At 66.6% G+C, this 48,578-nt stretch carries 48 protein-coding genes and 1 tRNA gene; 11 read left to right on the forward strand and 38 right to left on the reverse strand.

Features of this window, described 5'->3' with window-relative positions:
- Positions 1-144: 144 nt before the first annotated feature.
- Together JF542_RS22350 and JF542_RS22355 are read left to right on the forward strand one after the other, a co-directional pair.
- A complete protein-coding gene (locus JF542_RS22350) occupies positions 145-525 on the forward strand; it encodes a hypothetical protein (RefSeq protein ID WP_207077506.1) in 381 nt (126 codons plus the stop codon).
- Positions 518-1,423 (forward strand): tyrosine-type recombinase/integrase, encoded by a 906-nt coding sequence (locus JF542_RS22355; protein ID WP_207077507.1) that lies wholly within the window; start codon positions 518-520, stop codon positions 1,421-1,423. The genes JF542_RS22350 and JF542_RS22355 overlap by 8 nt, the downstream gene beginning before the upstream one ends.
- Here JF542_RS22355 and JF542_RS22360 read toward each other — a convergent pair.
- Positions 1,421-1,520: transfer RNA gene (locus JF542_RS22360), tRNA-Ser, on the reverse strand. The two genes, JF542_RS22355 and JF542_RS22360, sit on opposite strands and share 3 nt — an antisense overlap.
- 309 nt (positions 1,521-1,829) lie before the next feature.
- On the opposite strand from JF542_RS22360, the gene JF542_RS22365 reads away from it, so the two are divergent.
- Entirely contained in the window at positions 1,830-2,582 is a 753-nt protein-coding gene (locus JF542_RS22365; RefSeq protein ID WP_207077508.1) for an aspartate/glutamate racemase family protein, read from the forward strand.
- Between the two features lie 23 nt (positions 2,583-2,605).
- Here JF542_RS22365 and JF542_RS22370 read toward each other — a convergent pair whose 3' ends face one another.
- Together JF542_RS22370 and JF542_RS22375 are read right to left on the reverse strand one after the other, a co-directional pair.
- The gene (locus JF542_RS22370; RefSeq protein ID WP_207077509.1) at positions 2,606-4,297 is read right to left on the reverse strand and encodes a thiamine pyrophosphate-binding protein; all 1,692 of its coding nucleotides are present in this window, start codon (positions 4,295-4,297) and stop codon (positions 2,606-2,608) included.
- A 92-nt stretch (positions 4,298-4,389) separates the two neighbouring features.
- Positions 4,390-5,067, reverse strand: coding sequence for a GntR family transcriptional regulator (locus JF542_RS22375; RefSeq protein ID WP_207077510.1), 678 nt, complete (start codon positions 5,065-5,067; stop codon positions 4,390-4,392).
- Between the two features lie 167 nt (positions 5,068-5,234).
- Between JF542_RS22375 and JF542_RS22380 the strand changes: the two genes are divergently transcribed.
- Positions 5,235-6,911, forward strand: coding sequence for a BCCT family transporter (locus tag JF542_RS22380; RefSeq protein WP_207077511.1), 1,677 nt, complete (start codon positions 5,235-5,237; stop codon positions 6,909-6,911).
- A 131-nt stretch (positions 6,912-7,042) separates the two neighbouring features.
- On the opposite strand, the gene JF542_RS22385 is transcribed toward JF542_RS22380, so the two are convergent.
- On the reverse strand, positions 7,043-7,975 hold the full coding sequence (locus tag JF542_RS22385; protein WP_007799856.1) for a 2-hydroxyacid dehydrogenase: 933 nt from the start codon (positions 7,973-7,975) through the stop codon (positions 7,043-7,045).
- A 38-nt stretch (positions 7,976-8,013) separates the two neighbouring features.
- Between JF542_RS22385 and JF542_RS22390 the strand changes: the two genes are divergently transcribed.
- A complete protein-coding gene (locus JF542_RS22390) occupies positions 8,014-8,925 on the forward strand; it encodes a LysR family transcriptional regulator (RefSeq protein ID WP_007799854.1) in 912 nt (303 codons plus the stop codon).
- 3 nt (positions 8,926-8,928) lie between these two features.
- Here the strand turns inward: JF542_RS22390 and JF542_RS22395 are convergent, their stop codons facing one another.
- The 13 genes from JF542_RS22395 to JF542_RS22455 all read right to left on the reverse strand — a co-directional run bounded on the left by JF542_RS22395 (position 8,929) and on the right by JF542_RS22455 (position 24,658).
- On the reverse strand, positions 8,929-9,606 hold the full coding sequence (locus tag JF542_RS22395) for an RraA family protein (RefSeq protein WP_007799853.1): 678 nt from the start codon (positions 9,604-9,606) through the stop codon (positions 8,929-8,931).
- A 34-nt stretch (positions 9,607-9,640) separates the two neighbouring features.
- Complete coding sequence (locus tag JF542_RS22400) at positions 9,641-10,927, reverse strand: TRAP transporter large permease (RefSeq protein ID WP_207077512.1); 1,287 nt, start codon at positions 10,925-10,927, stop codon at positions 9,641-9,643.
- A gap of 3 nt (positions 10,928-10,930) precedes the next feature.
- A complete protein-coding gene (locus JF542_RS22405) occupies positions 10,931-11,494 on the reverse strand; it encodes a TRAP transporter small permease (RefSeq protein WP_007799849.1) in 564 nt (187 codons plus the stop codon).
- Entirely contained in the window at positions 11,491-12,492 is a 1,002-nt protein-coding gene (locus JF542_RS22410; RefSeq protein WP_207077513.1) for a TRAP transporter substrate-binding protein, read from the reverse strand. Before JF542_RS22410 ends, JF542_RS22405 begins: the two co-directional genes overlap by 4 nt.
- Positions 12,493-12,554: 62 nt before the next feature.
- On the reverse strand, positions 12,555-13,364 hold the full coding sequence (locus tag JF542_RS22415; protein WP_007799845.1) for a creatininase family protein: 810 nt from the start codon (positions 13,362-13,364) through the stop codon (positions 12,555-12,557).
- Positions 13,365-13,478: 114 nt separating this feature from the next.
- A complete protein-coding gene (locus JF542_RS22420) occupies positions 13,479-14,813 on the reverse strand; it encodes an NAD(P)/FAD-dependent oxidoreductase (RefSeq protein ID WP_242533897.1) in 1,335 nt (444 codons plus the stop codon).
- Positions 14,813-15,529, reverse strand: coding sequence for an SDR family NAD(P)-dependent oxidoreductase (locus tag JF542_RS22425; protein ID WP_207077515.1), 717 nt, complete (start codon positions 15,527-15,529; stop codon positions 14,813-14,815). Before JF542_RS22425 ends, JF542_RS22420 begins: the two co-directional genes overlap by 1 nt.
- Positions 15,526-16,545, reverse strand: coding sequence for an ABC transporter ATP-binding protein (locus JF542_RS22430; RefSeq protein ID WP_207077516.1), 1,020 nt, complete (start codon positions 16,543-16,545; stop codon positions 15,526-15,528). The genes JF542_RS22425 and JF542_RS22430 overlap by 4 nt, the downstream gene beginning before the upstream one ends.
- Positions 16,542-18,398 (reverse strand): dipeptide/oligopeptide/nickel ABC transporter permease/ATP-binding protein, encoded by a 1,857-nt coding sequence (locus JF542_RS22435; RefSeq protein ID WP_207077517.1) that lies wholly within the window; start codon positions 18,396-18,398, stop codon positions 16,542-16,544. Before JF542_RS22435 ends, JF542_RS22430 begins: the two co-directional genes overlap by 4 nt.
- Positions 18,399-19,355, reverse strand: coding sequence for an ABC transporter permease (locus JF542_RS22440; protein ID WP_040544773.1), 957 nt, complete (start codon positions 19,353-19,355; stop codon positions 18,399-18,401).
- A gap of 10 nt (positions 19,356-19,365) precedes the next feature.
- The gene (locus JF542_RS22445; protein WP_242533898.1) at positions 19,366-20,898 is read right to left on the reverse strand and encodes an ABC transporter substrate-binding protein; all 1,533 of its coding nucleotides are present in this window, start codon (positions 20,896-20,898) and stop codon (positions 19,366-19,368) included.
- A 65-nt stretch (positions 20,899-20,963) separates the two neighbouring features.
- Complete coding sequence (locus JF542_RS22450) at positions 20,964-22,562, reverse strand: hydantoinase B/oxoprolinase family protein (RefSeq protein WP_207077518.1); 1,599 nt, start codon at positions 22,560-22,562, stop codon at positions 20,964-20,966.
- Positions 22,559-24,658, reverse strand: coding sequence for a hydantoinase/oxoprolinase family protein (locus tag JF542_RS22455; protein ID WP_242533899.1), 2,100 nt, complete (start codon positions 24,656-24,658; stop codon positions 22,559-22,561). Before JF542_RS22455 ends, JF542_RS22450 begins: the two co-directional genes overlap by 4 nt.
- A gap of 131 nt (positions 24,659-24,789) precedes the next feature.
- Here JF542_RS22455 and JF542_RS22460 point away from each other — a divergent pair, with 131 nt between their 5' ends.
- On the forward strand, positions 24,790-25,455 hold the full coding sequence (locus JF542_RS22460) for a GntR family transcriptional regulator (RefSeq protein WP_007799877.1): 666 nt from the start codon (positions 24,790-24,792) through the stop codon (positions 25,453-25,455).
- A 362-nt stretch (positions 25,456-25,817) separates the two neighbouring features.
- Here the strand turns inward: JF542_RS22460 and JF542_RS22465 are convergent, their stop codons facing one another.
- From JF542_RS22465 to JF542_RS22505, 9 genes are all read right to left on the reverse strand, one after another.
- The gene (locus JF542_RS22465; RefSeq protein ID WP_207077520.1) at positions 25,818-26,912 is read right to left on the reverse strand and encodes a c-type cytochrome; all 1,095 of its coding nucleotides are present in this window, start codon (positions 26,910-26,912) and stop codon (positions 25,818-25,820) included.
- Positions 26,909-27,487, reverse strand: coding sequence for a cytochrome c oxidase assembly protein (locus JF542_RS22470; protein ID WP_207077521.1), 579 nt, complete (start codon positions 27,485-27,487; stop codon positions 26,909-26,911). Before JF542_RS22470 ends, JF542_RS22465 begins: the two co-directional genes overlap by 4 nt.
- Positions 27,481-27,903 carry a hypothetical protein gene (locus JF542_RS22475; protein ID WP_207077522.1) on the reverse strand — a complete coding sequence of 141 codons (423 nt, stop codon included), beginning with the start codon at positions 27,901-27,903 and terminating at the stop codon, positions 27,481-27,483. Before JF542_RS22475 ends, JF542_RS22470 begins: the two co-directional genes overlap by 7 nt.
- A complete protein-coding gene (gene ctaD, locus JF542_RS22480; RefSeq protein WP_207077523.1) occupies positions 27,900-30,458 on the reverse strand; it encodes a cytochrome c oxidase subunit I in 2,559 nt (852 codons plus the stop codon). The genes JF542_RS22475 and ctaD overlap by 4 nt, the downstream gene beginning before the upstream one ends.
- Positions 30,459-30,465: 7 nt before the next feature.
- Complete coding sequence (gene coxB / locus JF542_RS22485) at positions 30,466-31,425, reverse strand: cytochrome c oxidase subunit II (protein WP_207077524.1); 960 nt, start codon at positions 31,423-31,425, stop codon at positions 30,466-30,468.
- A 114-nt stretch (positions 31,426-31,539) separates the two neighbouring features.
- Positions 31,540-32,586: an AI-2E family transporter gene (locus JF542_RS22490; RefSeq protein WP_007799888.1), complete on the reverse strand. Its 1,047-nt coding sequence runs from the start codon at positions 32,584-32,586 to the stop codon at positions 31,540-31,542.
- A 171-nt stretch (positions 32,587-32,757) separates the two neighbouring features.
- Positions 32,758-33,876, reverse strand: coding sequence for a carboxylate-amine ligase (locus JF542_RS22495; RefSeq protein ID WP_007799890.1), 1,119 nt, complete (start codon positions 33,874-33,876; stop codon positions 32,758-32,760).
- A 72-nt stretch (positions 33,877-33,948) separates the two neighbouring features.
- Positions 33,949-34,368: a hypothetical protein gene (locus JF542_RS22500; RefSeq protein WP_207077525.1), complete on the reverse strand. Its 420-nt coding sequence runs from the start codon at positions 34,366-34,368 to the stop codon at positions 33,949-33,951.
- Positions 34,369-34,616: 248 nt separating this feature from the next.
- Complete coding sequence (locus JF542_RS22505) at positions 34,617-36,116, reverse strand: CoA-acylating methylmalonate-semialdehyde dehydrogenase (RefSeq protein WP_007799893.1); 1,500 nt, start codon at positions 36,114-36,116, stop codon at positions 34,617-34,619.
- Positions 36,117-36,221: 105 nt separating this feature from the next.
- Between JF542_RS22505 and JF542_RS22510 the strand changes: the two genes are divergently transcribed.
- The 3 genes from JF542_RS22510 to coaD all read left to right on the forward strand — a co-directional run bounded on the left by JF542_RS22510 (position 36,222) and on the right by coaD (position 38,197).
- A complete protein-coding gene (locus JF542_RS22510; RefSeq protein ID WP_207077526.1) occupies positions 36,222-37,118 on the forward strand; it encodes a LysR family transcriptional regulator in 897 nt (298 codons plus the stop codon).
- 61 nt (positions 37,119-37,179) lie between these two features.
- Complete coding sequence (locus JF542_RS22515; RefSeq protein ID WP_040544780.1) at positions 37,180-37,614, forward strand: CBS domain-containing protein; 435 nt, start codon at positions 37,180-37,182, stop codon at positions 37,612-37,614.
- An 85-nt stretch (positions 37,615-37,699) separates the two neighbouring features.
- Positions 37,700-38,197, forward strand: a complete 498-nt coding sequence (coaD, locus tag JF542_RS22520) for a pantetheine-phosphate adenylyltransferase (RefSeq protein WP_007799898.1) — start codon at positions 37,700-37,702, stop codon at positions 38,195-38,197.
- On the opposite strand, the gene JF542_RS22525 is transcribed toward coaD, so the two are convergent.
- Positions 38,194-38,340 carry a hypothetical protein gene (locus tag JF542_RS22525; RefSeq protein WP_007799900.1) on the reverse strand — a complete coding sequence of 49 codons (147 nt, stop codon included), beginning with the start codon at positions 38,338-38,340 and terminating at the stop codon, positions 38,194-38,196. The genes coaD and JF542_RS22525 overlap by 4 nt on opposite strands.
- A 34-nt stretch (positions 38,341-38,374) precedes the next feature.
- Positions 38,375-38,548, reverse strand: a complete 174-nt coding sequence (locus tag JF542_RS22530) for a hypothetical protein (RefSeq protein ID WP_007799902.1) — start codon at positions 38,546-38,548, stop codon at positions 38,375-38,377.
- 213 nt (positions 38,549-38,761) lie between these two features.
- Here JF542_RS22530 and JF542_RS22535 point away from each other — a divergent pair, with 213 nt between their 5' ends.
- Positions 38,762-38,977, forward strand: a complete 216-nt coding sequence (locus JF542_RS22535) for a hypothetical protein (protein WP_207077527.1) — start codon at positions 38,762-38,764, stop codon at positions 38,975-38,977.
- Between the two features lie 212 nt (positions 38,978-39,189).
- Here JF542_RS22535 and gap read toward each other — a convergent pair whose 3' ends face one another.
- From gap to speB, 10 genes are all read right to left on the reverse strand, one after another.
- Positions 39,190-40,191: a type I glyceraldehyde-3-phosphate dehydrogenase gene (gene gap, locus JF542_RS22540; protein WP_207077528.1), complete on the reverse strand. Its 1,002-nt coding sequence runs from the start codon at positions 40,189-40,191 to the stop codon at positions 39,190-39,192.
- A gap of 93 nt (positions 40,192-40,284) precedes the next feature.
- Positions 40,285-40,428, reverse strand: a complete 144-nt coding sequence (locus JF542_RS22545; protein ID WP_040545421.1) for a hypothetical protein — start codon at positions 40,426-40,428, stop codon at positions 40,285-40,287.
- 32 nt (positions 40,429-40,460) lie between these two features.
- Positions 40,461-40,988: a helix-turn-helix transcriptional regulator gene (locus JF542_RS22550; RefSeq protein ID WP_207077529.1), complete on the reverse strand. Its 528-nt coding sequence runs from the start codon at positions 40,986-40,988 to the stop codon at positions 40,461-40,463.
- Positions 40,985-41,524, reverse strand: a complete 540-nt coding sequence (locus JF542_RS22555; RefSeq protein ID WP_207077530.1) for a cytochrome b/b6 domain-containing protein — start codon at positions 41,522-41,524, stop codon at positions 40,985-40,987. The genes JF542_RS22550 and JF542_RS22555 overlap by 4 nt, the downstream gene beginning before the upstream one ends.
- 77 nt (positions 41,525-41,601) lie before the next feature.
- On the reverse strand, positions 41,602-41,847 hold the full coding sequence (locus JF542_RS22560) for a PepSY domain-containing protein (protein ID WP_207077531.1): 246 nt from the start codon (positions 41,845-41,847) through the stop codon (positions 41,602-41,604).
- A 124-nt stretch (positions 41,848-41,971) separates the two neighbouring features.
- Entirely contained in the window at positions 41,972-42,445 is a 474-nt protein-coding gene (locus tag JF542_RS22565; protein ID WP_207077532.1) for a disulfide bond formation protein B, read from the reverse strand.
- Positions 42,442-43,020: a YqaA family protein gene (locus tag JF542_RS22570; RefSeq protein ID WP_007799918.1), complete on the reverse strand. Its 579-nt coding sequence runs from the start codon at positions 43,018-43,020 to the stop codon at positions 42,442-42,444. The genes JF542_RS22565 and JF542_RS22570 overlap by 4 nt, the downstream gene beginning before the upstream one ends.
- A 129-nt stretch (positions 43,021-43,149) precedes the next feature.
- Complete coding sequence (locus tag JF542_RS22575; RefSeq protein ID WP_207077533.1) at positions 43,150-45,186, reverse strand: ASKHA domain-containing protein; 2,037 nt, start codon at positions 45,184-45,186, stop codon at positions 43,150-43,152.
- Positions 45,187-45,273: 87 nt separating this feature from the next.
- Complete coding sequence (locus tag JF542_RS22580; protein ID WP_207077534.1) at positions 45,274-46,416, reverse strand: CaiB/BaiF CoA transferase family protein; 1,143 nt, start codon at positions 46,414-46,416, stop codon at positions 45,274-45,276.
- 171 nt (positions 46,417-46,587) lie between these two features.
- Positions 46,588-47,568, reverse strand: coding sequence for an agmatinase (speB, locus tag JF542_RS22585; protein ID WP_207077535.1), 981 nt, complete (start codon positions 47,566-47,568; stop codon positions 46,588-46,590).
- Between the two features lie 537 nt (positions 47,569-48,105).
- Here speB and JF542_RS24615 point away from each other — a divergent pair.
- Complete coding sequence (locus tag JF542_RS24615) at positions 48,106-48,429, forward strand: transposase family protein (RefSeq protein ID WP_423734658.1); 324 nt, start codon at positions 48,106-48,108, stop codon at positions 48,427-48,429.
- Positions 48,430-48,578: the final 149 nt, after the last annotated feature.

The raw sequence follows: 48,578 nt of genomic DNA on the forward strand, positions 1-48,578 counted from the left end.
CCAACATCCCACACTGTGCTCCCCGATGACCTCGGGGGCATCATCCACATCAGTGTAAGGGGGTCATTTTTGGACGCCGATCACCCCGCTACGGGGTCAATTTTGCATGCCGGTTCACACCAATCGCAACAAAGGAGCTTTGCCATGGTATACGACAACCTCGAACTCATCGCCGGGCCTTCGTCCGGCAACTCCTATCCATCTGGACAACGAAATGCTTCAACCCAAGAGCCACCCAAGTATCCGTTGACGACGGCAGGAGCCGCAGACGAGTTGGGTATCTCTCGCCGTGAACTTTTCAACACGCTTGCACGATACGCACACGTGAAGGGCGTCGTTGAGAAACATGGCCGGAAGAACCTGTTCTATCGCGAAAACATCGCGATGATCAGAGCTCTACGTCGCCATAGCGCGGCAGACAGTCTCCGTCAGCGGAAGAACTCGCCAAAAACCGCTACTACTGCGGAATACGAACGGATTGTGGCCGAGTTGCGAAAGAAGCGGAAGGGAGGTCGCCATGTTTGATTTCCCTCACGGCTTCTTCGACGAAGATCGGAGAGACGAGCTATTCTTTATCGTTGCAAGAGAATTCCAAGATGTCACCGAAGACCCGCGGCCATTCGACCGACTAATCGAATATGCTGGTCCTTCGATCACCTTTCGTCAGACGCTCGATCCCGCGTGGCGTGCCCAAGCAATTGCAGTGCTCCATCCTGGCTGCCAGAAGAACACGATCCAGCGCAATTTCCTCGGACCATTGCGGTCTCTTGACAAGTACCTGACGAAAACGAGGCGCGAGAAGGGTTGTGACACGCGTCGCATGTTCTGGCTTACCCCGGAGCAGGCAGAAGATCTCCTGCGTGTCGCCAGCACACCTGAACGATATGGTGTCGATGATCCACAAAGGCGGATACGCACTGCCATCGCGTTTCTGCTCGGGACTGGCTGCCGGACAGGCGAGAGCTTCGTTCTGGCTGCTGAAGACATCAACTGGAACACGCGTGAATGCTTGGTCCGTGGCGAACTGGAGGGGGCCGGAAAGACTGAGGCAAGCACGCGCCTCGTCTATCTTCCCTCGAAGGCAACCGACCACATGGAAGGGTTGCCGGATAAAGGGCCGATCATCCTCAATCGCAAGGGTCAACCCTTTAAGCTCCGCTACAAGGGCGGCGGTCAGATCCGACGCGAGTTCGAGAAACTGCGAGAGGCAGCGGACCTCCCGGAGGCATGTACGCCCCATTCATTGCGACATTCCTTCGCCACATGGACGTATGCCGCCACGAAAGACATGAAGCTTCTGATGAGCCGCGGAGGCTGGGCAAAGCATGACACGGCACTCCGCTACACCAAGCTGGCGCCTTCGGATCTACCGATGCGACTGAAATCCTACGGCTGGGACTTTGGGAATGATTTGGGCAACTGAAAGGCGGAAAGATTCTATGGCTCTGATTATAGAGCCTTTTCCCGAATGTGTCGCTCCCTTAGCAGGGGAGCGCCTTCGACCACTCGGCCACGTCTCCGTCGACGCGTATAGCCAAGCGAAAGCGGGGAGTACAAGGCGAAATGTTGGAGGATACGAAATCTTTTCCTGAAGGCGCGTCTGCCGGGGCGGAGTGGCCTCGGGGCAAGGAGCCGCGGCTGCCCGGAACTGGGCGAGAGGGCCTGCATGGTGTGGCGGTGCGGCGCTTGCGCAGCAGTCGGCGAGAAGCACGGGCTGCAGCAGACCGCACCGTTGTGTGAAGCCGCGCGCCGGGCCATATCCGGAGCACAGCCCGCCCGCGCCGGCCTCCTTCGGCCCGCAACGGTGCCCTTGCACGGAGACCCGCCCGATGTTCGATCCCGTCCGTCCCTTCGGAGCCCCCGGCAGCCAAGTCGCGCAAGGCGGCAAGGCGATCTACGGCGCGCCGCTCGGCATCCTGATGCTCGAGGCGCGTTTCCCTCGCGTGCATGGAGACATGGGCAACGCCACGACCTGGCCGTTCCCGGTGCTCTACCACGTGGTGCGCGGGGCCAGCCCGGTCAAGGTGGTCTGCGACCGGGCCGAGGGGCTGCTTGAGCCCTTCATCGCGGCCGCGCGGGATCTCGTCGATCTTGGCGCCGAGGGCATCACCACCAATTGCGGCTTCCTGTCGATCTACCAGCGCCAGCTCGCCGACGCCGTGCAGGTGCCGGTGGCGACCTCGTCGATGATGCAGGTGCCCTGGGTGCAGGCAACGCTGCCGCCGGGCCAGCAGGTGGGGATCGTCACGATCAACGCGGCCGGCATCACGCCGGCGCATCTCGAGGGCATCAATGTGCCGCTCGACACGCCGATTGCGGGCTGCGAGGGCGGCGACGAGCTGTTCCCGGTCATCATCAACGCCGCGCGGCCGCAGCTCGATCTCGCGAAGGCCTGTGCCGATGTGGTGGCGGCGGCGCAGGCCCTCGTCGCACGGCACCCGGAGCTTGGCGCGATCGTGCTGGAATGCACCAACATGGCGCCCTACAGTGCTGCGGTGCGCGCCGCCACCGGGTTGCCGGTCTACGACATCTACTCGATGACCACCTGGTTCCAGGCCGGGCTGCAGCCGCGCCGCTTCTGAGCCTGTGAGCCTGTGATCCGGGCTCAGCCCATCCAGCGGCGCACCGGCGCGTTGGCCTCCTCGAGCGGCTGCGTCACGACATCGACCAGCGTCGGGCCGTCATGCGCGACCGCCTCGGCCAGCACCCGGTCGAGCTCGGCCGGGTCCTCGACGCGCCAGGATTTCACCCCATAGGCCGAGGCCACGGCGGCCTGATCGACGCGGTTGAAGTCGACATTGTAGTAGCGGCTGCCCTTGTCGGCCATCTGGCTGGCCTTGATCCAGCCGAAATTCGCGTTCGAGAAAACCACGAGGGTGATCGGTGCACGGGCCCGGCAGACGGTCTCCAGTTCGCCCACGGTGAAGCCGAAGGAGCCGTCGCCCATCAATGCCACGGTTTTGCACTGGGGCCGCCCATACCACGCGCCCAGCGAGGCCGAGAGCGAATAGCCAAGCGCTCCGTGGGCGCGGTTGGTGATGAAATAGCGCCCCGCGAGCGCCTGCCGATAATAGGCCGAGGCGTAAGGGCAGGAGGTGCCGGGATCGGACACCACGGTGGCGTCGGGCGGCAGGACCTTCATCAGCGCGGCGATGACACGCTCGGGGCGGATCGGGTGATCGGTCTCGGCGGCGATGTGGTCGAAGATCTCGAACTTGCGGCGCTTGATGTCGGCCACCGCCGCGGCGCCCCCGAAGGTGGAGGCTCCGTGGTCGCGGCGGTCGAGCTCGGCATTGACCATCTCGAGCGCGAGCCGCAGGTCGCCCACCACGCCGACCTCGGTGGGCAGGTTGGCCCCGATCACCATCGGGTCGACGTCGAAATGCACGATGCGGGTGCCGGGGCTCGGGGCCTCCCAGCGCGAGGTCGTGGTGGAGCCGGCGCGGCAGCCCATGAACACCACCAGATCGGCGGCTTCCATCATCTCCCAGGTCTGGTCGGTGCCGCCGTTCGAGCCCACCACTCCAAGCGCGTTGGGGTGGCTGTCGGCGAGCGACCCTTGCCCCGAGATCGAGGTGGCGACGGCCACGTCGAGACGCGTGGCGAGGCGGTCGAGCGCGGCCATGGCGCCCGAAACCACGCCGCCGCCGCCGCAGACGATGAGCGGCGTCTTGGCCGAAAGGAGCGCGTCGACCGCCGCCTCGACCGCCGCCGGGTCGGGGCCGGTGCGGTAGGCGGGGTAGGTGGCGAGCGCGGGATCGGCCCAGATCTCGGCCGGGTCGACCTGATCGTACTGGATGTCATAGGGCAGGCCCAGATGGGCGGCACCCGAGCGCCCGGTGGTCATGGCGCGGAAGGCGGCGCGGACCATGCGCGGGATGTGATCGGCGCGCTTGATCACGGTGTTCCACTTGGTCAGCGGGCGCATCAGCGCCTCCTGGTCGACCTCGGTGAGCGGGTATTTCCCGTAGCTCGCCACCGAGATATCGGTGGTGATGCCGAGCACCGCGTAGGAGCTTTCCGAGGCCTCGATCAGGCCCGGCAGAATGTAGGTGGCGCCGCCGCCCGAGGGGCCTTCGCAGACACCGGGCCGACCGGTGACGCGGGAATAGCCGTCGGCCATGTAGGTGGCGCTGCGCTCGTCGCGGGTGAGCACGTGGTCGATCTTGTGATCGAGCAGATGCATGGCGTCATAGAAGGGCAGGGTGGTGTCGCCGCAAAGCCCGAAGATGTGCCGCACGCCCTGCGCCTCGAGCATCCGCACCATCGCCTCGGCTCCGTTCAGTCTGTTGTCCATGATCTGTCTCCTTGGTGGGCTGTGGCGCGGTTGCCGTTATGTATTCCGCTCTGTATACAGGTCTGCCTGCCCACCGGCAACGCGTGGTGGGGTCAGCTGCGGGCGCTGGTATAGACGTGCCCGTAGGCGGCCTTGACCGCGGCGAGGATGTCCTCCTTGCGATGGAGAATATGCACCCGCATGGCGGCCATCGCGGCCTCGGCATCGCGATCGCGGAGATGGGCGAGCATGTCGCGGTGCTGGGCCTGGGTCTGGTCGCGGCGGCCCTCCATGGCGATCCAGCGGATCAGGTGCAGCCGGTCGTTGAGATTGGCGAGCATCTGGCGCAGCACAGCATTGCCGGACAGGGTGGCGATGCGGTCGTGGAAGCCGATATCGAGTTCGATCAGCCGGTCGACCGAGGCGTCTGGAGACTCCGCGCCGCTCTCGTCAAGGAAGGCGGCCAGTTCGTCGAACCCGGCATCGTCGGCCCGCGCACAGGCGAGGCGGATGGTGGCGCATTCGATTTCGAGCCGGGCCTCGAACAAGTCGAAGACCCGCTCGGGATCGAGCGGCGGCGCGGCGAAGCCCCGGTCGAGATGGAGCAGAAGCCCTTCGGCGGTCAGCCGGTTCAGCGCCTCGCGCAGGGGCGTTCTGCTGAGCGCGAGTTCGGCCGCCAGCGCCACCTCGTTGAGCTTTTCCCCCGGCAGGAAGGTGGCGCGCAACAGCCGCTCGCGAAGCTCGGTATAAGCACGCTGCGAAGAACTGGCGGGGGCGGGTTGCGGATGCATGGGTGGGTCCTGACTGCTTATCTGTATGCAGGAAGGTATCCAGCGCATCGCGGCCCGGTCAACGGCTCGCCAGTGAGGGTAAAATTCCCGTAAAGATTGTGCGGAACCAATTCAAAGCACGCCTGTTGGAGTAAAGTGACAGTGCAAAAAACACAGAGGCTTGATCCTTGGAACAGCTTGCCCGCCGCCTCGGCCTGAGAACCGATCCGACGATATTTTTCGTCTCCGCAGGGTTCACGGTCGTCTTCGTCCTCGCCCTGATCCTGTTTCCCGAACCGATCGGAGATGCCTTTGCCGTCGGGCGAAGTTGGATCGTCACCAATCTTGGCTGGTTCTTCGTGCTCGGGGTCAATGTCTGGCTGGGCTTCCTGATCTGGGCCGCCATGTCGCGCCACGGCCATATCCGGCTGGGCCGCAAGGGCGAGCGCCCGGTCTATTCGAACCTGTCGTGGTTCACCATGCTGTTTGCCGGCGGCATCGGCACGGTGCTGATGTTCTGGGGCGTGGCCGAGCCGATCAGCCATTTCTCGAACCCGCCGCTGCCCGGCGTCGATCCGTTCACCGAGGATGCGGCCAAGGATGCGATCTCGGTCGCGATCTATCACCTCGGCCTGCATACCTGGACGATCTTCACCTTGCCGGGCCTCGCCTTCGCCTATTTCATCAACCGCTACGACCTGCCGGTGCGGGTGAGCTCGGTGTTCTACCCGCTGCTGGGCGAGGGCATCCACGGCCCCGTCGGCAAGGCCATCGACATTGCCTCGATCCTCGGCACGCTGTTCGGCGTGGCTGTCTCGCTGGGCCTTGGCTCGAGCCAGATCGCCGCCGGGCTCGACGCGCTCTTCGGCACCGGCTCCGGTGCCTGGGTTCAGGTTGCCATCCTCGCGGTGCTGACGGCGGTGGCCGTGGGCTCCATCGTCGCGGGCCTCGACAAGGGCGTGAAGCTCTTGTCGAATCTGAATATCGGGATGGCGGTCGCGTTGATGATCTTCGTGCTGGTCTGCGGCTCGACGCTGTTCCTGCTGCGCGGGGTGGTCGAGACCTTCGGGCTCTATTTCGGCACCCTGCCACGGCTGGCCTTCTGGAACGACATGCTCGCCAATGAGAACCCCACCACCGACGGCTGGGGCTGGCAGGGCTCGTGGACGGTGTTCTACTGGGCGTGGACCGTGACGTGGTCGCCCTTCATCGGCCTTTTCGTGGCGCGGATCTCGCGCGGGCGGACCGTGCGTGAGTTCGTCTTCGGCGTGCTCATGGCGCCGTCGCTCTTCACCCTGATATGGTTCGCCATCTTCGGCTGGCAGGCGATGGAATTCGACGGCCTTGGCCTCGCCGCCCGCGAGGCGATGGGCGACAGTGCCGGTGCGATCAGCAGCGCTGTGGCCGAAAGCGTGCCGCTGGCCATGTTCGCCTTCTTCGAACAGTTCCCTTTCACCCAGTTTATCCAGGGCTTCGCGGTGGTGATCGTGGCGATCTTCTTCGCCACCTCCTCGGACTCGGCCTCGCTGGTGGTCGACATGCTCTGCACCGGCAAGGCGACACCCGGTCCGACGCATCAGCGGGTGTTCTGGGGCGTGGCCGAAGGGCTCGTCGCGGCGATGCTGATCCTGCTGGCGGGCGAGGCGGGGCTGACGGCGCTGCAACAGGTGATCACTGTGGTGGGCTTGCCGATCTTTGTCCTGGTCAGCATGATGATCCCGTCGATCATCCGTGGATTCGCCGCAGAGGATATCGACCACATCACCATCGGCACGCGGCCCGAGCTGGAAGAGTTCGGCCACGGCCCGGCGAGCGCGGAAAGCACCTCGGGTGGCCTGCGCGAGCAGCCAAGCCCGGCGGAATGAAAAACGGCGCGGCCTAGCGGGGCCGCGCCGTCATCAAGATTTCGACCGGCGGCCGGGGCAGCGCATCGAGCGCGATCAGCCACCGCCGGATCAAGAGCGCGCCGGGCAGGGAAACCGCCCGGCGCCTTGTCTTAGTAGCCGCGCGACGCATCGGCGAGATCGGCGCAGGTGCCGGTCTCCTCGAAGGTCTTGAGGTTGGCGGCGATGATCCGCCCGCCGGTGGCGGCGTCGATCTGCGAGGCCACGTGCGGGGTCACGGTGATGCCCGGCGTGGTCCAGAACGGGTTGTCGGTCGGCAGAGGCTCCTGGTGGAACACGTCGAGCGTGGCCTGCTTGATCTGGCCGCTCTCGAGCGCCGCCAACAGGTCCCCATCCACGAGGTGCGGACCGCGGGCGCAGTTGATCACGCAGGCACCCTCGGCGAGCTTGCCGAACAGATCCGCGTTGAGGATGCCGGTGGTGTGCTCGGTCAGAGGCAGCAGGTTCACGAGGATCTCGCAGCCGTCGAGGAAGGCGTCCATCTGCTCGGGGCCGGTGAAGGTCTCGACGCCCTCGATCGACTTGGGCGACTTCGACCAGCCGCGGGTGTTGAAGCCCAGCATCGACAGCGTCTGCGCCGCGGCGGCGCCAAGATTGCCGAGGCCCATGACGCCCACGGTGCGGTTGGGGGCCACCGGCACCACGATGGCGTGCCAGTCGAGCTCGGCCTGGGCCTGAAGCTGGCGCGGCATGTCGCGGTGATGGCGCAGCACGTGCAGCGCCACGTATTCGCGCATGCGCTGGGTCAGATCATCGCCCACGGTGCGGATGATCGGCACGCCCTGCGGCAACTCCTCGTCGTTCAGAACGTGGTCGATGCCCGCTCCGATTGAAACGATGGCCTTGAGATTGCTGAATTTTGCGAGATCGCCTGTACGCGGCCGCCAGACCACGGCATAGGTGACGGCGTCAGGGTCGGTGATGTCATCCAGCGCGGCGATGTCCCAGCCGGGCATCAGCTCCTGCAGCATCTCTACCCACCACTGGGCCTTGTCTGCGAGGGGAAGGTAGACGGCGACGGTCATGTTTGCTCCTTTGGGTCGGTCATCTTTGGGGAATGGGAATGAATCTCAAGCAGCTCGAAGCCTTCTACTGGCTGAGCCAGTTCGGAAAACACCGGCAGACGGCCGAATATCTCGGGCTGACTCAGCCCGCGGTTTCGGCGCGCATCACGGCGCTTGAGAAGGATCTTGGCAAGACCCTGATCGACCGCGAGGCCGACGGCTTCGTGCTCACCGATCAGGGGCTGGAAGTTGCGGAATTCGCGGTTCAGTTCCTGAACCTGCGCGAGGCCATGCTGGGCCGGTTGCAGGACCGGCACAAGCGCGGCGTGAGCCTTGGCCTTGTGGGTATGGCGGCGCTGACCTGGGGCCCGCGCCTGCGCGAGGCGCTGCTGGCCGAATTGCCGGAGATGACGATCGACATCTACCTCGGCTCTGATCTGCAACTGCGCCGTCTGGTCGAGGCAGGCACGCTGGACGCGGCTTTCACCGCGTCCGGCGACCGGGCGCGGGGCGCGGATTTCGGGGTCGAGTATCAAGTCGGCTGGGTGTCGCGCGGAGATGTCATCGAGGGCCTTCCTCAGCCGATGAGTCCGGACGATCTGCGGGCGCTGCCGCTGGTCCACTACCCGAAGACCTCGCCGCTGTTCAATCCGGTGGCCGACTATGTCGACGACATGGCGGAACGCACTGCGCCGCGCCATTACGGCAATTCGCTCTCGGCGATCTGCGAGATGGTCCGGCTGGGCTACGGTGCCTCGGCGCTGCCGCTGGCGGCGCTCGAGAACGAGATCGCCAGCGGCAAGGTTGTCGAGATCGCGGCCACCGAAGGGCTGGCGCCGCTGCATGTCGCCTGCACCCACGCCAACCGCGCCCGCCGAAAGCAGGTGGGCCAAGTGCTCGAGCTTGCGCGCGAGGCGGCGAGGGCGTGGTGCAGGGACCATGGGCGGTACAGCTCCTTCGAGGACCTCTAGGCCTCAGCCCTTGGTCTTCTCCTCGACCATCTTGGTGGCACCGGACATCTCGCCGAGATGGGTGCCGCCGGTGACCTTGGCCTCGTTGACGCGGCCGCGCTCGGTGAGGAACTCGCCGCGCTCGATCACGTCGTCGAGGTCTTCCGGCGCGATGAACAGCACGCCGCAATCATCGGCGAGCACAGCGTAGCCCGGCAGCACAGCCGCGCCGCCGATCGAGACCGGCACGTTGAAGCCGCCGCCGGTGTTGTAGAGGCGGGTGGTGACCGGCGAGGCGCCGCGCGACCACATGGCGAAGTCCTGCTCGGCGATCTCGGCGGTGTCGGTGTGGGGGCCGTCGACGCAGCCGCCCTCGAGGCCGATCATTGCCGCCATGCGGGTCACGCCGCCGCCCCAGCAGGCGTACTTGGTGTCGCCGAGGCGATCCACGGCGAGGAAATAGCCCGGTCCGCACTGGCTCAGGCAGTGGTGCAGCAGCGTCGAGTCGAGGCCCGGGATTGCCAGCGTCGCCAGCGTGCCGACAACGACCTTGCCCGGCAGCACCGGCTGGATCGCCGGGGCGGCGAAGCCGTAGTGGTAGAAGTGGCCGATGGTGGCGGTCTCGAGCTTGGCGAGACGGTCGAGCTTTTCCTGCGGGATCTTCTCGGGCATCGGGTTGAGCTTGTAGACGAGGTTGGACATGTGAGGTCCCTTCTTTTGTCGTTATGTCAGGAGATCAGTTCTGCGGCCCGAGGATCAGGTCCGGCAGGAAGGTCACGGTCTGCGGCACGTAGGTGAGCAGCAGCAGCACGGCGACCAGCGGGATCAGCATCGGCAGCACCGCCATCGTCACCTTCTCGAAGCGGACACGGCCCACCTCGGCGACGATGTAGAGGCCGATGCCCATCGGGGGCGTGGCGATGCCGAGCAGCAGGCCAAGCTGGATGATGATGCCGAAATGCACCCGGTCGATGCCGTAGGCGTCGATCAGAGGCAGCAGCGTCGGCACCAGGATCAGCTTGGCCGGCACCCCCTCGACGACGCAGCCGACGAGGATGATGAAGATCAGCAGCAGGCCAAGGAAGACGTTCTTGTTCTCGGTGAAGGAGAAGGTGAAGTCTGCCAGCTTCTGCGGCGTCTGGTCGATGGCCAGCAGCCAGCCCATCGCGATCGAGAAGGCGATGATGATCATGATCACGGCGGTCATCATGGCGGTGTCGCTGAGCGCGGCAAAGAAGGCGCGGAAGGTGAGTTCCTTGTACCAGATGCCGATCAGGATGCAGTAGATGCAGGCCAGCACGCCCGCCTCGGTGGCGGTGACGAAGCCGAACATGATCGAGCCAAGGATGATCGCCGGAGCGACGAGCGCCAGGAAGCCGTGCTTGGCGGTGCCCGCCACCTCGCGCACCGTGGCGCGGGGCTGGGTCGGGAACTCCTCGAACTGGGCGCGGAAGCGCACGTAGAGCATCAGCGACAGGCCGACCAGGATGCCCGGGATCAGGCCCGCGAGGAACATCCGCTCGATCGACTGCTGTGCCAGGAAGGCGTAGAGCACGAGGCCGATCGACGGCGGGATCAGCGGCCCGATCACCGAGGAGGCAACGGTGATCGCGGCGGCGAAATCAGGCTTGTAGCCGCGCTCGCGCATGGCCTTGATCTCGATGGCGCCGAGGCCGGCGCAGTCCGCCACGGCGGCGCCCGAGATGCCGGCAAAGATCATCGAAGACAGGATGTTGACCTGTGCGAGGCCGGCCTTGAGATGGCCCACCAGCGAGTTGGCGAAGGCAAAGATGCGCTCGGTCACGCCGGTCGCGTTCATCAGGTTGCCGGCCATGATGAAAAACGGCACTGCGGTGAGCGAGGCCTTGTTGACGCCCTCGAGCATCTGCTGCGGGATGATCTGCAGCGCGGTCGAGAAGTCCGAGGTCAGGAAGGTGAGAACCGTCGCCGTGCCGATGGCGATGGAGATGGGCACGCGCATGAGGATCAGCGCGATGAAGGTGCCGAAGAGGATCCAGGCCATAGGTCAGACTTCCGGGTGATGGTCGGTGACGTTCTCGGGCATGCCTGCCGCGAGCTTGACGATGTCGAGCACGGCGGTCAGCGCGACGAGCACCGTCGAGATGAAGAGGGGAACCGAGAGCGCGAGGCGCGGCAGCTCGAACCCGGCGGGCAGGATTGCCCCGTCATAGACCCCGTTCGAGGTGGCGATCACCTTGGGGATCTGCAGGATCAGCACGCCGGTGACCACGAGTGTCGCGGCATCCGAGACGATGCGCGTGATGACCATGCCCGACGGTCCGAGGCGCTCGGCGACGAAATCGATGCGCACGTCCTTGAGCCGGGCATAGAGCGCGAAGAAGCCGAAGAAGCTCAGCCAGATGAAGAACACCATCGTCCACGGCCACATCCAGTAGGGGGCCATGCTCATCGGGCGCAGGATGATGGTTGCGGTGGTGAGGCCCAGCATCACCAGCAGGCAGATGTTGGAGATCCACAGGAAGGCCCCGCCGAGCGACCAGTTGAGCCGGTCGATGCGGTTGAGGGCCCGCTGAAGCGGGCCCTCCGGTTGATAGTCGAGCGGTGTCACTGGGTGGGAGTCCGTGCTGCTTCGACCGCCTCGAGGAAGCCTTCCGGCAGCTCGCCGGATTCGGCCATGTCGGCGTAGAAGGTGGCCATCTTCTCGACCAGCGGCGAGATGTCGATCTCGGTATAGGTGGCGCCATCGGCCACCATGCGCTCGATGCTCTCGTCGGCGACCGAGAACATGATCTCCTGCGACAGTTCACCGGCCTCGGCATAGGCTTTCAGCAGGCCTTCACGGGTGTCTTCGTCAAGCGCTTCGAGCGCGCTTTCGTTGACCATGAAGCCGACCGACTGCCAGTACTCGTCCATGCGGGTGATATACGGCGCGACCTCGTTGAAGCGCATCGATTCCACCAGTGCGATGGGCGAGTTCACCGCCTGCACGATGCCCTTCGAGATCGACTGGTAGACCTCGGTCCAGGGCAGGGTGATGACCTCTGCGCCAAGATTGTCCCAGGTGTCGATCGCCACCTTGTTCTCGTGCATGCGCATCTTCAGGCCTTCGTAATCGGCCGCGCTCTCGACCGGCACGTTCGAGACGGTGACGCGGAACGGGCCGCGCAGCACCAGCGTCGGGTCGCCGAGCGGGCGCACACCGGATTCCGCGGCGGCGTTGTCGAACCAGCCCTTGACGGTGTCGGAGTTCATGAAGCGCTGCCAGTGGGCGAAATCGTCGAAGGCGTAGGGCCCTGCGAGCCAGCCGAGCGCCGGCTCCCACTTTTTCATGTAGCCGAAGCCCTCGGCGTAGATCTGCACGATGTTGGCCTGAAGCTGCTCGAGAACCGCGTTCTCCTTGCCGAGCTGCTCGTTGGGATAGACGGTGATCTTGAGCTCGCCGTCGGTGTATTCCTCGGTCAGTTCGGCGAACTTTTCGAAGACCTGGCCCTCGGGGCTGTCGACCGGCATCTTGGTCGCCATCTTCCAGGTGGTCTCGGCGTGGGCGGCACCGCCCAGGATCATTGCAAGGCCCGTGGCCATGCTGAGAAGTGTCTTGGTTTTCATTGGGATAAACCTCGATGTTGACAGGTGGATTTGCCGGTTTGGTCGCCGGTCTTGGTGATGGATCAGTCGTGCAGGCCCTTGGCGACATGGTCGCGGACCAGGCCGGCGCCGATGGCGGCAAGGCGCTTGACCAGCACGTCGCCGGTCTCGGCCGAGCACAGGGTGGGATCGCAGCCATAGGCGCCGGTCTCGGTCGCCTCGAGCGCTTCGATGGGCGCCTGGATCTTGGCGCCGTCATAGACCACCGACGAGAAGCCGCCGATCTTCATGCCCTTGATCTCGCTGCCGGTGGGGGCGGGCTTGATCATGTCGGCACGGATCAGGTCGGGGTAGAAGTGCAGGCCGACCGAGGTCAGCGGGTCGCCGCCATGGCCCGAGCTCGCCTTTGCCTTGTCGGCCCCGATGAGGGCGGGCAGTTCGCCATAAGCGACCTGCCAGAGATACATCGACGGGATGAAGAGCCCGGCTTTCTGACGCCAGCGCAGCGCCACTTCGGTGATCGCGGGAACGTTGCCGCCATGACCGTTGACGATCATCAGCTTGCGGATGCCGTGGCGCTCGAGGCAGCCGAACATGTCGTCGAGGATGCCGCAAAGCGTGGCGTGCGAGATCGAGATGCCGCCGTGGCTCGATTCGAAATAGTCCTTACCGCCGAATGGGATGACGGGCGCAACGAAGGTGGGGACGCCATCCTCGCGGGCCGCCTTGGCAATCTCCATCGCCATCAGGTCGGCAGCCATGTAATCGCCCATAGGTGCGTGGATGCCCTGATCCTCGAGCGAGCCCATGGGCAGCAGAACCACCGCCTCGGACGTGAGTTCCTGGCGCGCCTCTTCCGAGGTCAGTTCCGCGATCCGGATCTTTTCGATCATGCTGTCATGTCCTTGTCATCTTGTCCGCCAGAGTTGACGGGTAGTGAACGGGGCTCAGCCCCTAGGGTCCAATTCAATCGGTTTGCGGGCCGATAAACGGAATTTTTCAGTCGCTTATTCCGCCGCTGCCGCAGGGGCTGCGGCGCCCGCAAGCGCCCCGAAGCGGGACAGGCGGAACGGGGTCGGGTCGACCGTAAGAGTTTGATACAAAGCCATTTCCGAGGCCAGCTGGCCGGCGGCGGGGCCGATGCCGAAGCCGTGCCCCGAGAAACCTGTGGCGATGACCAGACCGGGGATCGCGGCGGCGTGGTCGATCACCGGAACCGCGTCCGGGGTCACGTCGATGATACCGCCCCATTTTTCAGCAATCTTCACATCCCTGAAGGCCGGGAAGACCTTCGTCACCGCGCGCAGCGCCTGGTCGAGCATGGCGTGCTGCGGTTCGGGATCGAGCACGCGGCACTTCTCGAACGGCGTCACGCTGTCGGCGCTCCAGTGGCGCGGCGTGATGAGCCCGTCCCAGAGGCTGCGATCGAGGGTCAGCGAGACCTCGCCGCGATGCTCCTTCAGGCTCTTCATGAAATGCGGCAGCAGGCGAAAGCTGTCGGGAGTGATCTGCACCTTGGCGCGGCCCCGGCGCGAAATCGTGTAGCCGCCGTCGAGCCGGGGGCGGATGCCGAACTGGCCGTTGCCGAGCGCGTATTTCGGTCCGCCCTCGAGCGGTTCGGTGCGCATCACCGAGCCGCGCACCCTGAGCTGGGGCAGCGACACGCCGAGATTGCCGAGAAACAGCCGCGACCACGCGCCGCCGGCGAGGATCGCCGCACCGCAGGGGATGCGACCGCGCTCGGTCAGCACCGCCGAGACGCGCCCGCCCTTGGTTTCGATGTCACGCACGGCGCAATTGGTGAGGATTGCAGCGCCCTTGGCGCGGGCGCCCTTTGCCAGCGCCGGGGCGGCGAGCGCCGGTTCCGCGCGGCCATCATCGGCGGTCAGAAGGCCGGCGCGGGCCGGAACCGTGCCGCCGGGGAACTGCGCCTGCAACTGCGCCTCGGTCAGGCGGCGCGCGCCGATGCCGAAGGTCTCGGCATCCTGCGCGACGCTCTCGATCCACGCCATCTCGGCGTCGGTCTGGGCGGTGTAGACGATGCCGGTGCGGCGAAAGCCGGTGTCATGTCCGGTGCGCTGCTGCAGCGTGTCCCAGATCCGCAGGCTCTCGATGCCCAGGGGATACTCGGCGGCGTCGCGGCCCATGCGGCGCACCCAGCCCCAGTTGCGGCTCGACTGTTCGCCGGCGATGCGGCCTTTCTCGATCAGTGCGACGCGAAAGCCCTGTTCGGCGGCCCAGAACGCGGCCGCGCAGCCGACGATGCCGCCGCCGATGATGGCGAGGTCGACCTCGCCGGGCAGCGCGGCATCGCCTTCGACGGTGTCGACATAGGGTCTCATCACAGCCCCGGCTCGTAGCGCCAGTTGACCACCAGCTCGGACACGCTAGCTGTGTTCGGCAAGGTGACGACGTCTGCCACGAGCTTGCCGAGGTCTTCAGGCTGGGTGATCTCGTGGCGCGGCAGGTCGTGCCGCAGGGTGAGATCGGTGGCAACGAAGCCGGGACAGACGACGCAGGCGCGCAAGCCGTCGTCCCAGCCCGACCGCCGCGCGGCGTGGGAGAGCGCCACGGCGGCGTGCTTGGTCATCTGGTAACCGGCATTAAGCCCCAGCACGCGTTTGCCGGAGGCCGAGGCCAGCACGATCACCCGGCCGGCCCCGCTGCGGCATAGCGCCGGCAGCGCTGCGCGGGTCAGGCGGAAGGGCGCCTTGACGTTGATCGAAAGGAGCGCGTCGAGCATCTCTTCCATTTCGTCATCGGGTTGCGGCTCTTCCGGCATCAGCTCGAGCGGCCCGGCGATCCCGGCGTTGTTCACCAGCGCGTCGATGCGCCCGAAGCGCGCCTCGGTGGCCGCGACGAAGGCGCGGGCATCTTCGGCTTTGGCAGCGTCGTAGGGCACGATCAGCGGATCGTATTGCTCCAAGCTGTCGGGCAGCGAGGACGGATCGCGCAGGCCAAGCGACAGGGCGTAGCCGCGCCCGGCCAGTGCGTGGGCGATCGCCGCGCCGATGCCGCGGCTCGCCCCGGTGATCATCGCGACGGGGGCCTCGCTCATGCGTGTACCTCCTGCGCTGTCGCGGGTGTCACCGGGCCGCCCTTGACGCAGCGCACGTTCCAGTCGTCTCCGACCGGATCGAGCGGTGGCACGGCGCTGGCGCAGGCGTCCTCGGCGATCGGGCAGCGGGTGCGGAACGGGCAGCCCGAGGGCGGGTTCGCAGGGCTCGGCAGCTCGCCCTTCAGGATCCGGTCGCCGTCCGAGCCGTCGCCCGGGTGCAGCGAGGGCGTCGCGGCGAGCAGGGCGCGCGTGTAGGGATGGGCGGGCGAGCCAAAGACCTTCTCGGCCGGGCCTTCCTCGACGATGCGGCCGAGATACATCACCACGATGCGGGTGCAGAGATGGCGCACCACGTGCAGGTCGTGGCTGATGAACAGCATGGCGAGATCGAGATCGCGGCGCAGATCCTCGAGCAGGTTCACCACCTGCGCCTGGATCGACACGTCGAGCGCCGAGACCGGCTCGTCGGCGACGATGAAATCGGGCCGGGTCGAGAGGGCGCGCGCCACCGCGATGCGCTGGCGCTGGCCACCCGAGAACTCGTGCGGGCGGCGCTGCGCCGCGGAGGTCGGCAGGCCGACCTGTTCTAGCAGCCGCGCCACCTCGGCCTTGACCTCGGAGCCGGGCACGATGTTGTGGGTTCTGAGCCCGTCGGCGATCTGGGCGCCGATGCTGCGGCGGGGATCGAGTGAGCCGAACGGGTCCTGGAACACCATCTGCATTCGGCGCGAGAGCTTGCGCATCTCGGGGTTGGAGAGCGCCGACAGGTCGCGCCCGTCAAAGCTCATGGAGCCGGTGGTGGGCAGGTCGAGCCCCATCATCATGCGTCCCAGCGTGGACTTGCCGCAGCCCGACTCGCCGACGATGCCGACGGTTTCGCCCCGGGCGATGGTCAGGCTCACATCCCGCACCGCCCAGACATCGTGCGCTCGGCCCAGAAGACCGTGGCGGGTGGGGAAGTTGCGGCCGAGATTTTCGGCCACGACCAGCGGCGCGGAGGTGGCAAGCTCGCTCATGTGACGGTCTCCCAGTGGAAGCAGCGGGTCACGCGGCCCGGGGCCGGGTGCTCCGCCTTGGGGGGATTGGCGGTGCAGCGCTCGGTGGCGAAGGCGCAGCGGGGCGCGAAGCGGCAGCCGCTGGGCATCTGGCGCGGCGAGGGCACCGAGCCTGGGATCGCGGTCAGCCGCTCGGCACCGCCCTCGGGCACCGAGGCGATCAGCGCGGCGGTGTAGGGGTGGCGCGGGCGCTCGAAGACCTCGGCCACCGGGCCTTCCTCGACCACCTCGCCGGCATACATCACCGTCACCCGGTCGGCGATCTCGGCCACCACGGCAAGGTCGTGGGTGACGAAAATCATGCCCATGCCCGGCGTGTCGCGCTTGAGCTGCGCAAAAAGCTGCAGGATCTGCGCCTGGATCGTCGGGTCGAGCGCGGTGGTCGGCTCGTCGGCAATCAGCAGGCGCGGGTTGTTGGCCACGGCGACGGCGATCATCGCGCGCTGGCGCTGGCCGCCCGAAAGCTCGTGCGGGTAGGCCCGCACCCGCTGCTCGGGGTCGGGGATGCCGACATGGCGCAGCAACTCCACCACGCGGGTCTGCAGAGCGTCGCCCTCGAGGTCGTGATGGGCGCGGATCGCTTCGGCCACCTGCTCGCCGATGCGCAGCACCGGATTGAGCGCCGCGGCGGCATCCTGGAACACCATCGAGACCTCGTCACCGCGCAACGCGCGGATGCCTTCCTCGTCGAGCTTGGCGAGATCGACCGCCTTGCCCTCGCGGGTGGTGTAGTGTGCGGTGCCGCCGGTAACGCGCAGCGTGTCGGGCAGCAGGCCGGTCATCGCAAGGCCGGTCAGGGTCTTGCCCGAGCCGCTCTCTCCGACCAGCGCCACGGTCTCGCCGGGGCGGACGGTCAGCGACACGCGGCGCACCAGCTCCATGTCACGCACGGCGATGGACATGTCGCGGATCTCGAGCAGCGGGGCGTCGGCATCGGCCTCGACCGGGGTGGCGGGTTTCTTCGCGGCGGCAGAGCGCGGCCGCAGCCAGAGCGCGCCACCGGCGGTGACGGCGCGGGGATCGAGCGCCGATTGAAGACGGTCGCAGAGCAGGTTGAAGGTCAGGATGGTGCCGGCAAGAGCCAGCGACGGCCAGACCAGCAGCAGCGGCGCGACCTCCATGGCACCGCGCGCCGAGCGGATCATCAGGCCCCAGGAGGGTGTCGGCGGCACGACGCCGAGACCGAGGAAGGACAGCCCGCTCTCGATCACCATGGCCGAGGCCACCACCAGCGACATCTGCACCAGCAGCGGCGGCAGCACGTTGGGCAGGATGGTGCGGACGAGGATCTTCATCGGGTGCGTGCCCATCGACCGCTGCGCGGTGACGAAGTCGAGCCCGCGCACCTGCTGCGTCGCGGCATAGACCACCCGCGCATAGTTGGGCGTGTAGAGGATGGTCAGCGCCAGCACGAGCGGCCATGTGCCCGCGCCGAGGATGGTCACCACCAGCAGCGCTAGCAGCAGCGGCGGCAGGCAGAGGATGATCTCGGCGGCGCGCACCGTGACGAGCTCGACGGCGCCGCGAAAGTAGCCGCCGAGCAGGCCGAGCGCGGTGCCGATGATGGCGGCGAAGATCGCTGAGCCCACGGCGATGAACAGCGAGGCGCGGCCGCCCCAGATCAGGCGCGAGAGCACGTCGCGGCCGAAATCGTCTTGGCCGAGCCAGTGTCCGGCGGAGGGGCCGGCGAAGCGGTTGGGGATGTCCATGCCGCGCACGTCCTGCAGGGGCAGGAGCGGGGCGAGCAGCACGGTGGCGACGATCAGCGCGGCGATTGTGCCGGGCAGGATCAGCTTGCGGGTAGACCGGCTCATTCAGCGCACCAGGGAAATTCGGGGGTCGAGCAGGGCGTTCACCACATCCACGACGAGATTGAGAAAGACGAAGAGGACCGAGATCGTCATCACGATGCCGACCACTTCGGGATAGTCGCGTGCATCGACGGCGGCGACGAGGTAGCCCGAGAGGCCCGGCCAGTTGAACACGAACTCGACCAGCACCGTGCCGCCGATCAGCGTGCCCATCTCGAGGCCGAGCACCGTCAGCACCGGGATCAGCGCGTTGCGCACCACGTGGCGGCGCAGGATCGGGTTGCGGGGCAGGCCCTTGGCGCGGGCTGTGCGCACGTAGTCGCGTTGCAGCACCTCGAGCACGGAGGCGCGGCTCATCCGGGTGATCACCGCCAGCAGCGACAGCGCCACGGTGCAGGCGGGCAGCAGCAGCAGCTGCAGGTGTTCGAGCGGGTCCTCGGAGAACGGCGTGAAGCCGCCGGCGGGAAGCCATTGCAGCTTCTGCGCAAAGATCAGGATCACCACCGAGCCCACCACGAAGACAGGCGTCGAGAGCGAGGCCGAGGCGAAGAAGGAGATCACCGCATCGGCCTTGCCGTCGGCGCGGATCGCCGCATAGGTGCCCAGCGGCACGCCGATGCCGGTGGCGATCAGCGAGGCCGCGAGGATCACCTCGAGGGTGCGCGGCAGGCGCAGGGCGATCTGCTCGATCACCGGCGCGCCGTCGCGGAACGACGCGCCGAGATCACCGGTGAGCACACCGGTCATGTGGTCGATATATTGCTGCCAGAGAGGGGCGTTGAGCCCCATCTGCTCGCGCAGCGCAGCGACGGCCTGAGGATCGGCGGCGACATTGCCCTGACTGAGCAGCAGCTCTGCCGGATCGCCCGGAATGAGGTGCAGGAGGAGGAACACCACCGAGACGACGATCCAGACGAGGAACAGCGCCACGAGGCTTCTGGTAGCAATATATCTCAGCATGGGGTCAGCTTCAGCCCAGCACGGTTTCTTCCAGCGTCATGCCGGAATAGAAGACAAGCTGGCCGGGCATCACGGTGAACCCTTCGGCGTTGGCGCGCATGCCGTAGCCCTGCGAGCGCCAGGACAGACCGACGACCGGAACCGTGTCGATGGCGATCTCTTCCAGCTCCTTGTAGATTGCCTTGCGCTCCTCGGTGTCGAAGGTGGCGCGGCCACGAGCGAAAAGCTCGGAGATCTCCGGGGTTTCCATGCCGAAGCTGCGCACGAAGCTCGGGGAGAGCGAACCGTCGACCACGGTGGCGAGGCCGTCGGGGTCGTTGTTCATCGCGGCGGTGCCCATCACGGCAAGGTCATAGGTGCCCTCGTTGCCCTTCTTCACCCGGGTCGACCATTCCGGCAGGTCAAGCTGCACGTTGATGCCGATCATCGACAGATACGCCTGGCAGACCTCTGCGGTGGACTGGTGCATGCCGTATTGCGCGGTCGACAGCATCACGCAGTCGAAGCCGTCCGGGTAGCCGGCCTCGGCCAGCAGCGCCTGAGCCTTCTCGGGGTCGTAGTTCCACGAGTTGGCCAGTTCCGGGTTGTAGAACTCGGAGCCCTCGGCGATCGGCAGGTGCTCGAGCGCGCCGCCGCGGCCGTAGAACGCCGCCGCCGCGATGTCTTCGCGCTTGATGGCGTGGGCCACGGCCTGACGGACCTTCGGGTTGTCGAAGGGCGGACGCGAGGCATTGAAGGTCAGGTACATGAACGGACCGTCGGTGGCCTGCAGCGCCAGCTCGTCATTCGCTTCGATCTGGTCCATCGCCTGCCACGGCACGTATTCGACCAGGTCGACGTCGCCGGCCTCGAGCGCCGCCACGCGCAGGTTCTCGTCGGCATAGACGATGGCCTCGATATTGGCGACCTTCGGCATCTCGTCCTTGTAGTAGCCGTCCCACGCAGAGAGCGAGATCGACACGCCGCGATCGGCGCTGTCATAGAGGAACGGACCCGAGCCCATGGTGGTGTCGCGGGCTTCGCCCTTCTTGATCATCGGCATGTTGAAATGCGCGAACCAGCCCGGCAGAACCGCCAGCGGCTCGTCGGTGACCATGCGCACGGTCTTCTCGTCCGGGGTCTCGACCGAAGTGATGGCGGCGAGCTGACCCTGCAGATAGGCGGCGCTGTCGGGCTTCTGCGCCTCGAGGACGTTCCAGGCGATATCCTCGGAGGTAACGGGGGTGCCGTCATGCCAGGTGGCGTCGCGCAGGGTGAAGACCCAGGCGCCCTCGTCGTCGACCTCCCAGCTTTCGGCCAGTTCGCCGCGCATCGTGCCATCGGGGCCGTAGCCCAGCAGGCCGCGGTGGATCATCAGCTTGATGGTGCCGGCGGCGGTGCCGTTCGAGGCCCAGGCATCGAGGCTCGGCGGGTAGGTCGAGAGGCCGAAGCGCAGCGTGCCGCCGTCCTGCGCGTGCAGGGCCTTGGGGCCGAGGAAGCTCAGTGCGCCTGCGGCGGCGCCGGTGGTGGCGAGAAAGCCGCGACGGTTCATTCGCGTTGTCATTGAAGGTGTCTCCTTGTCGGGTTGTGGCGGGCTCTTCCTGGCCCTGTTGAATTGTGCCGGGCGGATCATTCCGCCGCGATCTGTGTTTCGCTGGTCTCATCCGGCGTGCCGTAGCCACCGCCCCCGGGGGTGATGACCTCGAGCCATTCGCCGGCGCGCAGGGTGCCGTAGCCACGCTCGAACGGGGCGCAGCCGGGGCTGGTGGCATAGCTGCCATGGCCGCCTTCGCCGCCGCCTTCGAGGCCCCAGGACCGCGACTTGTTGCGCGAGACGTCGACGCGGACCATGCACTCCTCGGTGGCGCGGTAGACGCGGCGCAGGCCCATGCCGCCACGGTGCTTGCCGGCCCCGCCAGAGCCGTCGACGAGCTCGTAGCGCTCGAGGATCAGGGGGTATTCGCCCTCCAGCGCCTCGACAGGCAGGTTCGAGGTGTTGGTGGCGTGAACGTGGATGCCATCGAGCCCGTCCGCCTGAGGGCGGGCGCCGCCGCCGCCACCGATGGTCTCGAGATAGACCCAGTAGGTGCCCGCATCCGGCCCGCTCTGGCGGGTGCCCGAGAACACCGCAACCGAGCATGTGGAGTTGGTGCAGGCCGAGACCCGCTCGGGCACCGCCTGCGCCAGGGCGCCGAGGATCAGGTCGGCGACGCGCTGGCAGGTCTGCACCCGGCCGTTGACCGCGGCGGGGTGCTTGCAGTTGAGGATCGAGCCGTGCGGCGCGTTGACGGTGATCGGACGGGCGAGGCCCGCGTTGGGCAGGACCGTCGGGTCGATCACCGATTTCACGATGTAATAGACCGTCGCCAGCAGCGCCGTGCGGGTCATGTTGATCGGGGCGCGGATCTGCTCGGGCGCCTCGAAATCAAGCGACAGCGCGTCGCCCGCGACGGTTACCGTCACCGCGAAGGGGATCGGGTCATCGAAATCGAGATTGTCGAACACGTCCTCGAAGCGCCAGCTTCCATCGGGCAGGGCGGCGATGCCGGCGCGCATCTTGCGCTCGGCATAGTCGAGCAGCGCCTCGCCCGAGGCCAGCACCACATCCGGGCCGTGGCGCGCGCAGAGCTCCTGAAAGCGTTGCACGCCGACCCGGTTGGCGGCCATCTGGGCGCGCAGGTCCGACAGGCGCTCGCGCGGGACCTGGCAGTTCAGCAGAATCAGCTCCTGGATGTCCTTCTGCAGCTCACCGGCCTTGTAGAGCCGCACCGGCGGGATGCGCAGGCCTTCCTGGTAGATATGGGCATGCGCCCGGTCGACGAAATCCGAGTGGTGCGCGAGGTTCACCGTCCACGCCACGAGCTGCTCGTCGACGAAGATCGGCTCGGCCAGAACGATGTCGGGCAGGTGGGTGCCGCCGCCGCGATAGGCGTCGTTGCCGACGAAGACATCGCCCGGGCGCAGGTCCTTCTCGTCGTGATCCGCCAGCAGCATCGGGATGAAGTCGAGGAAGCTGCCGAGGTGGATCGGGATATGCTCGGCCTGACAGAGCGTGCGGCCCTGCCGGTCAAATAGCGCCGTAGAACAATCGCGGCGTTCCTTGATGTTGGTCGAGTAGGAGGCGCGGACCAGCGCTTCGCCGGTCTCCTCCACGATCGAGGAGAGCGCGGCACCGATGACCTCGACCGTGATCGGGTCGAGTGCGTGAGTGGTGGTTTGGCCGGTCATGCGCTGAGCTCCAGGATAAGGTTGTCGATCTTGTCCACGGTGGCGGTGACCCCGGGGGGCACCAGCGTTGTGGTGTCCATCTGCTCGACGATGGCGGGGCCGGCGAAGGCCATGCCGGGGGCAAGCTTCTCGCGGGCATAGAGCGTGGTCTCGGTGAACGCGCCGGTCTCGGGATACCAGACCTCGCGGCTTCCGATGACCGCTTCGCTGGGATCGGAATCGCCGAGCGCGCGCTCGGGCAGCTCGGCCTTCTGCACCAGGCCCATGGCCTCCGCGCGGAAGGTCACGCAAAGGATGCGCTCTTCGGGCACGGCAAAGCCGTAGAGCCGCTCATGCGCCTCGGTGAAGCCCTGCTTGAGCGTCTCCAGCGTGGCCTCGGTCACCGGGCCGTCGGGCAGCGGGATCGACAGCTCGTAGTTCTGGCCATCGTAGCGCATGTCGATGCGGCGGGTGAGGCGGCGCTTGTCGGCGGGGATCGCCTCGGCGTCGAACCAGCCGGAGGCCTCGGCTTCGACCGAGGCCACGGTCTCGGCGATGATGCTGAGATTGGCGGGCTCGAGCGCGGTCAGGCGGGTGGCGGAGAAATCCGCACGCAGATCGGTGAGCAGCAGGCCCATGGCGCAGAGGATGCCCGGGCTGCGCGGCACGATCACCGTGGTCATGCCCAGTTCCTGCGCCAGCCGCACCGCATGCAGGGGACCCGCGCCGCCAAAGGCCATCAGCGCGTAGTTGCGCGGGTCGTGGCCGCGCTGCACCGAGATCACCCGGATCGCCTTGGCCATGTTCGCCGTCACCACCGAGATGATGCCCTGCGCCACGTCCATGGTCTCCATGCCCAGCCGCTCGCCGAGCTTGGCAATGGCCTCGACCGCGAGATCGCGGCGCACCTTCATGCGGCCGCCGAGGATCTCGACCGGGTTGAGGATCTGGAGCACGATATTGGCATCGGTGACAGTGGGATCGGTTGCGCCGCGGCCATAGCAGACAGGGCCGGGATCGGCGCCGGCGCTTTCCGGGCCGACCTTCAGCAGGCCGCCCGAGTCGATCGAGGCGATCGAGCCGCCGCCGGCGCCCACGGTGTGGATGTCGAGCATCGGCGCCTTGATCGGGTAGCCATGCACGACGCTTTCATTGGTCTGCGCGGTCTCGCCGCCGGCCATGAGCGCCACGTCCGAGGAGGTGCCGCCGACGTCGAAGGTGATGATGTCGTCAAAGCCCGCGCGGGCGCCGATGGCCTGCGCCGCGACCACACCGGTGGAGGGGCCCGAGAGCACCGCCCGCACCGGGGTCTGTGCCGCGGCCTCGAAGCGCACCACGCCACCGTTGGACTGCGTCAGGTGCGGCGCGACCGGCAGGCCGAGCTCCTGCAGGCGCGGCGTCAGCCGGCTGATATAGCGGTGCATGATCGGGCCGAGATAGGAATTGACCGTCGCCGTCGAGAGGCGCTCGAACTCGCGGAACTCGGGGGCAATCTCGTGGCTGGCGCAGAGGAAGACGCCGGGCATCTCCTCCTCGACGATGCGGCGTGCGGCCTGCTCGTGCACCGGGTTCACGAAGGCATAGAGGAAGCAGATCGCCACGGCCTCGACCCCGGCCTCCTTCATCGCGCGGGCGGCCTTGCGCACGGCCTCCTCATCGAGCGGTTTGTCGATCTCACCGGTGCGCAGCATGCGCTCGGGCAGCTCGAAGCGCAGCGCGCGAGGGACCAGCGTCTGCGGCTTCTCGGCGAAGAGATCGTAGAGGTCGGGCCGCTTCTGGCGGCCGATCTCGAGCAGGTCGCGGAAGCCTTCGGTGGTCAGCAGGCCGACCTTGGCGCCACGATGGGTGATCAGCGCGTTGGTGGCGACGGTGGTGCCGTGGCCGAGATAGGCGATGGCGGCGGCAGGATCGCTCTCGCTGCCCTCCGCGTGTTCCTTCATGCCTTCCTCGACACCCTGCGCGATGCCGCGCGACGGGTCATCCGGGGTGGAGGAGACCTTCCATACCTCGATGCGGCCGCTGGCCTCGTCGAAGAGGCACACGTCGGTGAACGTGCCGCCGGAATCAACGCCGACGCGCCATGTGCCTGCTGGGGTGATGCCTTGCGATCCGTCCATCATCGAAGTCTTGTCCTCTTGGCGTGTACGTCATGTATACAAGAAAGTGGGATCGATTCTGTCCAGCCTTGTTTTGCCTGAAGGGAAACATCCGGCGGATATTTGTGAAAGATTGATGAATGAGCAGTCACATGATTGTGGATACGGGCAATAATGGCGCTTTGGAAGGGCTTTCGGCGCGGGATCGGGCGTATCAGGGTGTCCGGGCGGGCATTCTGAAGGGAGACTTTCCGCCGGGCAGCTTCATCGAGGAGGCCATGGCCTGCGAGGTGACGGGGGTGTCGCGCTCGCCGGTGCGAGAGGCGCTGAACCGGCTGGCGGCGGAGGGCTATCTCGAACTGCACCGGCGGCGTGGCGCCATGGTGCGGGCGCTTTCGGCCACCGAGCTGCGCGATCTCTACGAGGTGCGGCTGATGGTCGAGACCCACGCGGTGCGCAAGATCTGCCGCGAGAGGCGGGCGCTGCCCGAGGAGCTGCTGCGGCTCTGCGAGGCGCATGAGGCGATGCCGGCAGAGGACCTGCTGGGCTGTGTCGAGATCAACCGGCTGTTTCACCAGGCGCTGGTAGCGGCGGCGGGCAACCGCGTGCTGGTCGACGTGTTCGACGGGTTGCAGGCGCCGCTGTCGCGGGTCGCGATGGTGTCGCTGCAGCAGGGTTTCGGCAAGACCGAGGTGATCGAGGAAGAGCATCGCGAGATGATCGCGGCGCTCTCGGTTCATGACGAGGCACGGGCGCTTGCCGTGGTCGAGCGCCACCTCGCCCTGATGCCGCGCCTGCAGTCGGCGCTGTCGTCCTGACAGGACAGCGCGAGGCGGCTTGCGGTGCAGGGCGGCGCGATGTTGCAGCGGTCTGGCCTCCGGCGTTCAGCGGTCTGAGTGCAGCGAAGTGAGGCAAGCGGCTGCCGTTGCGTCCAATTCAAAACTTTTGTGACGCGGAAGAAATTTTTTATCGGGAAGGGTGCGTGGGGGTCTGGGCCTCGCGCGGTTCAGGCGGTGGCAAGGGCCCGATTGCTCCATGAAATATGGCCTTGTTGAAAGGCGCGCTTGCCGTAGCGGCAAGCGCTGTATCTGTTTGCGGTCACGCAAGGGCGGGCGATCACGAAAACCCAAGTGATCGTCACTGCCCGTCGTCTAGGCAAATTTGCCGATGGGATGGTCGCTCAACCGTCCTGACGGGCCGCGTACCACGCCGCGAGATCGGCAATGTCCTCGTCGCTGAGCGGTTTGGCGGCGGCCTCCATCAGGTGGGCGCGGGGGCTCGAAGGCACCGGGCCGTCGCGATACATCTTGAGCCAATTGTAGATCCAGTAGCCATCCTGGCCGGCGATGCGCGGGGTGTCGGGGCGCTTGGGGGCCAGCCCGTCCGCGCCGGCGCCCTCGTGACAGGAGGCGCAACTGGGAATGTCGTCGTGCTCGCTGCCTTGCGCGGCCAGTTCACGGCCGCGCTCGGGGTCGCCGAAGGGGAGCGGGCTGCCCTGCCAAGTGGCGCTCATCCCGGCAAAGCGCGCGGCGATCCCGGAGATGGCCGCGTCGCCCAGCGGGGCGGCGAGCGGCTCCATGAAGCCGCTCTCGCGGTGGCCCTCGGCATAGGCTGTGAGCACCGTGGTCAGCCACGCCTCGGACTGGCCGGCGAGCTTCGGCGCGGTGCCTTCGCGGCCCAGACCGTCCTCGCCATGGCAGCGCGCGCAGGCAAGCTCCGGCTTGATCGCGCCGGGCAGCCCGCCGAAGCGGACACCGGCGCTGTTATAGCCTCCGGCCTCGCCGAAGGCAGCGATTTCAAAGCTTTCCCGGTCGAAGCTGTTATACTGCCTCAGGAATGCGGCGAGCGCCCAGGGCTCGTCATCACGCTCTTTGCCGGGCCAGGCGGGCATGCCGGTGTACTTGAAGCCGTGCCGCGCGATCCAGAAGAACTCCTTGGCGTCGTAATCTTCCGAGGTGAGCATCGGCGGCGCCGGACGCATGCCCTCGACCACCGGGTTGCGCGGGATGCCGGGGCCGCCGTGGCAGGTCAGGCAGCCGGTGGCGAAGTGCCCCGCGCCGAGGCGGATCAGGCCGGGATCTTCGAGATCGACCTGCCGTGGCACCTCGAGCGAGACGGCACGGATCGCCACGGCATTGCCGAGATAGCCGTGCAGGATGTTGGCCACGCCCGGCAGGTGCGGCACCGAGGCGGCGATGTTGTAGGGTGCGAGGAAGAAGAACGCGCCGCCGGCGACGGCAAGCGCCGCGAGGCTTGCGAGAATGTAGCGCCTCATGTGGTGGCCTCCGTCAGTTTCAGCGCCAGTCCGAGCCGGCGCAGCGCCGCGACGAGATAGATTGCGCCGCCCGCACCGGCCATCATCGCGCCCGCGACCTGCTGTTCCTGCAGCGCGCTGAGACCGAGATGCCCGGCGCAGATGTCGCCGTAGAGATCGCGCGGCGACAGGCCGATCAGCGCGCCCAGAAGGGTCATGTGCATGGTGGTGGCGAGCAGCACCACGGCGCCGCCGAAGCCGCCTGCGGTGCGTACCGTGGCCCAAAGCAGCATTCCGGCGCCGAGAAAGCTCGCCTGTTCGAGGATGAAGCCGGTTGTGGTCAGCCGCGCCCAGAGATGCAGCGAGGGCAGGTGCCAGGCCCAGACCACCAGCATCTCGGCCACGGCGCCCAGCGTCAGCGCCATGGCGCCCGCGGGCAGGCGGAGTTTGGGCGCGTAGAGCGCCGGCACCACCGCGGTCACGCCAAGATGCAGCACCATGTGCAGCACCATCGAGCCGGTCGCCAGCCCCGGCAGCGGCGAGAGCCAGAGCGCGGCGAGCAGCGACAGCGCGAGGAGGCGGCGCGGGCTCAGCATGTGGCGAAGACCAGCCCGGGGATCACAGTGAAGCCGATCGCCACAACCGAGAGCACGCAGAGCAGCAGCGCCACGTGGCCGATGAACCGGTCGCGACCGCGCTCTGAACTTTCGGTGATCTCCTCGAAGATCACGAAGACCCCGCCGTAGCGCCGCACCGCGATGACGCCCAACCAAGCGATCAGCGCCGCGCAGATCAGCCCGAGCGCCACGATGATCCAGCGCGGCTCGACCAGCGAGGCCATCGGGCCGGTCTTGGCGCACCAGATCGCCGCGACCCAGTAGCTGAGCAGGAAATGCGCCGCCCAGATCGAGGGCGCGGCCACGAGGATCCAGACCGAGCCCTGATCGATCACGCGGGGCACGTCTCCGGGCGGGGTGAAGTGGCGCGGTTGTTCGTCGGAGCCGTGTCTCATGGGCCAACCCCCATCAAGAGCGGGAACAGCGCCAGCAGGGCGAAGATAGTGATCACCGTGAGCGCGAGGAAATGGGAGAACAGGGTGAGGTTCATCAGGTCGGCGCGGTACTCGGGCGTGCAATGGCCAAACCTGATGCGCGCGGCGACGTAGAGGCTCATCACCCAGTTCAGCAGCAGGTGCAGCGCCGGCCACAGGATCAGCATCCAGACCATGGCGTCGAAGCTCTGCGCGGTCGGGTCGAGCCCCTTGGAATAAGCCGACCAGCCCCAGGCGCCGATCCCAAGCGCGCCCACCGGAAGCGCGCCGATCAGCAGCGCCATGGCGAGCCCGCGGTGTCCATGGCCCAGCGTCTCGCGCGCAGCGGTGGTCATCGCCCAGGCGCCGATCAGCAGCGCCAGCCCCAGCAGCAGCCAGCCGAAGCCCGGCAGATGCGCGGCGGAGGGCAGGAAATCGGGCAGGGCGGTCCAATAGAAGAAGTAGGAGAACACCAGCCCCATGAAGGCGGTCATGTCGCCGGTCATGGTGATGAACACGGCCCACCAGCCCGGGGACCTGTTGCCCTGCGCATAGGTCGGCAGGGTGAGCCCGCGCCCGGCGTATTTCTCGGGCTTTTCCGGGATCAGAGAGGTGCCGGTCCAGAGCCACCAGAGCGTGAAGCCGACGAAACCCGCGCCGAAGATCAGGGTGATGGCCCAGAGGTGGAAGGTCGCGAGAATGAACACCGCGCCAAGGCAGAAGGCCGCGCCAAGGGTCAGGAAGCTCGGACCGCCGACGCGCTGCACAAAGAGCGGCCGCGCGTCGAGGATGTCGGTCACGATGAGCTCGCGCTTGCCTTCCTCGGCGTCGGGCAGGAACCACTCGCCCCGGTCGATCTGGTCCACCAGCCCCTCCTGCTCCCAAAGCGGATAGCGGGTATGGATATAGGGGATCGAGCGCACGCCCCACGGCTTGTCGGGCACTTCCGCCGCCCACTCCATCGTCCCGGCGTTCCACAGGTTGCGTTTCACCAGCGGCGCCTTGCCGCGCGGCCAGAGCACGTTCAACGCCAGCACCGCGAAGCCCGCCGCGAAGACGAAGGCGCCGATGGTCGAGACCATGTTGAGCACCGCCCAGCCATCCGAGAGGTCATAGGTCCAGACCCGGCGCGGCATGCCCATGATGCCGGTCCAGTGCATCGGCAGGAACGCCACGTTGAAACCGCCGAACATCAGCCAGAAGCTCCACTTGCCGGCGCGGGCGCTGAGGTTCTTCTGGGTGACGAAGGGATACCAGTAGTGGATGCCCGCGAAGAGCGGGAAGAGCATGCCGCCGATCAGCGTGTAATGCAGGTGGGCGACGATGAAATAGCTGTCATGCGCCTGCCAGTCGAAGGGCACCAGCGCCACCATCACGCCGGTCAGCCCGCCGAAGACGAAGATCGCCAGTGCGCCGCCGGCAAACAGCATCGGCACCGAGGGGCGCACCTTGCTCACCAGCATGGTGGCAATGAAGCAGAAGATCTGAATGCCTGTTGGCACCGCCACCGCCTCGGAGGCGGCGGAGAAGAAACTCAGCGAGATCTCGGGCAGGCCGGTGGTGAACATGTGGTGCACCCAGAGCCCGAAGCTCAGGAAGGCGACGCCCACGGCGCTCAGCACGATCCACGAATGCCCAACCATCGGCCGGCCCGCGAAGGTCGGCAGCATGGTGGCGATGAGCGCGATCGAGGGCAGGAAGATGATGTAGACCTCCGGGTGGCCGAAGATCCAGAACAGGTGCTGCCACAGCAGCGGGTCGCCGCCGCGGTCGGGATCGAAGAAGGCCCAGCCGAAGGCGCGTTCCATCTCGAGCAGCAGGTCGCCGGCGATCAGCGGCGGGAAGGCGAAGAGGATCATCCCCGCCACCACCAGCACGTACCAGCAGTAAAGCGGCATCAGGTTCAGCCGCATCCCCGGCGGGCGGGATTTCAGCACGCCCACGATCAGCTCGACCGCGGCGGCGATCGAGCTCACCTCGATGAACGAGAGGCCCAGCAGCCAGATGTCGGTGCCAAGGCCGCTATAGGCCGGGTCCGACGACAGCGGCGTGTACATGAACCAGCCGCCATCGGGGGCCACGCCGAAAAAGATCGAGCCGCAGACGAAGATGCCGCCGATCACGAAGCACCAGAAGCCGAAGGCCGAGAGCCGTGGAAAGGGCAGGTCGCGGGCACCGAGGATTTCGGGCAGGATGATGATCGCCACCGCCTCGAAGATCGGCACCGCGAAGAGGAACATCATCGCCGTGCCGTGCAGGGTGAAGAGCTGGTTGTAGAGCTGTTGCGAGAACAGATCGTTGCCCGGCACCGCGAGCTGCGCCCGGATCATCAGCGCAAGGATGCCCGCGAAGACGAAGAAGCCGAACGAGGTCAGCAGGTACCACTTGCCGATGTAGGAGTTGTTGACCGCCGTGACGATCTTCCAGCCCGGCGGCTCGCGCCACGCCTCCATCAGGCGCTTGCGCTGCGCGGTGTCGCGGGCCTCGTCGTAAGGCTCGGGCGGGGGCAGGCGGGAGAGGTCGATCTCGTCGGTCATGGGCGTGTCAGTCCAGGCTCATCAGGAAGGCGACGAGCCGGTCGAGCCGGTCACCCTGCAGGTCGGGATAGGGGGGCATGTCGATATCGGGCTTCATCTCGTGGGTGTCGGTGATCCAGCGCGCCATGGTCTCTGGCGTCATCTCGTAGATCCCCGCGCCCAGCTTTTCGCGGGCGGCGAGATGGGTGAGGTCGGGGCCCACCGGCCCCTGCGCGTCGGTGCCGCGGATGGTGTGGCAGGCGCCGCAGCCCTCCTCCTGGAAGATTTCGAAACCACGGTCGTCGCCAGCGACCTGCGCCGGCTCTGCCTCCGCGGCAAGCCAGGTATCGAAGGCGTCCTGCTCCATCACGATGGCATCGAAGCGCATCAGGGCGTGGGCGCCGCCGCAATACTCTGCGCAGAGACCGCCCCAGTTGCCGGTCTGGATCGGGGTCAGCGACAGCGTGGTCTCGCGCCCCGGGATCATGTCCATCTTGCCGCCAAGCGCCGGCACCCAGAAGGAATGGATCACGTCATCGGCGGTGAGCCGGAAAAGCGCGGTGCGGTCGACGGGAAGCCGGATCTCGTTGGCGGTGATGACGTCGCCGTCGGGTGTTTCGTAGATCACCCGCCACCACCAGCGCTCGCCGTCGACACGCACCGTCAGGTCGCCCTCGTCGGCGGTGATGTCGCGCAGGATGACAAGCCCCCAGACCAGCAGCGCGCCCACGACCAAGGTCGGGAATACCGCTCCGCCCCAAAGGATGAAGCGCCGCGCCTGCGTCTCGAGGGAGGGGTCGACCTGTCGGCGATGGGCGTAGACAGCGGCGCCGATCACAAGGCTCCAGATCACCGCGGCGCCGAGCAGCAGCACCCAGAACAGCTCTTCGACGCGCTGCGCCTCGGCACCGGCGGAGGCCAGCCAGTTGTGGCGCCCGTCGCAGCCCGCGAGCAGCGCCGGAATGATCAGAAGAATGCCTCGCCGCAACCGCCTGCCCCGTCAAATTCGGTCCCTACGGAGGCGCAACCTGCGACAGCGCGTCGCGGTTCCCGAAAATGTGACGTGGAGTGAGATATTTGCGCGGAACACGCGGGCGGGGCGTCAGACCTTGCCGGAGGCCGAAAGCAGGATGGCGAAGGGGCGGGTGACGTCGATCTCGGCCATGACGATGATCAGGCTCGCGGTGAGCGGCACTGCCAGCACCGCGCCGGGCAGCCCCCAGAGCGCGCTCCAGAACGCCAGAGCGAAGAGCACGACAAAGGGGCTGAGGTTGAACGCCCGGCCCAGCATCCGCGGCTCGAGATAGCCGGCCACGAACATCTGCGCCGCGGTCAGCGACACCGCCACCAGCGAGGCCACGGTGAAGGAGCCGAACTGCGCGAGGCTCAGCAGCACCGGGAAGATCACCCCGATCAGCGAGCCGATATAGGGGATGTAGTTGAGCAGCGCGATGAGGATCGCCCAGAACAGCGCGAAGTCGATGCCGAAGAGCAGCATCACCCCGTAGGACAGCGCCCCGAGGATGATGTTCACCACCGTCTTCACCGACAGGTAGTCGCCGATCCGGGTGTTGATGCGGTTGATCAGCGCTATGGTGCGATTTTCGGCATCGGCATTGCCCTCGAGCGCGAGGTTGAGCTTGCGCGCCATGCCGGCACGTTCCGCCGTCAGGAACGAGGCGTAGAGCACCACGAGGAACAGCGTGCCGCCAAGCCCGCGGATCGACAGGATCACCGGGCCTATGAAGGGCTGGATTTCGAGCCGGTCGAAGGTCATCGACCGCAGCTTGGCCCAGCTCGGTTCATCATCCACCCCGACGAGCTGCGCCACATGGGTCATCAGGCTGTCGAGATTGGCCTTGTAGCTCGGCAGCACGGCGGCGACCTGAGTGAAGGTGTCGAGCACGTAGGTGAACAGCGCCACCAGCACGACGGTGAAGGCCAGCAGAACGAGGATCCGCCGCAGGATCGACGGCAGCAGGCCGATCACTGGCACCTGTCCGAGCCGCGCGGTCACGTCGAACAGGATGTAGACCGAGATCACCGCGATCAGTACCGGCAGCAGCACCGGCTTGCCGATATGCAGCAGGTAGCCGATCATGATGAGCAGCGCGAGCAGGTAGGTGGTTTGTCTCAGGGTGACCATCATGGGTGCATTTCGGTGTGGCGGGCCTCTGTTCAGTTGCGGCGTTCAGGTGCCGCTCTATCCTCATGGCATATCTAGTGTTTCCGCAACCCGATTACCTCCCCGCGACACGCTCGCAGGGCGAATTCTTTTGCGGATCTGCCCGGTTTCGCGTCAGCCGCCGCCCGCCGTTTGTCAGAGACCTTCGTGGAATTCCTCGATGAGATGGCTGACCACGGCGCGCATCTGCTCTTCCCCATCCTCGGGATGGGCCGCAGCCACCGCACGCTGCCGCGACGAGGAGTTGCCCTCGGCCACGATCTTGCGGCAGCGCTCGACTTCGGCCACGCAGCCGAGCGCCTCGGCATCCTCGGCGATGAGCAAGATCAGCTCCTCGGTGAGATCCTCGAAGGGGGTGATCTGCGCGGCGCCGAAATCGATCAGACCCTCGGTGATGCCGTAGCGCTGCGCCCGCCAGCGGTTCTCGCCGATCAGGAAGTTCTCATAGATCCGCCAACGCAGGTTCTGCCGCCGCAATCGCCACAGCATCCGCAGGATGCACTGGTTGATCGCCGCCAGCATCAGCGCGTCCTCGAGCCGGGGCTGCACGTCCATGATGCGGGTTTCCAGCGTGGGGAAGCGGGCCGAGGGGCGCAGGTCCCACCAGATCTTCGAGCTGTCCTCGATGATGCCGAGATCGACCAGCGCCTGCACCGAGCGCTGGTAGTCCTGCCAGTTGGTGAAATGGGGCGGAAGCCCGGTGCGGGGCAGGTTGTCGAAAACCGAGATGCGGTAGCTCGCCAGCCCGGTGTCGATGCCCTGCCAGAACGGCGAGGAGGTCGAGAGCGCCAGCAGGTGGGGCAGGAAGTAACCGGCCTGCCGCATCAGGTCGGCGCGCAGCTGGTCGTCGCCGAGACCCACATGCACGTGCATGCCGCAGATCAGCATGCGCTGCACCACGCCACCGAGATCGCGCCGCAGGTCGCGGTAGCGCTCCTTGTCGGTGTGGTGCTGGTTCTTCCAATGCGCCAGCGGGTGGCACGAGGCGGCGATCGGCGCGAGGTTGTAGCGCGCCGCGTGTTTCGAGATCGCCGCCCGCAGCCGCCTGAGATCCTCGCGCGCGGTGGCGATATCGGCACAGGGCAGGGTGCCGATCTCGATCTGGCATTGCAGGTATTCCGGGCTGACCTGCCCCTCGAGCTCTTCGCTGCAGGCCTCGAGAAGGCGCTTGGGCGCCTCGCTCAACGCCAGCGTGTCGCGGTCGACGAGAAGGTACTCCTCCTCGATCCCGAGGCTGAACTCCGGCGTCTGCATCGGCCCCTCCCTTCGATGGCGTTCACCGAGGAAAGCAGAGCAGACGCCGCCGGGCAAGCCCGGCGGTCGGTCTCAGCCGTGATCGGCCAGAAGATTGGAGAAGCGCTCCTGCTTGAGCCCGAGCACCGACAGAGCGTCGTCCTCGTGCTGTTGCAGGATCGGAACCACCGAGCCGACCCCGTCCCAGGAGCGCAGGATCATCTTGGAGACGGAGAGCGACAGCTTGGTCGGGCAGTAATAGACCTTGAGCGTCTGGCTGCCCCCGCCGCAGAAGAAGCCGGCCTTGAGGGCCTGAAGCTGCATGAGTTTCACGTAGTCCCACGAGATGGCGCTGACACGTGATAGGTCGACAAGATGCTTCTGAGCCGGATGTGCATCGGGATGCCGGCTGTACTCGCGGAAGGTAGAAATGATCTCGTCGATCAGGATGCGGTCCTCGAACCGCGTGTAGACGAGTCCCGACCGGGGCAGGATTCGGAAAGCGACAGGCATAAGGAGGCTCACCAACTGTTTGTTAAAAAAGTACTCATTCAATCGGAGGCCGGCCGTCCGCTGACTCTGCGGACCCTCCTCATACCGTGCGGTATGCCTTGACCTCTGCGGTGGTGCAAGTCTGGCCCGCAAGACTGACGGAAATCGCAACCGGCAAGCCACGTCACAGAACACATCCTGCACAAAAAAAATGCCCCGGACCTGGCCGGTCCGGGGCGCGTCTTGGCGTCGGCGAGATGGGCTGTGCGTCAGTCCATGGCCTTGAAGTTGAATTCGCCGCCTTCCTTGATCCCCGAGAACCAGCGTGCGGTGACGGTCTTGGTCTTGGTGTAGAAGCGGAAGGCGTCGGGGCCGTACTGGTTGAGATCGCCGAAGGCGGATTTCTTCCAGCCACCGAAGGTGTGGTACGAGAGCGGCACCGGGATCGGGAAGTTGATGCCGACCATGCCCACGTTGACCCGGTGCGCAAAGTCGCGCGCGGTGTCGCCGTCGGCGGTGTAGATCGCCGTACCGTTGCCATAGGGGTTGTCGATCACCAGCTCGAGCGCCTCGTCATACGATCCCGCGCGGACCTGGCTCAGCACCGGGCCGAAGATCTCTTCCTTGTAGATGTCCATGTCCGGCGTGACGTTGTCGAACAGCGACGGGCCCACGAAGAAGCCGTTCTCGTAGCCCTGCAGCGTGAAGTCGCGTCCGTCGACCACCAGCTTGGCGCCCTGATCCACACCCGAGCTGATCAGCCCCTCGATGCGGCTCTTGGCGGCGCCGGTGATGACGGGGCCATAATCGACGTCCTCGCCGGCGGTGTAGGGGCCGACCTTGAGCTTCTCGATGCGCGGCACCAGCTTCTCGACCAGCGCATCGGCGGTTTCCTGACCCACCGGAACGGCCACCGAGATCGCCATGCAACGCTCGCCAGCAGCGCCGAACCCGGCGCCCACAAGTGCGTCGGCGGCCTTGTCGAGATCCGCGTCGGGCATGATGATCATGTGGTTCTTGGCGCCGCCGAAGCACTGGGCGCGCTTGCCGTTGGTGGCGGCGCGGCCATAGATGTACTGCGCGATCGGCGTCGAGCCGACGAAGCCCACCGCCGCGATCTCCTCGTTGTCGAGGATCGCGTCGACCACTTCCTTGTCACCGTTGACCACCTGCAGCACGCCCTCGGGCAGGCCGGCCTCGATGATCAGTTCGGCGAGGCGCAGCGAAGTCGAGGGCACGCGCTCGGACGGCTTGAGGATCATGGCGTTGCCGCAGGCCAGCGCCGGGGCCATCTTCCACAGCGGGATCATGGCGGGGAAGTTGAACGGTGTGATGCCGGCCACAACGCCGAGCGGCTGGCGCATCGAGTAGAGGTCGATGCCGGGGCCGCCATCGTCGGTGTACTCCCCCTTGAGCATGTGCGGTGCGCCCATGCAGACCTCGACCACCTCGAGACCGCGCTGCACGTCGCCGCGGGCGTCGGGCAGGGTCTTGCCGTGCTCCATCGAGAGCATCTCGGCCAGCTCGTCCATGTGCTCGTTGATCAGGGCGCCGAACTTCATCATCACGCGGGCGCGGCGCTGCGGGTTGGTCGCGCCCCAGGCCTTCTGCGCCTCGGCGGCCTTGGCGACCGCGTCGTTGAGCTCGTCAACGGTGGCCAGCGGCGTCTTGGCGATGGCTTCGCCGGTGGCCGGGTTGAACACCTCGGTGAAGCGGCCAGACGTGCCCTTCACGTGCTGTCCGTTGATGAAATGCGTCAGTTCTTTCATGATCGCGCCTCCTGCTGGTCGGGTTTGGCGACACCTTAGTCTTGCGCAAATGCAGGCGACAGAGGTAATCGGGCAAAAGGGTTTTGCAAAAATAGAGGTGCGTCGATGCGCGGGAACTGGGATGATTTGCGGATTTTCCTTGCCGTGGCGCGGGGAGACAGCCTCTCGGGCGCCGGCCGCGTGCTGCGCATGGACCCGGCCACGGTGGGTCGGCGCATCGGGCGGCTCGAGGAAACGCTGGGCCAGCCGCTTTTTGCCAAGAGCCCGCAGGGCTACGCGCTGAGCGAGGCCGGGGCGCGGCTGCTGTCCCATGCCGAGGAGGCCGAGCAGGCGCTCGGACAGGGCGCCGAGGCGGTGCGCGGCGCGGGCGAGGGCATGTCGGGACAGATCCGCATCGGCGCGCCCGATGGCTGCGCCAATTTCCTCTTGCCTCAGGTCTGCGCCGAGATCGGCGCGCAGAACCCCGATCTCGAGATCCAGATCGTCGCCCTGCCGCGGATCGTGAACCTGTCGCGGCGAGAGGCCGACATCGCCATCGGCGTCTCGGCGCCCACCGCCGGGCGGCTGGTGGTTCAGAAGCTCGCCGATTACAAGCTGCACCTCGCCGCCTCCGAGACGTATCTCGCGGAGCATCCTCCGATCCGCGGCCGCGCCGATCTACGCGAGCACCGCGTCGTCGGCTACATCCCCGACATGATCTTCGACAAGGAGCTCGATTATCTCGCCGATCTTGGCGTCGATCGCGTGCGGCTGGCCTCGAACAGCGTCTCGGTGCAGTTCCACTGGCTGCGCCAGCACGCCGGGCTCGGGATCGTGCACGATTTCGCGCTGCCGGCGGCGCCGGGGCTGCGCAAGGTGCTGGCGGACGAGGTCGAGATCACCCGCAGCTTCTATCTCGTCCGCCACGAGGACGATCGCCGGCTCGGCCGGCTCAACGCCTTTGCCGAGGCGCTGGCGCAGGGGATTCGCAAAGAACTTACCCTGCTCGAAGGTCTGACTTGACAGATTGTCGCAGGCGCCGGACGCTGGATGCACGCGCAGAGAAGGCATGGAGGAGAGCCGGATGCAGGTGCAGCAGATTCTCAAGGACAAGGCGGATGACGGCGTCGTCACCGTGCCCCCCGCCACCACGGTGGCCGAGGCGGTACGGATGCTGGCGGAACGGCGCATCGGCGGCGTGGTGATTTCGGAAGATGGCCAGACCCCGCTGGGGATCCTGTCGGAGCGCGATATCGTGCGGGTGCTGTCGGCGCAGGGTGCCGATGTGCTCACGGCCACGGTCGACGCGCTGATGACCACCAACCTTCAGACCTGCACCCGCGACGAGGACAGCAACGTGGTTCTGGCGCGGATGACGGAGGGCCGGTTCCGCCACATGCCCGTGGTCGAGGAGGGTGTCATGGTCGGAATGATCTCGATCGGCGACCTCGTGGCGGCACAGATTGCCGAGCTTTCGATGGAGAAAGAGGCGCTTCAGGGCATGATCATGGGGCACTGACGGCGGGCCGGACAGCGGTCAAGGGGTTGCATTCAGGGGCGCAATATTGTTGCGTGCCTGAAACTGACAGATCAGGGGCAGCCCTATGCGCATCGGCCTATATCCCGGCACCTTCGACCCAATCACTCTTGGCCATATCGACATCATCCGCCGCGCGGCGGCGTTGGTGGATCGACTGGTGATCGGCGTCGCGATCAACCGCGACAAGGGGCCGCTCTTCGATCTCGAGACGCGCGTCGCGATGATCGAGTCGGAATGCCGGGCCCTCTCTGAAGAGACTGGCACCGAGATCGTCGCCCACCCGTTCGAGAATCTGCTGATCGACTGCGCCCACGATGTCGGCGCGCAGATCATCGTCCGCGGCCTGCGCGCGGTCGCGGATTTCGAGTATGAATTCCAGATGGTCGGGATGAACCGGTCGCTTGATGACAGCGTCGAGACGGTGTTCCTGATGGCCGAAGCCCGGCATCAGGCCATTGCCTCGAAGCTGGTCAAGGAGATCGCGCGTCTCGGCGGCGACGTGAGCAAATTCGTCACGCCACCGGTGCACGAAGCGCTCGTGAAGCGCTTCGACGGAGCTTAGGCGCCGTAGACCGCGCGGCGGGCGATCTCGTTCTCGTGCCCGGCGATGTCGCAGTCCATGCGCGTGCGCTCGGGCAGGTTGCGCAGCGTGTAGAGCGTGCGGCGATAGGCGTAGCGGCGGTAGATGTTGTTCAGTACGGTCATGGTCTCGGTCCTTCGTGTGTCTTGGGGCCGGCGGTCAGGCGCGGGCCTGGCCGTATACGGCCTCGGATGCGATGCGGCGCAGGTCGCCGCGGTAGATGTCCAGATCGAGCGCGGTGTCGAGCGACATCCGGCGCAGTTCGCGCAGGGTGCGCTTGTACCGGGCGCGCTGATCAAGACGGGTTCTGAGCGTTGCGATAAGGCGGGTCATGCGGTGTCTCCGTAGCTCCCCCCTTCGTTGCTGTTGGCGCTAACCTAAGGTTCGCTGCGGCGCAGCACAATTTCCGAAATTCCAACCCCGTCCTGCAGTTTTTGCATGGCGCAGTGCGAGGCGACGTCGTCAGACGGCGCCGTCAGGAAGATCTTAACCTTCCGTGCGTAGGGTTAACGGCATCGAGACAGCCAATGATCAGGAGGTGATCGCATGGATATCCGATCCTTCGGGGCACGCCCGACGCGTCGGCTGACGCAGCCCACGCCGTCGCGCCCACGCACATCAGGCACGGTTCAGGGCACCGCACGGGCCGGCGACGCGCCGCCGCCGGGCCTGGCGATGTCGGATCCCATTGTCGCGCCGGGTGTGCAGCCTCGCAGCGCGCGGCATGGCTATGCGGTGGCGCGGCGGATGCAGAACGAGTGACCGTCAGGCAGGGGGGAAGGCAGGCACACAGGTTTGAAGACAGGCAGGTCCAAAGACAGGCTGGTCCAAAGACAGGCATGCAGGCAGGCTGAAAGACAGGGCAGGCTGAAAGACAGGCAAGAAACAGACAGGCAAGAGAAAGGGCGGGGCCGTTTCCGACCCCGCCCTGAAGGCTGGCATGGCGGCCACAGGCCGCGATCAGATCCGCAGGATCAGATCAGCTTGCCCATGGCAACGGCGGTATCCGACATGCGGTTCGAGAAGCCCCACTCGTTGTCGTACCAGGTCAGGATGCGGCACATGGTGCCTTCCATGACCTTGGTCTGGTCGGTGTGGAAGATCGACGAATGCGGATCGTGGTTGAAGTCGATCGAGACATTGGCCTTGTCGGTGTAGCCCAGCACGCCCTTGAGCGGGCCGTCTGCCGCGGCGCGGATGGCGTCGTTGATCTCGTCCACGGTGGTGGTCTTCTTGGCCTCGAAGGTCAGATCGACGACCGAGACGTTCGGGGTCGGCACGCGGATCGCGACACCGTCGAGCTTGCCGTTGAGTTCCGGCAGCACGAGGCCCACGGCCTTTGCGGCGCCGGTCGACGTCGGGATCATCGACAGCGCCGCGGCGCGGGCGCGGTAGAGATCCTTGTGCATGGTGTCCAGCGTCGGCTGGTCGCCGGTATAGGAGTGGATCGTGGTCATGAAGCCCTTTTCGATGCCGATGGCATCGTTGAGAACCTTGGCCACCGGCGACAGGCAGTTGGTGGTGCAGGACGCGTTCGACACGACGATGTCGTCCTTGGTCAGCACGCTGTCATTGACGCCGTAGACGATGGTCTTGTCGGCGCCCGAGGCCGGGGCCGAGACCAGCACCCGCTTGGCACCGTTCTCGAGGTGCAGCGCGGCCTTGTCGCGGGCGGTGAAGATGCCGGTGCATTCCAGCACCACGTCGACATCGCCCCAGGGCAGGTCGGCGGGGTTGCGCTCGGCGCTGACCTTGATCGGGCCGCGGCCGACGTCGATGGTGTCGCCGGAGACGGTCACTTCCTGCGGGAAGCGGCCATGGACGCTGTCGAACTGCAGCAGGTGGGCGTTGGTCTCGACCGGGCCGAGATCGTTGATCGCGATGACCTCGATGTCGGTGCGCCCCGACTCGATGATGGCACGCAGCACGTTCCGGCCAATGCGCCCGAAGCCGTTGATTGCGACTTTGACGGTCATGGGTATCTCCTTGCTATCGAAATACTGAAGGTTGGGCGCAGGTCATCAGGTTGCCGCCGCTAAGTCAACCTGCCCCGGGAGGCGGCAGAGCGATTAGCGCCAGAAGGCCATCCAATCCAGCAATGCGAAGAACTTACGCCCCAGAAACACCAAATGCTCCGAGCCCCAGATCAGGGTGTCCGCGGCCAGCGCAGCGAGGATCAGCAAGCCGATCCATATGGCGATCCGATTGGTCATGACGAGCCTGATGCCAGAGCGCGCGCGGGCTGTCACGCGCGATCTGGCGCGCTGCCGGGGGCGGTGGTCATCAGTTCCTCGATGAACAGGCTGAGAAAGGCGCCGCGCCCGTTGACGCCGGCTTTCCGATAGATGCCGTTGAGATGGGATTTCACCGTGCCCTCCGCAGACCCGCGCAGCTCGGCGATCTCGGGGATCGACAGGCCCTTGAGAGTGAACATCGCCACGTCCTCTTCCGACGGGGTCAGGCCCCAGCCGCGAAACTGCGCCGCGACGATGTCGTGAAAGGCGCCCGAGGCCAGCGACAGTTGCCGCTCGAGATGGGCCTTGCGCCGCAGCAGGGCCATCAGCCAGCGGATCTCGACGGCCACGGCGGCGATCAGGCTGAGCGCGGCTGCGAACTCGATCATGAAATGCCAGTGGGTGAAGGGGGGCCAGCCGATCTCGAGGCCGTCGCTGGCGACGTCGGCAAGGAAGAACGCCGCGCAGAGGCTCTGCACGGCGATCAGCGCCATCATCGGAGAGGCGCGCTCGGGGGCGGGCAGGACTCGATCCGTCATGGCTCGATCTTTGCACCCTCCGGCACGGATTTGGTACCTGTAACCATCGCCCGCGGCAGATTGACCCCGGTGCGCAGGCTCTCGAAGACCACCGCGCCGACATGCAGGAAGACCGAGATTTCCGCCCATGTGACCAGCGCCTCGTGGGTCTCCTCGACCCAGTCGACGCCCCAGAAGGCGTTGGTCGTCATCATGTAGCCGGTCGCCACGATGGCGGCGAGGGTGAGCAGCAGGTTGAAGATCATCAGCGCCCCGAGCGGCGTGTGCATCAGATGCACCCGGCGCCGCCCGGTGGCCATGTCTGTAAGTTGGCCACGGATGCCGGAGCGGCTTGGCAGGAAGCTCGAGAAGCGCGCCGAGTGCGGTCCGACGACGCCCCAGATCAGCCGGATCACCAGCAGCGCCGCGATGGCGTAGCCGATGGTCTCGTGCAGCTGGCTCTCGGGATCGGTGAGCAGGGCGTTGGCGATGAAGAAGCCCGCGAGGCTCCAGTGGAACAGCCGCAGCAGCGGGTCCCATATGTAATGGCGTGTCATGGGGGGCTCCCGAAAAAGGGGGCGCGGCCCGGGGAAACATCCGGGGGGACAGACGACGGGCCGCGCCGGGCGGCGGCTCAGTCTTCGGTCTTGCTGCGCACGACGTTCAGATCGGCGTCAAGATAGAGTTCGAACCGCTCGCCGTTCTTGAGGGCATAGACCTCGATCATGCCGTCCTCGTTGTCGATCTTGCGGACCTCGTAGCCCTCGGCGGTGAGCTTCTCTCGGATCTGGCTCTGGGTCGCGGCGTCGACGTCAGGCGAGGCGAAGGCCGGTCCGGCAAGGGCGAGGGTGGTCAGGGCGGCGGCGATGGATTTGATCATGGGGGTCTCCTGTCGAGGATGGACGGGGCCGGGGGATCCGGCGCCTCGTGGACAGGAGATGTCAGCCTCGGCGGGCCCGGGCCATGCATCAAAGGATGCAGATCCGGGCCTCTGCAACTTTGGTTCAGGCCTTGCTCTTAAGGGCGGCCCAGATCCAGAGCGCCATGAAGACGAGGCTGGCGATGGTGTTCCAGCTGGCCATGGACAGGCCGAAAAGATCCCAGAGCACGTCGTCGCAGCGCTGGATCTCGGCGCTCATGATCTGGTTGAGAAGGTCGTCGGCACTGATGCCTTTGACCGAGCCGGAGGCGGTGCAGCTGGTCGGGCCTTCCCACCAGCCGCGCTCGACGCCGGTGTGGTAGAAGCCGATGCCGGCGGTGCTCAGCGCCGCAAGCGCACCGAGGCTCGGCAGCGCCGGGCCGCGGGTGGCCAGGGCGCCGAGCGCGATCACCACGGCGGCGACATGCGGCCAGCGCTGGTAGATGCACAGCTTGCAGGGCGGCAGATCGCCCAGGTACTGGAAGCCGAGCGCCCCCAGCAGCACAGCGACAGAGCCGGCGGCGGCCAGCAGGATGAGAAGGTTGCGGGTCGGTGTCATAGGTATCTCACGATATAGAAGCCGCCGACGAGCAGCAGCACGAAGAGCGTGAAGACGATCCCGAGGCGGCGCTCGATGAAGTGCCGGATCGGCTGGCCGAACCCCCAGAGCAGACCTGCGACCACGAAGAAGCGCAGGGCGCGCGCCACGATCGAGGTGACGATGAAGGTTCCGAGCGGCATCGCCGTCCAGCCCGACATAATCGTTATGACCTTGAACGGGAAGGGCGTCACGCCGGCGATCAGCACGGCCCAGAACCCGACGCCGTTGAAGCGTTCGTTGAAGGCGGCCATCTGGTCGGCCTTGCCCATCGACTCGAGGATCGGGCGGCCGATGCTTTCGAAGAAGAAATGCCCGATGCCGTATCCCGCGAGACCGCCGAGCACCGACGAGACCGTCGCCACCAGCGCGATGAGCCAGGCCTTGCGCGGCGCGGCGAGCACCATCGGGATCATCAGCACGTCGGGCGGGATCGGAAACACCGAGGCCTCTATGAACGAGACGAGGGCAAGCGCCCAGAGCGCTTTGGGGTGGTCGGCCAGCGACATGGTCCAGTCGTAAAGGCGGCGCAGCATGGGCGATCTCCGTTTGTCCTCGACCGAGGAACCATGCCCGCGCGCGCCACGCAACAGACGAAAGCGTGTTGCCGGCTGGATCGCGTCCTGCGGGTGACACAGCGCTCTTCGCGGAGGCGGAAACCGGGCTCAGCCGCGCCGTCGCCTGCGCCGGCCGCCGCCCTCGGCATGGGCGTTGAAGCGGGTGTCGGGCAGGGTGACGTGCCTGGACAGCTCTGGGAACGGGTCGGAAGCGTGCGGGATCGCGTTTGCGGCCACGAAATGCTCCTGGAAACGTGGCTCGATGGCGGTTTCGACCTTGGTGATCGCGTGCACGTCGCGCTCGATCTGGCGCCGCGCCGCGAGGCTGCAGAGCGCGATGCGCGCGCCGGTGCCGGCGGCGTTGCCGGCCGAGCTGACCTTGTCGAGCGGCACGTCGGGAATCATCCCCAGCACCATCGCGTGCAGCGGCGAGATATGCGCCCCGAAGGCCCCTGCGAGCACCACCCGGTCGACGCGTTCCACGCCGCGCGTATCCATCAACAGGCGCGCGCCGGCATAGAGTGCCGACTTGGCAAGCTGGATTGCCCGGATGTCACCCTGGGTGACCGTGACCAGCGGCCCGCCATCGGCACGGCCGTCATGCAGCACGTAGGCATGGGTGCGGCCCTCCGGGATGCTGCGCGCGCTGCCCGTCTGCTCGGCCGAGCCGATCAGCCCTCCCGCATCCAGCAGACCCGCGATGCGCATCTCGGCCACCGCCTCGATGATGCCCGAGCCGCAGATCCCGGTGATGCCGCTTGCCGCGGTGGCTTCGGCAAAGCCCGGCTCGTCGGACCAGAGCGGGCAGCCGATGACGCGCAGGCGCGGCTCCTTTGTCGCGGGATCGATGCGCACCGCCTCGATGGCGCCGGGCGCGGCGCGTTGGCCCGAGCTGATCTGCGCCCCCTCGAAGGCCGGTCCGGTGGGCGAGGAGCAGGCCAGAACGCGCTCGCGGTCACCAAGCAGGATTTCGGCATTGGTGCCGACATCGACCACCAGCACAAGATCCTCCGACTGGCCCGGCTGCTCGGACAGCGCCACCGCCGCGGCGTCGGCTCCGACGTGGCCTGCGATGCAGGGCAGCAGGTAGATCTGCGCGCAAGCGGGCAGGGAGGTCAGACCCAGCTCATCTGCGCCAAGATCGAGGGCCGAGGAGGTCGCCAGCGCGAAAGGCGCCTGGCCCAGCTCCACCGGGTCGATGCCCAACAACAGGTGGTGCATCACCGGGTTGCAGACGAAGGTGGCTTCGAGAATCAGCGCCGGGTCGATCTTGGCCTCGTGCGCGATCTCGCTGATCAGGGTCGACAGCGCCTCGCGCACCGAGCGGGTCATCTCGAGCGCGCCGCCCGGGGTCATCATGGCGTAGGAAACTCGGCTCATCAGGTCTTCGCCGAAACGGATCTGCGGGTTCATGATCCCCGCCGAGGCCACCACCGCCCCGGTGTCCAGATCCGTGAGATGCGCCGCGATGGTGGTCGAGCCGAGATCGATGGCGAGGCCGAAGATGCCGTCCTCGTGCAGCCCCGGCCAGATCGCCACCAGCTCGGGCACCGCGTCCGCCGCGCGCCGGTGCAGCGCCACGGTGACGCGCCAATCGCCCTTGCGCAGAGCTGGCTGGAGCTGCGCGAGCAGCGGCAGCGCGGCCCGGATCCCGGCGATGCCCCATTGCGCCTTCAGCGCCCGTTCGAGCCGCTCGAGATCGCCGGTGGGCTCGTGCATGTCGGGCGCCTCGACCTCGACGAAGTGCAGCCGGGTCGCCGGGTCCATGGCGATGGCCCGCGCGGTGGCGTCCTTGCGCACCACCTGCCGGTGCACCTGGCTCCCGGCGGGCACGGCAATGACCACGTCGCCCATGATCTGTGCCTGGCAGCCGAGGCGACGCCCCTCCGCCAGCCCGCGCTTCTCGTGGTAGCGCGCCTCGACCTTGTTCCATTCAGACAGCGCGCCGGGCTTAGAGTGGATGCCGTGCTTGGCAAAGTCGCCGAAGGCCGGCGCGACCTGGCATTTCGAGCAGATGCCGCGCCCGCCGCAGACCGAATCGAGATCGACCCCAAGCTGTCGTGCTGCCGCCAGAACCGGCGTGCCTGCCGGAACGCGGCCGCGCTTGCCCGAGGGGGTGAAGACGACGAGGGGGTCTTGGGTCATGGTCCGGCCTGCCTGTTGCGCCCCCTCAGCATAGCCCCGGGGCCGGCACGCGACTGCCCGGATGCGACACCGCGCGGCAGCTGCGCGTCAGTCGGTGTCGAGCCAGCGCAGGATATCGGCGCGGTTGCCGTCGAGCTCGGGCGGGGCGGGGCGCGCGGGGCGGTCCTCCATGCCCGAGATCTTGATCGGGTTGCCGGCGGCCTTGAAGGTGGCGCGGCCATAGCGGTCGAGCACATCGACGATCATGTTGCGTGCCAGCAGCTGCGGGTCCTTCATCACCTGCTCCATGCTCTGGATCGGCGCGCAGGGGATGCCGGCGGCGGTGAGCTTGGCCAGCCAGTGGGACCGCGGGAATTCCAGGGTCACCGCCTCGATCAGGCGTTTGAGAAGCCGCGCATGGGTCAGGCGCGCGGCATTGTCGGCAAAGCGCGGATCGTCGGCGAGCGGCAGCTGAAGCGTCAGGCAGAGCTTCTCGAACTGCGCGTCGGTGCCCGCGGCCAGAACGAAGGGGCCATCCGAGGCGGCCACCGCCTCGCAGGGCGCGATCGAGGGGTGCCGCGTGGCGTTGCTCGGGGCCGTGTCGTTCAGCGCCGCCTGCGCAATGGCCTGATCCATCAGCGCCACCTGCGCGTCGAGCTGGCCCACGTCGATGCGCCGCCCCGTGCCGTCGGCCTGCCGGGCGTAGAGCGCCGCGAGAATGCCCTGCACGAGGAACATGCCCCCCGCGAGATCCCCCACCGAGCTGCCCGCCCGGCGCGGCTCGTCCGGCGTGCCGGTGAGCCCCATCAGCCCGCCGCGCGCCTGCACCACGGTGTCATAGGCGGGCCGCTTGGCGTCCGGTCCGGTCTGACCGTAGCCGCTCACCGAGGCGTAGAGCATCTGCGGGAAGCGCCCGTGAAGGGTGTCCCAGTCCAGCCCGTGCCGCGCCATCACTCCGGGGCGGAAGTTCTCCACCAGAACATCGGCGCGGGCGAGGATGCGGTCAAGCAGGGCGCGGTCTGCCTCGGCATCGAGATCCAGCGCGATCGAGCGCTTTCCACGGTTCACGGCGGCGAAATAGGCGCTCTTGCCATCCTTGAGCGGCGGAAGCCGGCGGGCGTCGTCGCCCTTGCCGGGGCGCTCGACCTTGATCACCGCGGCACCAAGATCGGCAAGGATCATCGTGGCGTAGGGCCCGGAGAGGATGCGGCTGAAATCGACGATGGTGACGCCGTTGAGGGGGAGGGGCATGGGCCTTTGGCTCTCATGTTGTTTTTCTGCTCCCCTCGAGCTTTCCGCAGCTTCGGCTTTCCCGCAAGCGGTTCCGCGCCGATGCGCTCGACTCTGCCTGTTTCACGCGCAGGTTGTTTCCTGCGTGCCGCAGTTTCCGGGCCATTGTTCGGCCTAGATGAGGCGGGCTGCCTATCCGGCAGGCATCCGCTTGCCGCGGGCGTGGAACACGAAGCCCAGCAGGTTCATCAGGATCTGTGCGGCGAGGATCGAGGTTGAGCCGGTGGGATCGTAATCGGGCGCCACCTCGACGAGATCGATGCCGACGATGTCGTGGCGGTTGGCGACCTGCTGCAGGATCTCGAGCACTTCGTAATAGAGAAAGCCGCCATGGCTCGGGGTGCCGGTGCCCGGCGCGATCGAGGGGCAGAAGCCGTCGATGTCGATGGTGATGTATACAGGAACGCCCTCCGGGATGCGCTGCGCCACGCCCGGCGCGCCCAGCCCGCGCGCCTGCCGCACCGACAGGATGTCGGAGCCCATGGCGCGGGCGGCGTCATAGCCTTCCCTGGCGGTGGAACTGACATTGCGGATGCCGACCTGCGTGAGCCCGCTGACCCAGTCCTTTTCCGCGGCCCTGCGCATCGGGTTGCCGTGGCCGCGGGTGACGCCGTGGCGCTCGTCGACGAAATCGAGATGGGCGTCGATTTGCAGGATGTGGAACGGGGCGTGACCCTTGTAGGCCTCGATGCAGGGGATGTTGACCGAGTGATCGCCGCCGATCACCACCGGCAGCGCGCCGGCCGCCAGTGAGGCCTCGACGCCTTCACGGATGTTGGCATGGCTGGCGATCGTGTCAGTATGCACGATGTCGGCGTCGCCCATGTCGACGATGCGCACCTCCTCGCCAAGGTAGGTGACGTCGTCCTCGTGGTCATAGGCCCCGGCATGGCCGAAGGAAAACAGCGTCGAGGCCTCGCGTACGCCGCGCGGCCCGAACCGCGCCCCGGCCCGCCACTGGGTGCCGGCGTCATAGGGCGCGCCGAGGATGGCGGCATCGGCGTCGATGGCCCTCCAGTCCGCAACGAAGGGCTTTTTCGCAAAAGTGCAGATGCCGGTGAAGGGCAGGTTCAGCCGGCCGCTCTCGTATCCATGTGCCAAGGTTGTCTCCATCTCGCTCGAACTTGGCGCCACCCTGCGCCAGCGCGGCTCCCGAGGCAATTGCCGGGCGCTGCGACCGCCCTCGGTGCGCCTCGGCTCGTGGCAAAGGCAGGGCGCCTCCGGCGGGAGTATTTTTGACGAAGAGAAGCCAGGGGGCGCTCCTGTCTTCTCTGGTTCTAAAATACCTCGGGGGTGAATTGGCGCACAGCGCCAAGAGGGGGCAGCGCCCCCTGTTCTGCCTTTGTATTGCGCTTTAGCTGGGACGGTTCCGGTTGGACGGACGGCATCGGCTTTGTGGCGCGTCTGGCAAGCGGCGAACGGTCTTGCATACGCAGGAGGGCGAATGGAAGCTCATGAGGATGGGACCGGGCGACCCGGGTCCGGCGATGCGATAGGCTGCAAACCTGCATCGCCATCGGGCAGGCAGGCTGTTCGGCGAAAAGCGTGCAACATGTCAATCGGCGCCGCCAGATGGCTCTGACGCACATCGTGTGATGTTTTGCGGCCTAGGCCCTACATTTGGCGTCGGTTCTGAAGGGGATGAGCGCCATGAAAGGACGTCACGACACCAGGCTGTTGCCTGAGAGACTTCTTGCAATTGGATACAGCCCAGATGGCGCGATCCTTGCGATTGACGCCGAGGTGATCTGTCCGAGGTGCGGGCAGCGGTCTTCCCGTTGGCATGGAGGCTATGTCTGGCACCTCAAGGATTTTCCACCGCATGGTCGTTCCGTGCAGGTACGCTTGTCGGTGCAGCGGTTCCGCTGTGTTGAGGCGTACCGTCCCAAGAGAACTTTCAGCGAGAAAGTCCCGGATTGCCTTGCGTGCCATTATGGTCGTCGGACCGGGCGATTTCAGGACCTCGTCGGATAGTGCCCCATAGCGTGGTGTAGGAATCCGCGGGCGTCGCCACATGCGACGCTGGCGGTCACCGTCGATCTTCGGAGAAGGTTCGGGTTGCGACACCTGAAACCTGAGACGGAGATGACGATGACCGACGACAGAATGGCTCTGATGGAGCT

This window comes from Salipiger bermudensis (genome assembly GCF_017309175.1).
In the GTDB taxonomy this organism is placed as follows: Bacteria; Pseudomonadota; Alphaproteobacteria; order Rhodobacterales; family Rhodobacteraceae; genus Salipiger; species Salipiger bermudensis.

Coding starts and splice junctions, on each gene's coding strand:
- JF542_RS22385 (WP_007799856.1), bottom strand. CDS start 7,975: ATGACCGTCGCCGTCTACCTTCCCCTCGCAGACAAGGCCCAGTGGTGG.
- gap (WP_207077528.1), bottom strand. CDS start 40,191: ATGACCGTCAAAGTCGCAATCAACGGCTTCGGGCGCATTGGCCGGAAC.
- JF542_RS22460 (WP_007799877.1), top strand. CDS start 24,790: ATGATTGTGGATACGGGCAATAATGGCGCTTTGGAAGGGCTTTCGGCG.
- ctaD (WP_207077523.1), bottom strand. CDS start 30,458: ATGACCGACGAGATCGACCTCTCCCGCCTGCCCCCGCCCGAGCCTTAC.
- JF542_RS22450 (WP_207077518.1), bottom strand. CDS start 22,562: ATGACCGGCCAAACCACCACTCACGCACTCGACCCGATCACGGTCGAG.
- JF542_RS22390 (WP_007799854.1), top strand. CDS start 8,014: ATGAATCTCAAGCAGCTCGAAGCCTTCTACTGGCTGAGCCAGTTCGGA.
- JF542_RS22575 (WP_207077533.1), bottom strand. CDS start 45,186: ATGACCCAAGACCCCCTCGTCGTCTTCACCCCCTCGGGCAAGCGCGGC.
- JF542_RS22410 (WP_207077513.1), bottom strand. CDS start 12,492: ATGAAAACCAAGACACTTCTCAGCATGGCCACGGGCCTTGCAATGATC.
- JF542_RS22535 (WP_207077527.1), top strand. CDS start 38,762: ATGGATATCCGATCCTTCGGGGCACGCCCGACGCGTCGGCTGACGCAG.
- JF542_RS22420 (WP_242533897.1), bottom strand. CDS start 14,813: ATGAGACCCTATGTCGACACCGTCGAAGGCGATGCCGCGCTGCCCGGC.
- JF542_RS22470 (WP_207077521.1), bottom strand. CDS start 27,487: ATGCTGAGCCCGCGCCGCCTCCTCGCGCTGTCGCTGCTCGCCGCGCTC.
- JF542_RS22375 (WP_207077510.1), bottom strand. CDS start 5,067: ATGCATCCGCAACCCGCCCCCGCCAGTTCTTCGCAGCGTGCTTATACC.
- JF542_RS22455 (WP_242533899.1), bottom strand. CDS start 24,658: ATGGACGGATCGCAAGGCATCACCCCAGCAGGCACATGGCGCGTCGGC.
- JF542_RS22550 (WP_207077529.1), bottom strand. CDS start 40,988: ATGACGGATCGAGTCCTGCCCGCCCCCGAGCGCGCCTCTCCGATGATG.
- JF542_RS22570 (WP_007799918.1), bottom strand. CDS start 43,020: ATGCTGCGCCGCCTTTACGACTGGACCATGTCGCTGGCCGACCACCCC.
- JF542_RS22500 (WP_207077525.1), bottom strand. CDS start 34,368: ATGCCTGTCGCTTTCCGAATCCTGCCCCGGTCGGGACTCGTCTACACG.
- JF542_RS22565 (WP_207077532.1), bottom strand. CDS start 42,445: ATGACACCGACCCGCAACCTTCTCATCCTGCTGGCCGCCGCCGGCTCT.
- JF542_RS22580 (WP_207077534.1), bottom strand. CDS start 46,416: ATGCCCCTCCCCCTCAACGGCGTCACCATCGTCGATTTCAGCCGCATC.
- coaD (WP_007799898.1), top strand. CDS start 37,700: ATGCGCATCGGCCTATATCCCGGCACCTTCGACCCAATCACTCTTGGC.
- JF542_RS22400 (WP_207077512.1), bottom strand. CDS start 10,927: ATGGCCTGGATCCTCTTCGGCACCTTCATCGCGCTGATCCTCATGCGC.
- JF542_RS22530 (WP_007799902.1), bottom strand. CDS start 38,548: ATGACCCGCCTTATCGCAACGCTCAGAACCCGTCTTGATCAGCGCGCC.
- JF542_RS22350 (WP_207077506.1), top strand. CDS start 145: ATGGTATACGACAACCTCGAACTCATCGCCGGGCCTTCGTCCGGCAAC.
- JF542_RS22415 (WP_007799845.1), bottom strand. CDS start 13,364: ATGATCGAAAAGATCCGGATCGCGGAACTGACCTCGGAAGAGGCGCGC.
- JF542_RS22545 (WP_040545421.1), bottom strand. CDS start 40,428: ATGACCAATCGGATCGCCATATGGATCGGCTTGCTGATCCTCGCTGCG.
- JF542_RS22430 (WP_207077516.1), bottom strand. CDS start 16,545: ATGAGCGAGCTTGCCACCTCCGCGCCGCTGGTCGTGGCCGAAAATCTC.
- JF542_RS22560 (WP_207077531.1), bottom strand. CDS start 41,847: ATGATCAAATCCATCGCCGCCGCCCTGACCACCCTCGCCCTTGCCGGA.
- JF542_RS22395 (WP_007799853.1), bottom strand. CDS start 9,606: ATGTCCAACCTCGTCTACAAGCTCAACCCGATGCCCGAGAAGATCCCG.
- JF542_RS24615 (WP_423734658.1), top strand. CDS start 48,106: ATGAAAGGACGTCACGACACCAGGCTGTTGCCTGAGAGACTTCTTGCA.
- speB (WP_207077535.1), bottom strand. CDS start 47,568: ATGGAGACAACCTTGGCACATGGATACGAGAGCGGCCGGCTGAACCTG.
- JF542_RS22475 (WP_207077522.1), bottom strand. CDS start 27,903: ATGAGACACGGCTCCGACGAACAACCGCGCCACTTCACCCCGCCCGGA.
- JF542_RS22495 (WP_007799890.1), bottom strand. CDS start 33,876: ATGCAGACGCCGGAGTTCAGCCTCGGGATCGAGGAGGAGTACCTTCTC.
- JF542_RS22555 (WP_207077530.1), bottom strand. CDS start 41,524: ATGACACGCCATTACATATGGGACCCGCTGCTGCGGCTGTTCCACTGG.
- JF542_RS22525 (WP_007799900.1), bottom strand. CDS start 38,340: ATGACCGTACTGAACAACATCTACCGCCGCTACGCCTATCGCCGCACG.
- JF542_RS22355 (WP_207077507.1), top strand. CDS start 518: ATGTTTGATTTCCCTCACGGCTTCTTCGACGAAGATCGGAGAGACGAG.
- JF542_RS22425 (WP_207077515.1), bottom strand. CDS start 15,529: ATGAGCGAGGCCCCCGTCGCGATGATCACCGGGGCGAGCCGCGGCATC.
- JF542_RS22490 (WP_007799888.1), bottom strand. CDS start 32,586: ATGATGGTCACCCTGAGACAAACCACCTACCTGCTCGCGCTGCTCATC.
- JF542_RS22435 (WP_207077517.1), bottom strand. CDS start 18,398: ATGAGCCGGTCTACCCGCAAGCTGATCCTGCCCGGCACAATCGCCGCG.
- JF542_RS22440 (WP_040544773.1), bottom strand. CDS start 19,355: ATGCTGAGATATATTGCTACCAGAAGCCTCGTGGCGCTGTTCCTCGTC.
- JF542_RS22365 (WP_207077508.1), top strand. CDS start 1,830: ATGTTCGATCCCGTCCGTCCCTTCGGAGCCCCCGGCAGCCAAGTCGCG.
- JF542_RS22510 (WP_207077526.1), top strand. CDS start 36,222: ATGCGCGGGAACTGGGATGATTTGCGGATTTTCCTTGCCGTGGCGCGG.
- JF542_RS22505 (WP_007799893.1), bottom strand. CDS start 36,116: ATGAAAGAACTGACGCATTTCATCAACGGACAGCACGTGAAGGGCACG.
- JF542_RS22370 (WP_207077509.1), bottom strand. CDS start 4,297: ATGGACAACAGACTGAACGGAGCCGAGGCGATGGTGCGGATGCTCGAG.
- JF542_RS22445 (WP_242533898.1), bottom strand. CDS start 20,898: ATGACAACGCGAATGAACCGTCGCGGCTTTCTCGCCACCACCGGCGCC.
- JF542_RS22465 (WP_207077520.1), bottom strand. CDS start 26,912: ATGAGGCGCTACATTCTCGCAAGCCTCGCGGCGCTTGCCGTCGCCGGC.
- JF542_RS22515 (WP_040544780.1), top strand. CDS start 37,180: ATGCAGGTGCAGCAGATTCTCAAGGACAAGGCGGATGACGGCGTCGTC.